57 protein-coding genes and 1 riboswitch (2 of these 58 running past the window's edge) are annotated in these 57,116 nt (G+C 56.7%); of the genes, 16 read left to right on the top strand and 41 right to left on the bottom strand.

Features of this window, described 5'->3' with window-relative positions:
• The 7 genes from ACR0DU_RS16745 to ACR0DU_RS16715 all read right to left on the bottom strand — a co-directional run.
• A protein-coding gene (locus tag ACR0DU_RS16745) for a DUF2339 domain-containing protein (protein ID WP_480876087.1) crosses the window boundary here: on the bottom strand, positions 1–779 show its 5' portion. It extends 1,915 nt beyond the left edge of the window; the window shows 779 of its 2,694 coding nt (coding positions 1–779); it begins with the start codon at positions 777–779; the stop codon falls past the left edge of the window.
• 101 nt (positions 780–880) lie between these two features.
• Positions 881–1,360, bottom strand: a complete 480-nt coding sequence (locus ACR0DU_RS16740; protein WP_480716859.1) for a DUF2269 family protein — start codon at positions 1,358–1,360, stop codon at positions 881–883.
• Positions 1,360–2,697: an SDR family oxidoreductase gene (locus ACR0DU_RS16735; protein ID WP_480876086.1), complete on the bottom strand. Its 1,338-nt coding sequence runs from the start codon at positions 2,695–2,697 to the stop codon at positions 1,360–1,362. Before ACR0DU_RS16735 ends, ACR0DU_RS16740 begins: the two co-directional genes overlap by 1 nt.
• A gap of 59 nt (positions 2,698–2,756) precedes the next feature.
• Entirely contained in the window at positions 2,757–3,467 is a 711-nt protein-coding gene (locus ACR0DU_RS16730; protein WP_010438103.1) for a VIT1/CCC1 transporter family protein, read from the bottom strand.
• Positions 3,468–3,521: 54 nt separating this feature from the next.
• Positions 3,522–4,511: a YcjF family protein gene (locus ACR0DU_RS16725; protein ID WP_480876084.1), complete on the bottom strand. Its 990-nt coding sequence runs from the start codon at positions 4,509–4,511 to the stop codon at positions 3,522–3,524.
• On the bottom strand, positions 4,504–4,959 hold the full coding sequence (locus ACR0DU_RS16720; protein WP_010438100.1) for a GNAT family N-acetyltransferase: 456 nt from the start codon (positions 4,957–4,959) through the stop codon (positions 4,504–4,506). Before ACR0DU_RS16720 ends, ACR0DU_RS16725 begins: the two co-directional genes overlap by 8 nt.
• Positions 4,956–6,371: a YcjX family GTP-binding protein gene (locus ACR0DU_RS16715; protein ID WP_480876082.1), complete on the bottom strand. Its 1,416-nt coding sequence runs from the start codon at positions 6,369–6,371 to the stop codon at positions 4,956–4,958. The genes ACR0DU_RS16720 and ACR0DU_RS16715 overlap by 4 nt, the downstream gene beginning before the upstream one ends.
• Positions 6,372–6,478: 107 nt before the next feature.
• On the opposite strand from ACR0DU_RS16715, the gene truA reads away from it, so the two are divergent.
• Complete coding sequence (truA, locus tag ACR0DU_RS16710) at positions 6,479–7,246, top strand: tRNA pseudouridine(38-40) synthase TruA (protein ID WP_480876080.1); 768 nt, start codon at positions 6,479–6,481, stop codon at positions 7,244–7,246.
• A gap of 2 nt (positions 7,247–7,248) precedes the next feature.
• Here truA and ACR0DU_RS16705 read toward each other — a convergent pair whose 3' ends face one another.
• The 5 genes from ACR0DU_RS16705 to ACR0DU_RS16685 form a co-directional block, all read right to left on the bottom strand.
• A complete protein-coding gene (locus tag ACR0DU_RS16705; RefSeq protein ID WP_480876078.1) occupies positions 7,249–8,187 on the bottom strand; it encodes a nickel/cobalt transporter in 939 nt (312 codons plus the stop codon).
• A complete protein-coding gene (locus tag ACR0DU_RS16700; RefSeq protein ID WP_480876076.1) occupies positions 8,172–8,819 on the bottom strand; it encodes a DUF1007 family protein in 648 nt (215 codons plus the stop codon). Before ACR0DU_RS16700 ends, ACR0DU_RS16705 begins: the two co-directional genes overlap by 16 nt.
• 70 nt (positions 8,820–8,889) lie before the next feature.
• Complete coding sequence (locus ACR0DU_RS16695) at positions 8,890–9,690, bottom strand: thioesterase family protein (RefSeq protein WP_480876074.1); 801 nt, start codon at positions 9,688–9,690, stop codon at positions 8,890–8,892.
• Positions 9,691–9,706: 16 nt separating this feature from the next.
• Positions 9,707–10,942, bottom strand: coding sequence for an acyl-CoA dehydrogenase family protein (locus ACR0DU_RS16690; protein ID WP_480876072.1), 1,236 nt, complete (start codon positions 10,940–10,942; stop codon positions 9,707–9,709).
• Positions 10,943–11,154: 212 nt separating this feature from the next.
• On the bottom strand, positions 11,155–11,511 hold the full coding sequence (locus ACR0DU_RS16685) for a hypothetical protein (RefSeq protein ID WP_480456771.1): 357 nt from the start codon (positions 11,509–11,511) through the stop codon (positions 11,155–11,157).
• Between the two features lie 176 nt (positions 11,512–11,687).
• Between ACR0DU_RS16685 and ACR0DU_RS16680 the strand changes: the two genes are divergently transcribed.
• The 3 genes from ACR0DU_RS16680 to ACR0DU_RS16670 all read left to right on the top strand — a co-directional run bounded on the left by ACR0DU_RS16680 (position 11,688) and on the right by ACR0DU_RS16670 (position 13,980).
• A complete protein-coding gene (locus ACR0DU_RS16680; RefSeq protein ID WP_480876070.1) occupies positions 11,688–12,521 on the top strand; it encodes a bifunctional allantoicase/(S)-ureidoglycine aminohydrolase in 834 nt (277 codons plus the stop codon).
• Between the two features lie 91 nt (positions 12,522–12,612).
• The gene (locus ACR0DU_RS16675; RefSeq protein WP_010438086.1) at positions 12,613–12,936 is read left to right on the top strand and encodes a hypothetical protein; all 324 of its coding nucleotides are present in this window, start codon (positions 12,613–12,615) and stop codon (positions 12,934–12,936) included.
• A 54-nt stretch (positions 12,937–12,990) separates the two neighbouring features.
• Positions 12,991–13,980, top strand: a complete 990-nt coding sequence (locus tag ACR0DU_RS16670; protein WP_480876068.1) for a type I glyceraldehyde-3-phosphate dehydrogenase — start codon at positions 12,991–12,993, stop codon at positions 13,978–13,980.
• A gap of 40 nt (positions 13,981–14,020) precedes the next feature.
• On the opposite strand, the gene ACR0DU_RS16665 is transcribed toward ACR0DU_RS16670, so the two are convergent.
• The 3 genes from ACR0DU_RS16665 to puuE form a co-directional block, all read right to left on the bottom strand.
• On the bottom strand, positions 14,021–15,448 hold the full coding sequence (locus ACR0DU_RS16665) for a nucleobase:cation symporter-2 family protein (protein ID WP_170774872.1): 1,428 nt from the start codon (positions 15,446–15,448) through the stop codon (positions 14,021–14,023).
• A 67-nt stretch (positions 15,449–15,515) separates the two neighbouring features.
• Positions 15,516–16,001 carry an ureidoglycolate lyase gene (locus ACR0DU_RS16660; protein ID WP_480876066.1) on the bottom strand — a complete coding sequence of 162 codons (486 nt, stop codon included), beginning with the start codon at positions 15,999–16,001 and terminating at the stop codon, positions 15,516–15,518.
• Positions 15,998–17,416, bottom strand: coding sequence for an allantoinase PuuE (puuE, locus tag ACR0DU_RS16655; protein ID WP_480876064.1), 1,419 nt, complete (start codon positions 17,414–17,416; stop codon positions 15,998–16,000). Before puuE ends, ACR0DU_RS16660 begins: the two co-directional genes overlap by 4 nt.
• A 163-nt stretch (positions 17,417–17,579) precedes the next feature.
• On the opposite strand from puuE, the gene uraH reads away from it, so the two are divergent.
• Positions 17,580–17,936 (top strand): hydroxyisourate hydrolase, encoded by a 357-nt coding sequence (gene uraH, locus ACR0DU_RS16650; protein WP_170774878.1) that lies wholly within the window; start codon positions 17,580–17,582, stop codon positions 17,934–17,936.
• A 2-nt stretch (positions 17,937–17,938) separates the two neighbouring features.
• Here the strand turns inward: uraH and ACR0DU_RS16645 are convergent, their stop codons facing one another.
• Complete coding sequence (locus tag ACR0DU_RS16645) at positions 17,939–18,853, bottom strand: LysR family transcriptional regulator (RefSeq protein WP_480876061.1); 915 nt, start codon at positions 18,851–18,853, stop codon at positions 17,939–17,941.
• A 96-nt stretch (positions 18,854–18,949) separates the two neighbouring features.
• Between ACR0DU_RS16645 and ACR0DU_RS16640 the strand changes: the two genes are divergently transcribed.
• The 3 genes from ACR0DU_RS16640 (at position 18,950) to ACR0DU_RS16630 (ending at position 26,214) form a co-directional block, all read left to right on the top strand.
• Entirely contained in the window at positions 18,950–20,173 is a 1,224-nt protein-coding gene (locus tag ACR0DU_RS16640; RefSeq protein ID WP_480876060.1) for a urate hydroxylase PuuD, read from the top strand.
• A gap of 153 nt (positions 20,174–20,326) precedes the next feature.
• Entirely contained in the window at positions 20,327–22,132 is a 1,806-nt protein-coding gene (locus tag ACR0DU_RS16635; protein ID WP_480876058.1) for an autotransporter assembly complex protein TamA, read from the top strand.
• Positions 22,132–26,214 (top strand): translocation/assembly module TamB domain-containing protein, encoded by a 4,083-nt coding sequence (locus ACR0DU_RS16630; RefSeq protein ID WP_480876056.1) that lies wholly within the window; start codon positions 22,132–22,134, stop codon positions 26,212–26,214. Before ACR0DU_RS16635 ends, ACR0DU_RS16630 begins: the two co-directional genes overlap by 1 nt.
• A 53-nt stretch (positions 26,215–26,267) precedes the next feature.
• Here the strand turns inward: ACR0DU_RS16630 and fdhF are convergent, their stop codons facing one another.
• From fdhF to ychF, 5 genes are all read right to left on the bottom strand, one after another.
• Entirely contained in the window at positions 26,268–29,054 is a 2,787-nt protein-coding gene (fdhF, locus tag ACR0DU_RS16625; RefSeq protein WP_480876054.1) for a formate dehydrogenase subunit alpha, read from the bottom strand.
• A 14-nt stretch (positions 29,055–29,068) separates the two neighbouring features.
• On the bottom strand, positions 29,069–30,772 hold the full coding sequence (locus ACR0DU_RS16620) for an NAD(P)H-dependent oxidoreductase subunit E (RefSeq protein ID WP_480876052.1): 1,704 nt from the start codon (positions 30,770–30,772) through the stop codon (positions 29,069–29,071).
• Between the two features lie 85 nt (positions 30,773–30,857).
• Complete coding sequence (locus ACR0DU_RS16615; RefSeq protein WP_010438067.1) at positions 30,858–31,739, bottom strand: LysR family transcriptional regulator; 882 nt, start codon at positions 31,737–31,739, stop codon at positions 30,858–30,860.
• Between the two features lie 187 nt (positions 31,740–31,926).
• Positions 31,927–32,694: an NYN domain-containing protein gene (locus tag ACR0DU_RS16610; protein ID WP_010438065.1), complete on the bottom strand. Its 768-nt coding sequence runs from the start codon at positions 32,692–32,694 to the stop codon at positions 31,927–31,929.
• Between the two features lie 113 nt (positions 32,695–32,807).
• Entirely contained in the window at positions 32,808–33,905 is a 1,098-nt protein-coding gene (gene ychF, locus ACR0DU_RS16605; protein ID WP_480876049.1) for a redox-regulated ATPase YchF, read from the bottom strand.
• A gap of 201 nt (positions 33,906–34,106) precedes the next feature.
• Between ychF and ACR0DU_RS16600 the strand changes: the two genes are divergently transcribed.
• Entirely contained in the window at positions 34,107–34,592 is a 486-nt protein-coding gene (locus ACR0DU_RS16600) for an acyloxyacyl hydrolase (RefSeq protein WP_010438061.1), read from the top strand.
• 79 nt (positions 34,593–34,671) lie between these two features.
• Positions 34,672–35,463, top strand: coding sequence for a tryptophan synthase subunit alpha (gene trpA / locus ACR0DU_RS16595; RefSeq protein ID WP_480876047.1), 792 nt, complete (start codon positions 34,672–34,674; stop codon positions 35,461–35,463).
• A gap of 42 nt (positions 35,464–35,505) precedes the next feature.
• Here trpA and ACR0DU_RS16590 read toward each other — a convergent pair whose 3' ends face one another.
• Entirely contained in the window at positions 35,506–35,628 is a 123-nt protein-coding gene (locus ACR0DU_RS16590) for a hypothetical protein (RefSeq protein ID WP_480876045.1), read from the bottom strand.
• On the opposite strand from ACR0DU_RS16590, the gene ACR0DU_RS16585 reads away from it, so the two are divergent.
• From ACR0DU_RS16585 to ACR0DU_RS16565, 5 genes are all read left to right on the top strand, one after another.
• Positions 35,627–36,793: an alpha-hydroxy acid oxidase gene (locus ACR0DU_RS16585; RefSeq protein WP_480876043.1), complete on the top strand. Its 1,167-nt coding sequence runs from the start codon at positions 35,627–35,629 to the stop codon at positions 36,791–36,793. The genes ACR0DU_RS16590 and ACR0DU_RS16585 overlap by 2 nt on opposite strands.
• A 253-nt stretch (positions 36,794–37,046) precedes the next feature.
• Positions 37,047–37,706, top strand: coding sequence for a 50S ribosomal protein L25/general stress protein Ctc (locus tag ACR0DU_RS16580; RefSeq protein WP_010438055.1), 660 nt, complete (start codon positions 37,047–37,049; stop codon positions 37,704–37,706).
• 129 nt (positions 37,707–37,835) lie between these two features.
• A complete protein-coding gene (gene pth / locus ACR0DU_RS16575) occupies positions 37,836–38,519 on the top strand; it encodes an aminoacyl-tRNA hydrolase (protein WP_480876041.1) in 684 nt (227 codons plus the stop codon).
• Positions 38,520–38,591: 72 nt separating this feature from the next.
• Positions 38,592–39,755, top strand: coding sequence for a serine hydrolase domain-containing protein (locus tag ACR0DU_RS16570; RefSeq protein WP_480876039.1), 1,164 nt, complete (start codon positions 38,592–38,594; stop codon positions 39,753–39,755).
• 9 nt (positions 39,756–39,764) lie between these two features.
• Positions 39,765–40,145, top strand: a complete 381-nt coding sequence (locus tag ACR0DU_RS16565) for a DUF2237 family protein (protein WP_319545210.1) — start codon at positions 39,765–39,767, stop codon at positions 40,143–40,145.
• Here ACR0DU_RS16565 and ACR0DU_RS16560 read toward each other — a convergent pair.
• From ACR0DU_RS16560 to ACR0DU_RS16520, 9 genes are all read right to left on the bottom strand, one after another.
• Entirely contained in the window at positions 40,142–40,774 is a 633-nt protein-coding gene (locus ACR0DU_RS16560) for a class I SAM-dependent methyltransferase (RefSeq protein WP_480876037.1), read from the bottom strand. The genes ACR0DU_RS16565 and ACR0DU_RS16560 overlap by 4 nt on opposite strands.
• Positions 40,775–40,825: 51 nt before the next feature.
• A complete protein-coding gene (gene trpB / locus ACR0DU_RS16555) occupies positions 40,826–42,073 on the bottom strand; it encodes a tryptophan synthase subunit beta (protein WP_170781522.1) in 1,248 nt (415 codons plus the stop codon).
• Between the two features lie 68 nt (positions 42,074–42,141).
• The gene (locus ACR0DU_RS16550; RefSeq protein ID WP_480876035.1) at positions 42,142–42,477 is read right to left on the bottom strand and encodes a hypothetical protein; all 336 of its coding nucleotides are present in this window, start codon (positions 42,475–42,477) and stop codon (positions 42,142–42,144) included.
• 46 nt (positions 42,478–42,523) lie between these two features.
• Entirely contained in the window at positions 42,524–43,168 is a 645-nt protein-coding gene (locus ACR0DU_RS16545; protein WP_170545612.1) for a phosphoribosylanthranilate isomerase, read from the bottom strand.
• An 8-nt stretch (positions 43,169–43,176) separates the two neighbouring features.
• Entirely contained in the window at positions 43,177–43,527 is a 351-nt protein-coding gene (locus ACR0DU_RS16540; protein ID WP_170545869.1) for a LapA family protein, read from the bottom strand.
• A 6-nt stretch (positions 43,528–43,533) separates the two neighbouring features.
• Complete coding sequence (ihfB, locus tag ACR0DU_RS16535) at positions 43,534–43,818, bottom strand: integration host factor subunit beta (RefSeq protein ID WP_008758048.1); 285 nt, start codon at positions 43,816–43,818, stop codon at positions 43,534–43,536.
• Positions 43,819–44,088: 270 nt separating this feature from the next.
• On the bottom strand, positions 44,089–45,765 hold the full coding sequence (gene rpsA, locus ACR0DU_RS16530; RefSeq protein WP_010438032.1) for a 30S ribosomal protein S1: 1,677 nt from the start codon (positions 45,763–45,765) through the stop codon (positions 44,089–44,091).
• A gap of 237 nt (positions 45,766–46,002) precedes the next feature.
• A complete protein-coding gene (locus tag ACR0DU_RS16525) occupies positions 46,003–46,353 on the bottom strand; it encodes a DUF6525 family protein (RefSeq protein ID WP_319545214.1) in 351 nt (116 codons plus the stop codon).
• An 87-nt stretch (positions 46,354–46,440) separates the two neighbouring features.
• Positions 46,441–46,977 carry a hypothetical protein gene (locus ACR0DU_RS16520; protein ID WP_480876032.1) on the bottom strand — a complete coding sequence of 179 codons (537 nt, stop codon included), beginning with the start codon at positions 46,975–46,977 and terminating at the stop codon, positions 46,441–46,443.
• 218 nt (positions 46,978–47,195) lie between these two features.
• Between ACR0DU_RS16520 and ACR0DU_RS16515 the strand changes: the two genes are divergently transcribed.
• Positions 47,196–47,672 (top strand): YHS domain-containing (seleno)protein, encoded by a 477-nt coding sequence (locus ACR0DU_RS16515; protein ID WP_170781528.1) that lies wholly within the window; start codon positions 47,196–47,198, stop codon positions 47,670–47,672.
• 24 nt (positions 47,673–47,696) lie between these two features.
• On the opposite strand, the gene ACR0DU_RS16510 is transcribed toward ACR0DU_RS16515, so the two are convergent.
• From ACR0DU_RS16510 to miaB, 10 genes are all read right to left on the bottom strand, one after another.
• Positions 47,697–48,320 carry a (d)CMP kinase gene (locus ACR0DU_RS16510; protein WP_480876030.1) on the bottom strand — a complete coding sequence of 208 codons (624 nt, stop codon included), beginning with the start codon at positions 48,318–48,320 and terminating at the stop codon, positions 47,697–47,699.
• Positions 48,320–49,678 carry a 3-phosphoshikimate 1-carboxyvinyltransferase gene (gene aroA / locus ACR0DU_RS16505; RefSeq protein WP_319545218.1) on the bottom strand — a complete coding sequence of 453 codons (1,359 nt, stop codon included), beginning with the start codon at positions 49,676–49,678 and terminating at the stop codon, positions 48,320–48,322. Before aroA ends, ACR0DU_RS16510 begins: the two co-directional genes overlap by 1 nt.
• 69 nt (positions 49,679–49,747) lie before the next feature.
• Entirely contained in the window at positions 49,748–50,458 is a 711-nt protein-coding gene (trmB, locus tag ACR0DU_RS16500) for a tRNA (guanosine(46)-N7)-methyltransferase TrmB (RefSeq protein WP_480876028.1), read from the bottom strand.
• A gap of 99 nt (positions 50,459–50,557) precedes the next feature.
• Positions 50,558–51,739, bottom strand: a complete 1,182-nt coding sequence (gene metK / locus ACR0DU_RS16495) for a methionine adenosyltransferase (RefSeq protein WP_480876026.1) — start codon at positions 51,737–51,739, stop codon at positions 50,558–50,560.
• Between the two features lie 5 nt (positions 51,740–51,744).
• Positions 51,745–51,793: riboswitch (SAM-SAH riboswitch) on the bottom strand.
• A 21-nt stretch (positions 51,794–51,814) separates the two neighbouring features.
• A complete protein-coding gene (lnt, locus tag ACR0DU_RS16490) occupies positions 51,815–53,341 on the bottom strand; it encodes an apolipoprotein N-acyltransferase (protein ID WP_480876024.1) in 1,527 nt (508 codons plus the stop codon).
• Positions 53,338–54,222 (bottom strand): hemolysin family protein, encoded by an 885-nt coding sequence (locus ACR0DU_RS16485; RefSeq protein WP_010438005.1) that lies wholly within the window; start codon positions 54,220–54,222, stop codon positions 53,338–53,340. Before ACR0DU_RS16485 ends, lnt begins: the two co-directional genes overlap by 4 nt.
• A gap of 36 nt (positions 54,223–54,258) precedes the next feature.
• A complete protein-coding gene (ybeY, locus tag ACR0DU_RS16480) occupies positions 54,259–54,753 on the bottom strand; it encodes an rRNA maturation RNase YbeY (protein ID WP_480876022.1) in 495 nt (164 codons plus the stop codon).
• A 42-nt stretch (positions 54,754–54,795) separates the two neighbouring features.
• Complete coding sequence (locus ACR0DU_RS16475) at positions 54,796–55,818, bottom strand: PhoH family protein (RefSeq protein ID WP_029621672.1); 1,023 nt, start codon at positions 55,816–55,818, stop codon at positions 54,796–54,798.
• A gap of 147 nt (positions 55,819–55,965) precedes the next feature.
• Positions 55,966–56,670, bottom strand: coding sequence for an outer membrane protein (locus tag ACR0DU_RS16470; RefSeq protein WP_259462718.1), 705 nt, complete (start codon positions 56,668–56,670; stop codon positions 55,966–55,968).
• A 224-nt stretch (positions 56,671–56,894) separates the two neighbouring features.
• Positions 56,895–57,116, bottom strand: partial view of a tRNA (N6-isopentenyl adenosine(37)-C2)-methylthiotransferase MiaB gene (gene miaB / locus ACR0DU_RS16465; protein ID WP_480876020.1) — the final stretch only. It continues 1,098 nt past the right edge of the window; only the last 222 of its 1,320 coding nucleotides appear in the window; its start codon lies beyond the right edge, outside the window; the stop codon is at positions 56,895–56,897.

The following is a 57,116-nucleotide window of genomic DNA, read 5'->3' as shown; positions in this document are numbered from 1 at the left end:
CCGTAGAGCCAGCTTGGATCATCCGAGGAACCACCCACGGCAAAGGGGGCGGCAAAAGCTCCGATCAGGCCAACAGCCGCCAATAGCGGCCCATGGAACCAACCCAACACGAGCCCGAACAGCGCGATGACAATCAACCCGGCCAATGCTGCCTCGGGCCCAATCAGATCATAAAGCTGGCGTCCAGCCAGAACGCCACCGAACAGGGTAACCAGCCCTGCGCCTGAAAATACCGATGGGAGATAAGCGGTTGAGGCCTCCTCATCATCGCCGAACCGACGGCGGATCACCTCACCCGCGCCGATCAGCAGCAAGCCAAAGACCAGCGCCGCAACAACCCGCGCCGTGGGGGGCAACAACCCGTTTTCGACCCCATACTGAACCAAAAAGATCCCCGCCAACGCCAGTGAAAGCGCCGATACCGCGTAGAACCAGTTCTCGCGCAACCACGCGCCCAGCGCCGCGATTTTTTCTTCACGAAATACGATACTGGCTGGAGGATCTTTGACCTCGAGAGCTTGCGGTGTCTCCGTTAGACCTTCGTCGGTGGTGGTTGAAGCTTTTGCCGCTGCCCAAGGCGCAGGCTTAGATTGCGCGGTCGTGGGTTCTGATCGGGACGTTTTGGGTGCCTCAGCAGTGCTTTCGGGCATTTGCCCTGCAAGTTGCCGCTCAAGCTGTTCTACCCGTTTGCGCAACCGCGATTGGCCAACCAGCAATACGATGATCGAAACAGGAATGGCCAGAACGATCAGGCCAATGAGAACAAGTAAGGATTCCAACCGAAACCTCCGAGATAGGATACATCAAACGTATCGCGGTGATCGGCAGGTTTATAGTAAGGAAATCCACATGATTACCGTATGTTGCTTTGCAAGCCTGCCTAGAACAGCGCCAGGTTGGGGCGCGCCAGCATCAACCAGACGATTGTCAGCACAGCAACAAAGGCCGGAATGCCGCAAGCGAACCAAAGGCGGAACAATCGGAAATATGCAACCGGCAAAGCAGTCCCATCGTGATTGGCCAGTCTTGCATAATCCCGCAGCCTGATTTGTATCCAAACCACAGGCAACCAGAACAGGCCGGTCAGAATATAAAGCAGCACAGACGCCACGATCCAATCCTCTGTCAGAGACCAGCCTAAGCGCCATGCCAACAGTGCGCCCGTCACAGGCTGTAGTACGACCGCGGTTGCGGTGAAAATCATGTCGGCCAACACCACGATACCTGCAGTATGGGCGATAATCCTCGCGTCTGCTGTTCGATGCGCCATCAGCATGAAAAAGGCGATGCCCGCGCCTGTTCCCAACAGAACACACGCTCCGATCACATGCAGCCAGCGCAGAAACAGGTCCGGATCCATTAGCGGCTCTCCAACATGGGTCGAGCAACCAATGACAGCATCAATGCGGGCGCGATTTTGACCAATGGTCCCAGCGGATCTAGCCAAAGCTCTGGTGCCATCAACGTTGCGGCTATCAAATAAAACATGGCGATCGCGGCTTGAGCCAAACAAACGCGGGCCGCCCAAGGGCGCCACAGAATTGCCAGCCCCAGCATTATGTCAATCAATGACCAGAACACTACGCTTGCATTTGCGATGGCGCCTGACCAACCATTCCTCGTAAGGACTTCGGCTGCCTGAGAAAGACCCGTTAGTCCGAACACACCAGATAGAACCCAGAAGAGGCAGAGCACAGCAATAACGACCGGCATCTGCAACGTCATCCGAGCTGTCAGCCTGTGTTCTCTCGCGCAAGCCAGCCCGCCATAAATCTCCTCTAATCCGGCCAGAGAGCGGCCCGTAGCACGGCGATATGGCTCAGGGTCGCCTGTCACCCCTTGCGCCATTACCTTCATCGCCGTACTCCGCAGCGGTGATCGCCACCCAAGGTACCCAAGCAGATCTGCCACAGCCGCGACGACTTTCGTTACCTTTGGTGGCATTGTGATAGTTAAGTGTGCAGGCGAAAAGCCAAGCCAGTGTCGTGTCATTGACAAAACCCGCGACAGCGGTTGCGGCGTATCTTCCACCAGATCGTAGCTACCTGGCGGCAGATCGTCGCGAATGGCTGACAAGACGGCGCACAGGTCTCGCATCCCGACACATTGCACTGGAGTTTCAGGATAGGCGACCGGCTGTACGAAAGGCACTGCCGCCAGCATCCGCAACAGCGCCGTGCCGCCATAATCGCTCTGCCCGATCACCAACCCGGGTTTGAAGCACCACAAAGTCGCGCCACTTGCGCGTAGGGCCGCATCCCCGTCCGCCTTGGTGCGCATGAACTCGGTCGAGGCATCGGTGTTGGCCCCGATTGCCGAGACCTGGACGATTGAAACGCCTTCCTCAGCACAAGCCTGTCCCAACGATGCAATCGCCGTGTAATGCACGGCGCGCAGATCGTCTTGTCCCCCATCCTGCAGAGCCCCAGCGCAATTCACCACAACATCGACACCTGTGAGGAGTGGCCTCCAGTCCCCGGCTGATCTAAAATCTCGCAGGTCGCCCGACACCAGATCAACATCGGGCAAGACACGTCCCGCTGTCTTTCGGCTGCGTATAAGGCCCTTGACCGCGATACCATCCGCATGCAGCGCCCGAACAACAGCCGCGCCAATGAAACCATAGGCGCCCAGCACCAATACTGTTTTTTCTTCGAACTTCACTACCACAGGATGACCCAAACGTGTTTTCGTCACCCTAGCGGATCAAACCCCTGCGACCAGCTTGATTGAGCTGTCTGCGACAACAGCACCGATCAGGGATGGAACAGGGAACCGACCAAGAATGCGATCCCAGCGGCCAGACCACCGATCAGAAGTGTTTCGGCCCCGGATCGCCACCAAGGCGCAAGGGACCAGCGGCTTTTCATGGCTCCGATGGCAAAGAATACACCTGCCGTCATCCAGGCCGAAACGGTAAACGCACCTTCAATCGAGAAAAGGAATGGCAGCAATGGAATCATACCCGCGACTAGAAAAGCAAAGAACGTCGCCATTGCGGCTTTCAGCGGGTGCGGGTCGACGCTGCCTAACCCGTATTCGCCCTCGATCATCAGGTTAATCCAATTGTCGTGGTTTGAGGTGATCTCATCCGTGGCCTCGTCCAACACGCGGCCCGACAGACCTTTTTGCGTAAGGATTTCGCGTACTTCCTTGCGCTCTCCGTCCGGATAAAGCCTGATATGCTGTTCCTCGATGGCGCGGATGCGATGGATGTTGTCGATTTCAGCCTTGGTGCCAGAATAGTTGCCCGCCGCCATCGAGAACCCATCCGCCAGCACATTGGCCAACCCGAGCGCTACGATGACAAATGGCGATAGCCCCGCCCCCGCGACACCGGCGACGATGGCGAACGTGGTGACCGATCCATCGATGCCGCCATAGACCACATCACGCAACACACCACGTCCAGGCGGGGCATTGATCCGTTCGGTAATCTCTTGCTGGCTGTGGCCGTGATCGGTCATGGCTTGCTCCGACTTTTTTATGACGGATCCATGCTATTGTGGCCTTGCGCCAGATCAACTCTTGAAAAACAGCCCGCTAAGTGCGCGTTTGATCATGCCCCGCGTCGAGGGTTTGTGGCGTTTTGAGAAGGGCAGAGGTCGGCACACCTCCATCGCGGCGACGCCAACGCGAGCTGTTAACGCACCATTGACCAAGCCCTCGCCGAACCGGCGAGACAGTTTGCTGAGGACTGAGCCGCCCAGGATCGGCTCCAGTAAATCATCCCCTACAGCTACGGCACCGGTTGCAACCAAATGCACAAACACAGCACGGGTCAGGCGCCAACTGCCAAGAAAGCCCGCCCGACCGCCGTAAATCTCGGCGACGCGTCGGATCATGCGCAATGAACTTGCCAACGCCGTTGCGACGTCAGCCAGCGCAAGTGGCACCAGAGCGGTCACGGTAGCGACCTGCCGGGCTGCGGCCTCGACCTCGCGACTGGCGGCGGCGTCCAGCGAGGCCAAAAGTTCGTCTTCGGCCAAGCTCAGCAGGGTTGCGGCATCGAATTGCTCTCCCATGCGTTCGGTCAAACGGTCGCGGCCCCAGCGGGTTTCATCACGCCCCTTGTAGAATGCAATCAGCCGTGTGGTGACGGCGCGGGCTTGCGACAAGTCCTCGTCTGCTAACGCAGCATCGGCAGCGCGGCGTAACCCGTCCACGCGAGCAAGGCGACTAATCGCGGCCAATTCACGTAGTGCGATAACCAGCACGACCAGCAAAAGCGCGGCGATCAGGCCCGTGACGATCCACCCCAGAATTGGGGCGCGTTCCAGCAGCGACATGGCAAAATCCCACGCCGCAACCGAGACCACCGCGCCTACGACTGCAAGCGCCAAACCCCAAAACCAGCGCGCCAATGCCGATGGTTTTCGGGCTGCAAACCGAACAGCGGCCTGCATCGCCTGCCCCTGAGGAGGTGCAATATCAGGTACGGGTGGTGCGGTTGAAACATCGGCTGCCGGGGTGTCGTCTTCCAGATCAATCAGCACGGGGCCCTTAGCCATCGACCTCCTCCTTACGTGTCCAGACATATTCGATATCTGGCAGGTTTTCGTCATTCTCGGACCCGTCGCTGCGCGCGACCTCTACAAACCCGTTGCGTTCATAGAACCGACAGGCGCGGTGATTGGCCTGAAACGCATATAGTTTGAGATTGGGGCGCTGCGTCTTCGCAAGATCAAGCAATTGCTTTCCGATCCCCTGCCCACGCGCCGGTGCTGTCAAATAGAGCGACTGCACTTCTTCCCCATCCAACGCCAGAAATCCGGCGACCAGGCCCTGCACCTCGGCGACAGTGACCCAGCCCAAATCAATCATGCGACCGCAAAATGCGATGGTTTCAGCTTCGGAATGCAGCTCTGGCATCCAGTCATTTTCCCGTGCAAACCCGTGCAGAATTGCGCCGGTGGTTCCGGCATCGGTACTGCGTGCTGGGCGGAGGATCGCGTTCACAACCGATCTCCGATCAGGAATTGCGCGGCTCGGTCTAATCGAATATGCGGTGGGCCGTCTCCGGGATTCAGGGTCAGATGCGCCGGTGCGAAGGCCATATAGCCATAATCCTCGCCCAACCAACCTTCGGCCCCGTTTCGCGCGGGGCCAAGCAGATGGGCCGGGTCCTCTGGCAGATCACCGGGATAGAACGCCGCCTGCTTGCCACTGTCCAGCAGAGTACCGCGCACGCAAGGGAGTTCAACGCCGTTATGGCTGCGCATCTCTTCCGTCGTGGTTCGAAGCGAAGCCAACGATAAGGCCGCCGTCTCAGCGCCCGCAAAGCTGGCGCGATCGCGCGCTTCACGGGTCAGAGCCTCAATAATCGCGGTCAGGCGTGGGTGCTGCAGATGGTGCAGATGGTCCGCTTTGGTGGCCGCAAACAGGATACGCTCGACCCGCTTGCCAAGCAGCAGTTTGTTCAGCCACGCATTGCGACCGGGGCGGAAGGCCGACAGGATATCGGCCATGGCGCGGCGCATATCTTCAACCGTTTGCGGGCCTTTGTGGATCGCGCCCAGCGCATCGACCAGAACGATCTGCCGGTCGATCCGGGCAAAGTGATCGCGGAAGAAGGGTTTGACCACCTGCGCTTTATACGCCTCGTACCGCCGCTCCATCTCGCGGTGCAGTGAACGGCGGCGTGACGTCTCGGACACTGGCAAAGGTGCGAAGGTCAGCACTGGGGACCCGGCAAGATCACCCGGCAGGAGAAACCGACCGGGGGTGCAGTCATAGAACCCGGCCTCACGCGCAGTATTCAGGTATGCGGTGAAGCTGCGGGCGAGGTCCTGCGCCTGCGGCTCATCGTGTGGCGCGGTTGGGTCGGCAGCTCTGGCCTTGGCCAGAAACGCCTCTGCTAGTGGACGGTTGGATATGTGCTCCAGCGTGTCCTGCGACCAATCTTCGTAGGATTTGTCCAAAAGGGCCAGATCCAGCAGCCATTCACCGGGATAATCCACGATGTCCAGATGCAGCGTACGCGGTCCCTGCAACCCCGACAGCAAACCTGCGGGCTGGACTTTGAAGGACAGGCGCAACTCGGATACCGCCCGTGTGCTGTCCGGCCAGTGCGGCGTAGGCCCCGTGAGCGCTGATAGATGGGATTCGAAATCGAACCGGGGCACGGTATCGTCGGGTTGGGGTTGCAGATAGCTGGCGGTGATCCGCCCCTCTTGCTGCGCCACAAGGCCGGTCATACGGCCGCGGTCCAGAAGGTTGGCCACCAGCGATGTGATAAATACGGTTTTACCAGACCGCGCCAATCCCGTGACGCCCAGCCGTATGACCGGCTCAAAGAACGTTTCGGACACGCGGTCACCCACGGATTCGACGCTGCGTACCAAACTGTCTGCCAATGATGAGATGACCAAGCCGTCGCCCCGCAATTATCGTTTGTGCCAAGATAGGTAGCGGTTACCGCACTTGCCAGAGCTTTCGCCCCCTTGCCCGACCGACCAAGGCGCGATACCAGCGCCCCATGCCCAGATACGCGTTGAAAGTCGAATACCAAGGGGAACCGTTCGCCGGATGGCAGCGGCAGAAAGAATTGCCGTCGGTTCAGGGCGCGATCGAACTGGCACTGTCGCGGATCGAACCCGGAGAGCATACCATCGCCGCCGCAGGCCGCACCGACGCGGGTGTGCACGCGCTGGGGCAAGTGGCGCATTGCGATCTGGTCAAGGACTGGGACCCGTTCCGCCTGTCTGAGGCGTTGAATTATCACCTCAAGCCGCAGCCTGTCGCCATCGTGAAAGCCGCACGGGTGGATGATGACTGGCATGCGCGGTTCTCGGCGCTTGAGCGGCAATATCTGTTCCGCATCCTGATGCGCCGCGCGCCCGCTACCCATGACAAGGGGCAGGTCTGGCAGATCAATCATTCTCTGGACGTCGCGGCGATGCAGGCCGGGGCGGATATGCTGATCGGGCGTCATGATTTCACCACCTTCCGATCCTCCATCTGCCAGGCCGCCAGCCCTGTTAAAACGCTGGATGAATTGCGGGTGGAGCAAGTTCAGGGCTTCTCGGGCCTCGAAATACACTTCCACGTACGCGCGCGGTCTTTCCTGCACAATCAGGTACGTAGCTTTGTTGGAACGTTAGAGCGCGTAGGGGCCGGAGCGTGGACGCCCGAGGACGTGCGCGAAGCGCTGGTGGCAGTTGATCGCTCGGCTTGTGGCCCAGTTTGCCCCCCGCAGGGGCTGTATTTGGCAAGGGTCGGATATCCGGAGCCAGTTTTCGACTAAGGTTACAAAGCCCGAAGCAGCAGCCCGCTTGCAATCACAGCGATGATTAGTCCTGCAACCAGTTCGATTGTAGGGGCCAGCACTGATGCAAAGCGCGTGGCCGAGACTGAGGCAAGCAACCCGCCGCGCAGCCCGAAGGACGTCCATCCGACCAGAGTCGTCACCGTTGCAGTGCCCAGCGCCATAGCGAACGCGCCCGCGATGCCAACCATCGCGATACCCATCTGCCAAGTCAGAATCAGCACAAACAACGCCCCGGTACAGGGTCGTGCAGCGATGCCTGCGACCAAAACCATTGCCTCGCGCACGCTGCCGACCTGAGCGACCTCTTCGGCTGTCGGGCCATGACGGTGGCCACAATCCGCGCAGACGTCGTGGTCGTGATGATGGTGATCAGGGTTGTGCGCATGGTGATGGTGGTCGTGCGTATGCGATGTCTGGCTTTTGCGATGCCGTACAAAGCTGCGCAGCGCGCGAAAGATTAACCACAACCCGATTACCGCAATCATGCCATAGCTGATCGGCGCCATGACCTGTTCGGTCGTGCCTACCAACGTCTCGCGCGACATCTGGAACACGAGCACACCGGCATAAACCAACACGATTGCCGTGACTGCTTGACCCAGACTAGATAAAACACTGATCGCGGATAGTCGCCAAAACGCGACACGTCGGCCCAACCCGTACCCTCCGATTAAAACCTTGCCATGACCTGGTCCAATGGCATGGAAAAAACCATAGGCAAAACAGACGGTCAGTAGCGTCGCGATAGCTTCGGGCTGCTCGGCCCGGGCCGCACGCAAGGCGCGGGCGATCTGGTTCTGGAACTCCCGCTGCTCACCAGCCGCCCATGCAGCCAGATGGTCAAAGCCACCGCTGCCCCAGAACCAAAGGAGCAACCCGCAAGCGATGACGACGGGAACGATCAGGTATTTGGACATGAAAGTCTGATCTCAGTTGCGAATTTCTCACCAACCAGGGGGATGTCATTCTCCTCGAGGTCATAGTCGGCATCGAGTGTCCGTAAAAACGCCTGCATCTGCGCCAGTTCTGCGTCAATGTCCGGATCGCTCCGATCAATCTGACAGATGACAGGACCCGAAACCGTCACAGGCCGGGTCACCTCGTAGGCGGTGTAAAAGCTCTCATCAAAGGCTTTGATCGACAGGTCACTTGCCGGAACGGGCGTGCCTTCTACCGAGCGCAAATGCGTGGTCACGATACGTGCATCTTCAGTCGTCGCTTGTGGCTCTAGCGGGCCAGACAGGGGGACCTCAGTCTCGCCCATACGAATGACCAAATCGCCATTGTACCCTTCAACCCATTGCGCATCGAAGCCGCTTAGAAATTTTTCTTCCTCTTCGGTCAGCACGCCATCGCCGTCTTGATCCAATCTCATGTCTTCCAGCACCAGCAGCGAATAGAATTCATCATAGGCCCAGGTCACACGCACATGGGTCAGGTTGCCTGCGTCATCGACGACGAACTCCAGTCCCGTGTCGATAAAGACGTGCGGGTGGGCCAAAACCGGAAATGGCAGGCAGCAGGTAAGAAGGGTCGCAATCCAACGCATAGCGCAAAGATAGGGTGCGGGGCAGGCATCGGCAATCCGGTTCCCCAGAGTATCGCAGATTCCAGCCGAGTTAATTGGGCGGAAACAGAACCAGAGTCTGTAGCGCCGTTCCCACAGGTCCCTGCGTGTCAAACAAAACCGACTGCGACATACCAATCCCCGACGGCTGCCAGTGCGAAATCGAATCGGAGGCCAGCCAGTCTGAGGTGGGCTCTCGATGGACTTGTATCGTCAGATCGGTGTTCATGAATCCCATCTCGGTCGTGGGCGCATTCCATGATATGCCATTACCACAATCCGCGAGCGGGCAGAGCGCCTGTATCGGCGAGGGATCTTCGCCATCAACCAAGGGGGGCGTGCGCATCCACACGATTTTGGGACCAGCGCCCTGATTGCCGCCGGCTGGATAGCCAATTTCTGAGTGATGGGCAAATCCAGGCAGATCATGCCGCATTTCACCGATTGGAAATGGGCCATCGACGACATCTTCCAATCGCGGTGCGGGCAGGTCGACATTGGGAACAGACCCAAGGTCCCTGCGCGCCACATGCATGGTGGTTGCCGTTGCACAAAGCGTATCATCCATGTCATGAACGGTGACGCGTGTGGTCGCCAGCGTTTTTGTGTGGCGCGTGGTCTCCGCCGCGACCCACAAACCGGCCAAAGGCAGCGGGCGCAGCAAATTGACCGTGAGACGGGTCAACATCTTATCTGGTCCGACCTCGGTCTCGGCCGCTCGTACAATCAGGCCACTGACTGGCCCCGCATGACAGTGATCTGCGGACCAGGGCCCGCGCGCGGGATCATTGCCGACAAACTCACCTTGCGTATTCTGATGAAAATACGCCTGCCCCAACACATCCGATATCATCGCGGTTGCTTCTGCCTCAGACTTTTTCCTGCGTGTACTTCTTTAGTTCGGCGCGGGCGACCTGGCGACGATGCACCGCGTCGGGTCCATCCGCCAGACGCAAGGTGCGTACATGGGTCCACGCGTTCGCCAAAGGTGTATCCTGGCTGATACCCTGTGCGCCAAACATCTGCACAGCTTCGTCGATAACCTTCAGCGCAACTTTAGGCGCCACGACCTTGATCTGGCTGATCCAAGGGGCCGCCGCCCGCGCATCGCCCTGATCCATGTACCATGCCGCCTTTAGGCACAGCAGTCGGGCCATTTCGATCTCCATCCGACATTCGGCAATGATGTCGTAGTTGGCGCCCAGTTGCGCCAGCTTCTTCCCGAATGCCTGGCGTTGCAGTGACCGCTTGCACATTTGCTCCAATGCAGCTTCAGCCTGACCGATGGCGCGCATGCAATGATGAATGCGACCCGGCCCCAGACGACCCTGCGCGATCTCGAACCCGCGCCCTTCGCCCAACAGGATGTTCTCGGCTGGAACCCGAACATCTGTGAAACGGATATGCATGTGACCATGAGGTGCATCGTCGTGGCCGTAGACTTCCATCGGCCGCAATACCTCGATGCCAGGCGTGCCTGCTGGCACCACGATCATCGACTGGCGCTGGTGTTTCTGCAGATCATCTCCGCCCGTTTTGACCATCACGATATAGACCTTGCAGCGCGGATCGCCTGCCCCGGAAGACCACCATTTCTCACCATTCAGAATGTAGTCAGCACCGTCCCGCACACAGGACATCGAGATATTCGTGGCATCCGACGACGCCACATCCGGTTCGGTCATCAGATAGGCCGACCTGATCTGGCCATCGAGCAACGGCTTCAGCCACTGTTCCTTCATCGCGTCCGAGCCGTAGCGCTCAAAGACCTCCATATTCCCGGTGTCAGGCGCTGAGCAGTTAAATACTTCAGCCCCCAAAGGGGTCTTACCCATTTCTTCGGCAAAATAGGCGTACTCAACTGTACTGAGGCCAAAGCCCTTATCACTGTCCGTCAGCCAGAAGTTCCACAGCCCAGCCGCTTTGGCCTTGTCCTTTAGACCTTCGAGGATTTCGGCCTGACGCTCGGTGTATTGCCAGCGATCACCTTTGTTGATCTCGGCATGATATTCCTGCTCAAGCGGCATGACCTCATCCCGGATCATATCAGCAACACGTTGCAACAAGGCGCGATTTTCATCGCGCAGTCCGAATGTCATGGTCATGTATAGTCCTCTCTACAGCACCGCGCGCACCCGACGTTTGGGTCCAAGGATGGCTCAGCACCTATGACACTGTCCAGTTGTGTGACGGAACGTCATTCAGATAAAACGAAACCATACACTGCATCACAGTGAGGTGCCTGAGGTCGCGGCAGAAATTCTCGATTGGATTGGGCGTAGATACATGAGGTCAGACGCCGACCCAGCGACAGCCTTTAAGGTGCCAGTATCCAGTTACCATCGGCAGTTCTGCAACGGCGTGTTCTGATATCCCGAGCCTGTTCCGCGCCTTCGGGCTGCACAATATGCTGGAGTATTACGCAATTATCCTGAACACTGAGAACTCGGATCGTCCCTTTTGAGCCCGTATCCTGATTAAGCCATGCCCTCTCTTGCCCAACCGAGGGCGAGCCTGAGGACAACAACGCATTCGAGGTGGCGCTTAGCACTTCGAAATCCGCGGGGCTCAACCCCATTTCCGCGATGATTCGGGAAATCGATTTGGCCTGAGCGATTCCACTCGAACCCAGTAATAGAACGGTAACGAGCGCTGAATAAAAGAAGGCTTTCATTATGGGGCCTCGCCGATCTGAACAACTTTCACGCTCATAGATATACCTCTGTGCGTGTGTGGCCAAGCCCAACTTGGTCACCTTCAAATTATCCCGAACAAACCTATTGCAAGGCGGGTGCTAGGTCCCTCCGCCAGTTCGCCTCATATTATCCCAAGACGAACCAGAGGCATTTGATGACACATCCAAAATACTATGCACCTACAGGCGGTCACCCGGGGCAAGAGCAGTTATTGACTGACCGCGCCATGTTCACCGACGCCTATGCGGTGATCCCGAAAGGCACGATGCGAGACATCGTCACCAGCTTTCTTCCTTTCTGGGAAGGGACACGTCTGTGGGTTCTTTCGCGGCCTCTGAGTGGATTTGCAGAGACATTCTCGCAATACATCATGGAGGTTCAGCCCAGTGGCGGCAGTGATACTCCGGAAACAGACCCAAACGCACAAGGTGTGATTTTTGTAGTCGAAGGCTCTGTAACACTGACGTTGAACGAAGCGGAGCATGCACTTGAGACCGGAGGATATGCTTATATCCCACCCGGAAGTGACTGGGCCCTGCACAATCGCGCCGATTCCGTTGCCCGGTTCCATTGGGTTCGCAAAGCCTATCAGGCCGTCCCCGGCCTGCCAGCCCCTGATCCGATCATCACCAACGAATGCGATTTGACGCCCGTCGAGATGCCCGGCACCGAAGGGCGTTGGTCTACCACGCGTTTTACCGATCCGCATGACCTGCGGCATGACATGCATGTCAACATCGTCAATTTCGAGCCCGGTGGCGTAATCCCATTTGCAGAAACCCATGTGATGGAACACGGCCTTTATGTGCTGGAGGGCAAGGCGGTTTATCGACTCAATCAGGATTGGGTCGAGGTCGAGGCCGGAGATTATATGTGGCTGCGCGCTTTCTGCCCCCAAGCCTGTTATGCGGGTGGTCCGGGTCGGTTCCGATATCTGCTATATAAAGATGTAAATCGGCATATGCCTCTGTCGGTTCCCTCGCGATAGACGACCATAGCGTTAATGTCCGGTATAGGGGTTCACAGAATCGCTGGAATCTGATGAAATTACATAAGTTTTCAGCACTGGAGATTGTTCAATGTTACTGCGCGGTACGATGATTGCACTGGTTGCCACCCTTGGCCTTTCGGCGTTCAACGCCGAGCCGGTCGCAGCCAAGGAAGAAACCAAGTCCGTTTTCGTCATGAGCCGTACCTGGGCGGTGACGCAGGTCTCGGACGCGCCTGTGGTCTATCGGGCCACGCGGGACAACAACAATCTGAATCCCTTTGGCCCCCCGCCACGTCTGCGCACCATCCAGGCGATGGCTGCGATACAGCAGGCGACCGGATGCAAGGCGATCTATTCCAGCATGTATCAGAACATCTCGGGCCAGTTCTTTTCACAGGTCAGCTGCAACTGAAATTGGTACAATACTTTGATTGAGATCGCCTGATCTGCCTGCCATAGCTTGCGCATGAAACTTGCGATCAACGGATTCGGCCGTATCGGCCGCACCATCCTGCGACAGGTCCTAGGCCCGTCGCAGCATTCGGATATCGAGCTGGTGCTGATCAACGATATCGCACCGCTCGAAACCTGCGCATATCTGTTCAAATACGACAGCACTTTCGGACCTTATCCAGGTTCGGTGGCAGCCGAAGGTGGAGCATTGAACATCGATGGCCAGATTGTTCCAATGTCCCACAGCGCAGATTTGGCAAAGGTCGATCTGTCCGGCGTCGATGTGATGCTGGATTGCACCGGCATCGCGCGCACATCGGATGTTGCCAGCCGGGGATTGACTGCCGGGGCGGGCAAAGTGCTGATTTCCGGCCCTTCACCTGCTGCCGAGGTCACAGTTGTACTGGGTGCAAACGAAGATCAATTGGGCAACGCACGGATCGTGTCGAATGCGTCATGCACCACGAATGGGCTGGCACCGCTCGTCAAGCTGATTGATGAAATCGGCGGGCTTGTGTCCGGGCACATGACCACGATCCACTGCTATACAAACAGCCAGCCTATGGTCGATGCGCCACGCGGGGATCTGGCCCGTTCGCGCGCTGGTGCGTTGTCGATGGTGCCCACAACCTCAAGCGCCACACATCTGATCGATGTTGTGCTGCCAAATCTTGCCGGTCGCATTTCAGGGGCTGCGGTGCGTGTTCCCACAGCCAGCGTATCTGCTGTCGATCTTGTCGCCACGCTTGAACGGGGCAAGAGCACGGATCAGTTCGACCAAGCGTTTCGCAACGCTGTCGCAGCTTCTGCCGTACTGGGCTGGACCGATCTGCCCTTGGTATCATCTGATTTGCGCTCCCGTCCTGAATCACTCGTTTTGGCCGGGCCCGAGACGCGTATGATCGGAGAGAACCAAATCAGGGTCTTTGGTTGGTATGACAATGAATGGGGGTTTTCGGCCCGCATGCTGGATGTCGCACGCTTGATGGCCGAAGCGGGGTGACCCGCAGCGCTGAGCCGCGCTGCGGGATTGTTCATAGGCCTCATTCGTGAGGCAGGCTGCCAGAGCCGTGACCGGCCATTCCGCCAGAAACTTCCTCGGTCGATTCTTCTGCCAGCTCTTCAGGCAGGACCAGGTTCAGCACGATGGCGATCAGAGCCGCTGGCAGCAGGCCGCTTGTCATCAGAATGCGGAGCGTATCCGGCAGGTGCTGGACCGCACCAGGTTCCAGCTGCAACCCAAGACCAATCGACAGTGAGATCGCAAAGATCACCATGTTGCGGCGATTCCAATCCACGTCCGACAGCATCGAGATACCGGCCGCAACCACCATGCCGAACATGACGATCACACCGCCGCCCAGCACTTCGATGGGTACGGTGCGGATGATCGCTCCGACTTTCGGTACGAGACCACACAGGATCAGGAACAAGGCCCCGCAGGTCACCACATGACGGCTCATGACGCCTGTCATCGCGATCAAGCCGACATTCTGGCTGAACGATGTATTCGGAAACCCGCCGAACATACCGGCGAGTGCAGTTCCAAAACCATCGGCATATGTTGCACCTTCGATCTCTTTGTCTGTCGCCTCACGACCTGCACCACCCTTGGTGATCCCCGATACGTCGCCGACGGTCTCAATGGCCGAGACGAAAGACATCAGACAGAATCCGATAATGGCCGCCAATGAGAACTCAAAGCCATATTTGAACGGGACTGGCAGTGCGAATGCGGAGGCCCGCGACCAGCTGTTGCCGATGGCTTCGAACGTCACCATGCCGACCATTAGGGCATAGACGTAGCCAACCGCCAATCCGACGAGTACGGCAGACACCGACAGCATACCACGCGCAAAGAACTTGAGGCCCAGCGTCACGACAACCACGACCAACGCCGCCGACCAGTTGAGCAGCGATCCGTATTCCGGAGTACCAATCGCAGGCACGCCACCGGCTGAATATTGAATGCCAACCTTGACCAGCGCCAAACCGATCATTGTCACGACAAGCCCGGTCACCAGCGGCGGAAGCGCAAAACGTATCTTGCCAATGAACAGTCCTAGAAAGGCGTGAAAAAGACCACCGATCAGGACACCACCGAACAGGGCTGCCAAAGCATCCACACCCTTACCAGCGACAAGCGGGATCATGATGGGCAGAAAGGCAAAGCTTGTTCCCTGAACAATCGGCAGTGCCGCGCCAACTGGGCCCAGCGTCACAGTCTGCAACAAGGTCGCCAGACCCGCGAACAGCATCGACATTTGGATCAGGTAGAGCAGCTCAGGAAAATCGGGGGAATTGGATCCAAATCCAAACCCGGCGGCTCCGGCCACGATAATGGCGGGTGTGACGTTTGAAACAAACATCGCCAGCACATGCTGAATGCCCAGCGGTATGGCCTTGTGTAAGGCGGGCGTATAGTTCGGGTCCCGAAGTTGTTCGGGGGTCCCTATCGAAGTTTCGGCCATGATCTCATTGTCCTCCCTAAGATCCAATGGGGTTCTTACCGCTTCTTTGGCGGCTTCGTATTTGGATTCAGCGGTCGACCACCTCGTACGGAGTGCTGAACCAGTATTCTTCTAAATTTGGACCGTCCCCGATCCTATCGACGACCGCGAACAGGCCGGGTCCGTGCAGAGGAGTTAGAACCCCGTGCCAAGTGCCTCGGTGATAGTTCACAGCTTGCCCGGGGAGCGTGATGAAAGCCCTTGGTAGCCCGGGTTTTCCGCCCTTATCCGGTGCGACAATCACCAGAAAAGGCTGGTGAGTCATCGGAATAAAGGCCTGGCTGCCATCGGGATGACGCTCGACCATTTCCAGCCGGTAGGGCAATTCGCGCGGGTTGGCGTTAAACAGGCTAATACCAGCACGCGCGTTACCGAAATCCAGCCCAGCCCGGTCGTGATAACGGCCGCATTGGCCCTGATTGATCATCTTGTCAGGCTCACCTGAGATATCAATCAGATCGCCAAATGGCGCGAACGCTGCTGCCGAGATCGTTTCAGCGACAATCTGGGTCATGAGGGCAGCACATCGCGCAGACGGAATTCGGCGATCCGTTCGACCTGTCGGCATGCCTCGGCGAACTCGGTCTCGCGATCCTGTTCGATCCGCCGCTCAAATGCGCCCAGGATCGAGGCCTTATTGTGGTCCCTTACAGCGATAATGAACGGAAAACCAAATTTTTTGGTGTAGCGCTGATTTAATTCGGTAAAGGTGGCTCGTTCGTCATCCGTCAGCGCATCGAGACCGGCCGAAGCCTGCTCAGACGTGCTTTCCTGTGTTAACCGCTTGGCCTGCGCCAGTTTACCAGCAAGATCGGGGTGGGCCGTTAACACACCCAGCCGTTCCTCGTCCGAGGCGGACCGGAACATGCGGGTCAAAGCATTGTGCAATCCACCCGCCGTGTCATGTGCCGCGCCCAGTTCCAGACCATGTGCTCGCTCGGCGATCCATGCGGAATGCTCGAAGATACCTCCGTAAGCGGAGACAAATTCGTCGCGGCCCATCTGTGAGGGTTTTGGGCGCTCAGCCGGCGGGTGCGTTTCAGCCCAATGTTCCGCAATCTGCAATCGCGTTGCAAACCACACATCCGAGAACCCGAGCGCGTAATCCAAAAACCGTTTCAGCGCCATGACGCGTCCCGGACGCCCGATCAGGCGACAATGAAGACCAATCGACAGCATCTTGGGTGCGCCAGCTTCGCCTTCTGCATAAAGCGCATCGAAGCTGTCTTTCAGATAAGAATAGAACTGATCCCCGGCGTTGAACCCCTGCGGTGTGGCAAAGCGCATATCGTTGCAATCCAGCGTGTAGGGAACAATCAACTGATCCCGGCCACCGGTTTGCATCCAGTAGGGAAGATCGTCTGCATAGGTGTCCGCGACATAGGCAAAGCCACCCTCTTCGGCGACCAGACGCACAGTGTTTTCCGAACAGCGCCCGGTGTACCAGCCACGCGGGCGATCCCCCACAACTTCGGTATGCAAGCGGATAGCTTCTGCAACCTGAGCCCGCTCTTCATCCTCGGGCATGTCCTTGTGCTCGACCCATTTCAACCCGTGGCTGGCAATCTCCCACCCTGCCGATTTCATTGCGGCCACCTGATCTGGCGAGCGCGCCAAAGCCGTCGCCACACCGTAGACAGTGATCGGCAGATCTTTCATCAACCGATGCAGGCGCCAGAACCCTGCCCGCGCGCCGTATTCATAGATCGACTCCATGTTCCAGTGACGCTGGCCCGGCCATTGCGCCGCCCCGACTATCTCGGACAAGAACGCCTCAGACGCAGCATCCCCATGCAGAACACAGTTTTCACCACCCTCTTCGTAGTTCAGCACGATCTGTACAGCCAGTTTCGCCCCGCCGGGCCATGCGGCGTCAGGCGGGTTGGCTCCATATCCGATCATATCGCGGGGGTAACGAGGCGGCTGCATAGGGTCTTCCAGTCCGATTAGGTGTTTTGACAGCTTTACCGCAGAAACGGTCCATTGATTATCAAATCAATCCGAACACTGTTTCCAGTTCTTTCGGCATTTCAACCATTTTGCTGTTTGGCCCAGACTGTGGCACACCAAAAGAAACACATAGGAGAGACCCTTGGCTGGCTATCTGACGACCCATGTTCTGGACACGGCACGCGGCTGCCCCGCTGAGGGGTTGAAAATCTCTCTTTACGAAGTGTCGGGAGATTCTCATCGCAAACTGGCTGAGATGGAAACCAACGAGGATGGTCGCACCAACAGTCCGATCCTACCGCAGGACGACTTCAAAACCGGCACGTATGAACTGATTTTCTTTGCTGGCGATTACCTACGCGCGACGGGCCAGGACGGCGATGATCCTCTGTTTCTGGATCAGGTGCCTATCCGCTTTGGTATGTCCGACCCGGATGCCCACTACCATGTGCCGCTGCTTCTATCCCCTTATGGGTATTCGACCTATCGGGGCAGCTAGACCTAGATTTCGGCGCTGCGGACCACCTTGCCGATACGATCAATCATGAAATCCATAAACAGCCGTGCCTTGGGATCTTGGTGGCGGCGATGGGTATACAGGCAAGCCATTTGAACCGGCACCGGTGGCGTTTGCGTCGCCACCGGGATCAATCGTCCTGCCTTCAGATGTTCGGACACCTCAAAGACAGGTTTCATAGCAATTCCCTGCCCTGACAACGCCCAATCGGTTAAAACATCGCCATCGTCGCACTCATAGCGGCCTGAAACAGCGAACCGCTTCGGGCCATCGGGCGTTTCCAGCATCCACTGAAACTCTGCCGCTCCGGGGAAGCGTAGGTTCAAACACTCATGTTTGCCTGATATCAGATCCGTTCCAGATTCGGGCATCCCACAACGGCTCACGTAATCAGGGGCCGCGCATAGCACTCGCTGACAATCCGCGATCTTGCGAATGCGCAATGTGCTGTCTTCGGGCTGACCGATGAAAAAGGCCAGATCCAACCCTTCGGTGGTTAGGTCGACAGAGCGGTCTGTCAGCCTTAGACGCACATCAATCTCAGGGTATTCTGACAGAAAATCAGGCACATGAGGTGCCAGAAGACGGCGCCCGACACCCAGGGGCGCTGCGACGAACAGCGACCCGCGCGGCGCTTCGGTCAGATGTGTGACTTGCGCTTCGGCCTCATCAACCGCATCCAGAACTGCGACTGCACCGGGGTAAAATGCACGCCCTTGCTCGGTCGGGGTCAAGTTGCGTGTGGTTCGCTGGAACAGACGAACCCCGAGGTGATCTTCTAACTGCGAAATCCGCGCTGACGTCACTGCAGGTGAGATTCGCATATCGCGTCCGGCGGCTGACATACTGCCTAGATCATAAACCCGTACAAAGGTTCGAATGTTGTCGAGATAGGACATCTTATCGTTTTTTTTGATACAGTTTGACAATATACGGGAATACCGAAGAAAAGCCCGTTTGCCTAGTGTGGCGATAACTTATCGGAGACCTCATCAATGTACGACTTCGCCGTGTTCTGGGATTGGATTGGTTTTGGCGTGCGCTGGCTGCACGTCATCACTGCGATCGCCTGGATCGGATCATCCTTCTATTTCATCGCGCTGGACCTTGGCCTGAACCGCGATATTCCCGGCCCGGCGGACGGCGAGGAATGGCAAGTCCATGGCGGTGGCTTTTATCACATCCAGAAGTATCTTGTCGCGCCGGAGCGCATGCCTGACCACCTGACCTGGTTCAAATGGGAAAGCTACGCGACTTGGCTGAGCGGCGCCGCGCTTTTAATGATCGTCTACTGGGTTGGCGGCGAGCTTTATCTGATCGATGCGCATAAAGCTGATCTGGCGCTGTGGCAGGGCATCCTTATCTCGGCTGCGTCGCTGACCATTGGCTGGCTGGTCTATGATTTTCTGTGCAAATCTGGCCTCGGTGAACGCCCGACGCTGCTGATGGTTCTGTTGTTTGTCCTGCTGGTGGCCATGGGGTGGGGTTATAACCAAATCTTCATCGGCCGTGCGATGATGCTGCATCTGGGGGCTTTCACGGCCACAATCATGACGGCGAATGTGTTCTTCATAATTATGCCAAACCAGCGCATTGTTGTGGATGACCTCAAAAACGGACGTACGCCTGATCCCAAGTACGGCAAAATCGCTAAATTGCGTTCGACCCACAACAACTATCTGACCTTGCCCGTTGTGTTCCTGATGCTGTCGAACCACTACCCACTGGCCTTTGCCACCGAGTACAATTGGATCATCGCCGCGTTGGTCTTTTTGATGGGCGTCACCATTCGCCACTATTTCAACACCCGCCATGCGCGCACCGGTAATCCAACCTGGACCTGGCTGGTGACTGCACTGCTGTTCATGGCCATCATGTGGCTGTCGACCGCTTCCATGCACGACCCGTTGGAAGAGGCCGAAGCGCAACAGCTTACACCATATGAACAGAAATTTGCAGCGGCGGATGGCTTTGAAGAAGCGCACGACATTGTTTTGGGGCGCTGTTCCATGTGCCACGCGCGTGAGCCTGTCTGGGAAGGCATCCTGTGGGCACCCAAAGGTGTGTTGCTGGAAACCGAGGCCGACATCGCGCAGAACGCGCAGCAGATATATCTGCAATCCGGCGTCACCCACGCAATGCCCCCCGCAAACGTCACTTACATGGAGCCCGAAGATCGCGACGCGATCATTAGGTGGTTCCGAAATGCCGATCTGTGAGAAATTGGGACACGGTCGAGCCAATAATAGCAACTGAGTTTGGTTTAGTTCTTCCCCTTGGCGTCGCCAAATGCTCTAAATGAATTCAACAAGCCGCATTTCTATTGTTTCGCGGCCATAGTGATTTCGACTTGGGGCAGTTGGAGCCAGACAATGATAGGGAGCAGACCGCGCAGCGTTCTGAGAAGCTGGCTTTTTTGCGTTCTTTTGGCATTGTCTCCCAATCTTGCATCGGCGCTGGAAACCACCCTCTCCGCTCCCGGCGCATCTAAAGATCTGATTGACCGGCTGGAAGAGACCTCATCGGTTTTCACCTCAGAATCGCGTGGACTGGATACGTCGCTAGAAATTCTGTCGGCAGCTCTGTCCGACTACCGCACCATCGTTCAAATCATGTATGACGAAGGGTATTTCAGCCCGGTTGTCAGCATCAAGTTGGACGGGCAGGAAGCTGCAAATATCAACTCTTTGAATGTTCCGACCCAGTTCAAACGTGCAACGATATTGGTGACTTCAGGGCCGAAGTTCGAATTTGGCACGGCTGTCGTTCAACCATTGGCACCAGAAACTGCGCTACCCGAGGAATTTGCCACAGGCAAAACGGCCACCACCGGAGCAATCCAGCAAGCAGCATCCGCAGGGGTCCAAGGCTGGCGCGATACGGGCCACGCAAAGGCAGAGGTGTCGGACCAAAAAGTAATCGCGCGACATGCGCAGGCACGACTGGATGCCACAATTGATCTGGCACCGGGGCCAAGGCTGCGGTTCGGCAAAATGAACATCCAAGGCGACACTAACGTTCGCCATCGGTCGATCGAAAAAATTGCAGGCTTCCCCTCGGGTGAAGTTTATTCGCCAGAACAGGTACAAAAGGTTGGAACCCGGCTGCGGCGCACCGGCACGTTCAGCACGGTCTCTATAAAGGAACATGACGAGCCCAACCCGGACGGCACTTTGGATTTCGATGCCACATTTGAAGACCTCCCCCCCCGTCGGCTGACATTCGGGGCCGAGATCGCCTCGCGCGATGGGCTGGATTTAACTGCCACGTGGACCCATCGGAACGTGTTCCGGCGGGCAGAGCGGTTAAGGTTCGAGGCTGCGATCCGCAACATTGGCGGCGCCGAGGATATCGATGGGCGCATTGGCCTGCGTCTGGATCAACCTGACCGGCTCGGCCCAGACGACAATACTTTCTGGAGTGCCCTGCTGGAACGGCGAAACACCGAGAATTACAACGTCACTATCGCCTCGCTTGCCTATGGTGCCCGCCGCACGTTTTCGGACCGTCTTTATGCCGAAGCCTCAGCCGGTTTCCAATGGTCAGACGCGGATGACGCCTATGGCGATGGCCGCAAGTTCCGGTACTTCATCCTGCCCTTCCGGTCTGAGTGGGATGAACGGGATAGCAAAGTCAGCGCCACACGAGGTTATTATCTGGATTCGCAGGTGATGCCCTTTGTCGGGTTCTCTGGTTCTGACACTGGCCTGAGGATGTTCTTTGACGGACGCGCCTATAACGATCTGGGTACTGGCGGACGGCTGGTGCTCGCCGGGCGCGTTCAGCTGGGATCTGTGCTGGGCCCGCCTGCAGACGGCGTGACCCCGGATTTCCTGTTCTTCTCAGGCGGCGCCGGAACGGTACGTGGTCAGCCCTATGAAAGCCTCGGTATTCCAGTCGGAGACGGTGTGGCTGGTGGCAAGTCCTTTTTGGGACTGTCAGCTGAAATTCGTGGCAAAGTCACCGACGCAATCTCGTTGGTCGGCTTCTATGACTATGGCGTCGTCGACACGTCCTCGTTCATCGGCAGCGGCGCGGAAGAGCATTCTGGCGCCGGGCTGGGTATTCGCTATGATCTGGGCGGTTTCGGGCCATTGCGCTTTGACCTTGCCGTCCCAGTTCAGGGTGACACGGGCAATGGGCTGCAGTTCTACCTCGGGATCGGGCAGGCCTTCTGATGCGTCGCTTTCTATACCCTCTGTTGCTGAGTTCAGCAGTGATCGTCGTCCCCCCGGCAGCGACCGCGCAGGACGAAGGCGGCAGCATGATCGAACGGTTCCTGCAGGATACCCTGTCAGGCGATGATCAAAATGTTCAGGTGATCGGTCTGGAAGGTGCGCTGAGTTCACGAGCGACGATTCAGGAAATTACCGTCGCCGATGACGAAGGTGTCTGGCTGACCATCAAAAATGCTGAGCTGGATTGGAACCGGCTGGCGTTGCTGCGGGGTCGATTCTCAGTCAATACATTGTCGGCGCAAGAGATTGACATCGCCCGTGCCCCGGGCACGACGACTAAGGACACACCGCCGCCTTCAGCTGAGACCCAACCCTTTCAACTGCCCGAGCTTCCGGTTTCCATTGAAATTGGCGAGCTTCGGGTCGATGACTTGTCTTTGGGTGAGCCATTGATCGGCGTTGCGGCTGATCTTGCCGTGAATGGTAACCTCTCGCTGGCGGACGGAACGCTGGATACAACGCTGGATATCGACCGGCTGGATCGAGCGGGTGATACGATTGATCTTAAAGCCGGATTCCAGAACGATAACAGCCAGATCGACCTGGACCTCACCGTCGCCGAAGCCTCGGGCGGGTTGATCGCAACGGCCCTGTCCATCCCCGATGCCCCGCCGCTAAAACTGACCGCAAAAGGTTCGGGGCCGGTATCAGATTTCAACGCCGATATCGGGCTGAGCAGCGATCAGCAGCTTCGCGTATCTGGCCAAGTTCGACTGCGGACAGCCGAAGAAAATGGCACTGCATCCGATGGGATTGCATTTACTGCCGATGTCGGCGGCGACCTGACTCCGTTCCTGGCCAAAGAAATGGACACGTTTTTTGGCACAGACACGAGGCTTTTCGTGGACGGGCGCACCCATTCCGATGGCGCGCTGGACATCTCGGACATTGAGATCACCTCAGAAGCATTGGAACTGAAAAGCGAGGTGAGCCTTGCCTCTGGCGGTGTTTTGCAACTGGTTGCCCTTCAAGGCCACATCACGCCACCAGAAGGCGACAAAGTTGTTCTGCCCGTCAGTGGCGGCGACACGTCCATTGGCGCGGCGCAGATTTCGGCCTTGTACAACTCCAAAAATGGTAACTATTGGGATCTGAGCCTTACAACTGACAACGTTGAGACCCCCAATCTGAATATTGATCACGCCAGAATTACTGGGCAGGGCACCTTGGATCAGTCCGGCGGCTTATCGATGGATGGAGACGTTCAGGCCGTGCTTGATGGCATCGATTTGACTGACCCAGCGCTGAAAGCTGCCGTTGGGGATCAGATCACGCTGGATGGACGGTTCGATTATGGCAGTGACCAGTCCTTACAACTGACCGGTTTCGAACTGGTTGGCAGCGACTACAAACTTGAAACCGATGCCGTGATCAGCGGGCTTGCGACAGGGCTGCAGGTTGATGGCGCGGCGCTGCTGCAGGCCACCGACCTATCGAGGTTTGCGGACCTGGCACAGCTACAGCTAGGTGGCGAAGCTTCGATCAAAGTCGAAGGCAAGGGCTCACCGCTGGAACGCAGCTTTGATGGCAAGCTAATAGTAAACGGGCGCGATTTGGTTACTGGCCGCGACGATATCGACCCAATGATCACCGGCGAAACCGACATTGTGTTAGATGCCAAACGTGGAACCGATGGCGTGTCCATTCGGGAGCTTTCGATCAGTGGTGATGCGCTGACTGCTCAGGCCAGCGGTACGGTCACGACCCTTGCTGGCAACATGACGATCAATGGGCAGGCCAACGTCAACGCCCCCGATCTGAAGGTATTCTCAGGCCTCGCCCAGCGTGATCTCTCCGGTGCGGTGCAGGCCCGGCTGGAAGGCAAGGGCACCGTACAAACATTGGAATTTGACGGCCAGGCCAACGTAATCGGTACAAATATCGAAACAGGGATGATTGAGTTCGATCCGCTGTTGAGAGGCCGGGTATCGATCAATCTGGACGGCGCACATTCTGGCGATCAGGTCGTCGTCCGAAATGCTACAATCAAAAGCGCAGCGTTGACCGCCGAGGTTGGAGCTACAATTGATGATCCTACCGGCGACATTGCTGTAGACGGCAGTGCCAAGGCAACGGCACCGGATTTGTCAGTGTTCTCAGGCCTCGCCGGGCGCGACCTAACGGGATCAATCAATGCTGATGTCACAGGCAGAGCCGCGCAAGGCAGCAAGACTTTTGACATCATTGGCAACCTCAGCGCAGATGATCTTGGAACAGGTATTAACGTGATTGATGCGCTTGTTCAGGGCAGAACAACGCTAAACGTGGATGCCGCAAACGACGATCAGGGTCTTAACATCCGCACGTTCAGTCTGAAGGGAACAGCGCTGACTGCAGATGCATCGGGACGATTGGACCGCGAAGCAGGTGGCCTGAATTTCTCGGCCATGCTGGACAATGTGGGTCGGGTCTCGCCTACTCTGTCCGGCCCGCTAAAACTTGATGGCAATGTCGCCCCGACCGGGTCTGGCCTTGAGGGCAACGCCCGCTTGCAAGGACCTGAGAGCTCATATGCCGAATTGTCGGGAACCGTTGACATCAATGGTTCAGCCGACTTTGATTTTGAGGCCAAGATCAACCGGCTCGAACGTCTGATCCCCGATTTCCCTGGAACCCTGTCTGCCAATGGAAATGCTCGTCGTGATGCAGGCAAGTGGACTATCGACGCCAAAGCCGACGGCCCCGCCGAGATCAACACTACGGTCGCGGGTGCCTTTGATGAAAGTAGCGGCGAGGCAGACTTGAAGATGCAAGGCGGTATCAACATAGGTATCGCCAATGCGTTTATTTCACCCAATAGTCTGGCAGGTAAAGCTCGGTTCGATCTAGCCCTGAAAGGGGCGCCTGCACTGGATGCGCTCAGCGGAACGATTTCAACTACCGGCGCATCAATGGCGCTGCCAGATGTGGGGCAAACGATCACCGATATCGGCGGAACGGTCAACATCGCGCAAAGCCGTGCAACTGTTGCACTGCAGGGTGGCCTGCGGGCAGGAGGAGGATTCACCGTCAACGGGCCGATCAATCTGACTTCGCCCTTCAACACTCAGATCACCACGAAACTCAATAATCTCGTTCTGACCGACAGACTTTTGTATGAGACCACATTGAACGGCCAGATTGCCCTGACCGGGGCATTGGCTGGAAACAGTGCTCTGGCCGGTCAGATAAACTTTGGCGAAACCAACATAAACCTTGCCGCAGCGGCAGGCGCAGTTGGCGCAGCACCAATCCCAACAATCGACCATATTAACGAAAGCCGTGCCGGTTTTGTGACGCGGGAACGTGCCAATCTGGTCGAAAGCGAAGACAAAGCCAAAAGCAACTCGCGCATGTCATTGGACATCGGCCTGCTTGCCCCCAAAGCCGTGTTTGTTCGAGGCCGAGGTGTCAACGCCGAATTGGGAGGGCGCATTCAGATTGGCGGAACCACTACATCCGTCGTCCCCTCGGGTCAGATTGAATTGATCCGGGGTAACATCGACATTCTGGGCCGTCGTCTTGCGCTGACCAAGGGTCTGGTGACACTGCAAGGCGACTTGACCCCCTATATCGAGTTCGAATCTTCGACCAGCACCTCGGACGGTACAGCCACCATTGAGATCGCAGGTCCTCTGGATTCGCCCGAAGTGGACGTGTTCTCAGACCCCGAACGCCCGACCGAAGAAGCACTGGCCATGCTGCTGTTCGGCAACCGTTTTTCGGAGTTGTCGCCTTTTGTGATCGCCCAGATGGCGGCTTCACTGGCCCAACTCAGCGGCGCGGGTGGGGATGCAACCAAGGGCGTGCGCGAGGCTACTGGGCTTGACACTGTAGACCTTGGCGCAACGGAAGGCGGCGGTGGCAGCCTTGGGGCAGGCGCATATCTAAGCGACAACCTCTATACCGATTTCACCGTCAATACCGAAGGCGATACCGAAGTGAATTTGAACCTGGACGTCACCGACAGCTTTACAGTGCGTGGTACGGTGGATGGCCGGGGTGAGACGGGGTTGGGTATATTCTTCGAACGGGATTACTGATCACAAAAAAGGGCGACCTCAAATGAGCCGCCCTTTCTAAGAGTACGTGAAGTTTATTCCGCCGCGATGGCGTCTTCGATCTTTTCGACACGAATGGCCGAAAATTTAAACTCGGGGATCTTGCCGTATGGGTCGATGGCCGAGTTGGTCAGGATATTCGCCGCCGCCTCGACATAGGCGAATGGTATAAACACCATATCCTCGGCAATCGCTCGGTCGGCTCGCACCATGATTTCAATCGAACCGCGGCGAGTAGTCAGACGGATCATCTCGCCCGGCTCAATCCCCATCAGTTTCAACGTACGCGGGTTCATCGAGCAGTTCGCTTCAGGTTCTACGGCGTCCAAAACAGTGGCCCGGCGGGTCATCGACCCGGTGTGCCAGTGTTCCAACTGCCGGCCCGTGGTGGCGATCATCGGGTACTCGTCATCCGGCGCCTCATCCGGCGGAATGACGCTGGCCGGGGTGAACCGGGCCCGACCATCTGCGCGCGGGAACCCGTCGCCGAACACGATGGCCTGTCCCGGATCGGTTTCGCTGAGCGAGGGATAGGTGATGGTCTCGGTCTCCAACCTTTCCCAAGTGATATTGTCGAGCGAGGCCATGGTCAGCTTCATCTCGGCAAAGACCTGGGACACATCCGTGTACTCCCAGTTCAGACCTATGCGCTGCGCAAGCTCGACAGTGATTTTCCAATCCTCGCGCGCCTCACCCGGAGGCGTCACAGCAGGACGCACACGTTGTACCTGACGGTTGGTGTTGGACACGGTGCCGTTCTTCTCATAGAGCGCCGAGGCGGGCAGGATGATGTCGGCATAGTTCGCCGTTTCGGTCAGGAAGATATCCTGCACGATCATCAGCTCCAGCTTGGCCAGAGCATCACGCGCGTGGCCTACATCCGGGTCAGACATGGCAGGGTTTTCACCCTGAATGTACATACCTTTGATGTTGCCCGCATAGGCCTGATCGATGATCTCGGTTACCGTCAGGCCCTTCTCGTTCGAGAAGTCGCGTTCATCGTTCCAAACATTGTTGAACTTGGCCCGGATGCTGTCATCGGTGACTGACTGATAATCCGGCAGGAACATCGGGATCAGACCCGCATCTGAGGCGCCCTGAACGTTGTTCTGACCCCGCAACGGGTGAAGACCCGCGCCCGGCTTGCCAACGTTACCGGTCATCAAGGCCAGCGAGATCAGGCAGCGCGAATTATCGGTTCCGTGGATGTGCTGGCTGACGCCCATACCCCAGAAGATCAGACCGGCCTTGGCTTGTGCAAAGGTGCGCGCCACTCGGCGCAGTTGATCCGGTTCAATACCACAGATCGGCGACATCGCCTCGGGCGTGAACTGGCGCAGATGCTCTTTCTCGGCTTCCCAGTTCTCAGTCCAGCGGTGGATATACTGGCTGTCGTATAGTTCCTCTTCCACAATCACATTCATGATCGCGTTGAGCATCGAGACATCCGCTCCCGGACGGAATTGCAGCATTTCATCGGCAAATTTGCGCATGCCGACGCCGCGTGGGTCCATCACGATCAACTTGCCGCCGCGTTTGGTGAACTGCTTGAAATAAGTCGCGGCTACGGGGTGGTTCTCGATCGGGTTGGCCCCGATGATGATCGCCACATCCGCGTTTTCGATCTCGTTGAAGGTCGCAGTAACGGCGCCGGAGCCGACGTTTTCGATCAGGGCCGCAACCGACGACGCATGGCACAGGCGGGTGCAGTGGTCGACATTGTTGTGGCGGAAGCCCTGACGGATGAACTTCTGGAACAGATACGCCTCTTCATTGGTGCACTTGGCCGAACCAAAGCCCGCAACGCTGCGCGGGTCTTCCTCGCGCAGGACTTTCAACTTGGTGGCGGCCAGATCCATCGCCTCTTCCCAAGTCGCTTCGCGGAAATGAGTTGATAGGTTGCCGGGATCGACATTCAGGCCCTTCTCAGGCGCATCTTCACGACGGATCAGCGGCTTGGTCAGGCGATGCGGATGGTGGATGTAGTCGAAACCAAAGCGGCCTTTGACGCACAGACGGCCTTCGTTTGCGGGACCGTTGATGCCCTCGACATATTTGACCTTGCCGTCTTTGACCTTCAGCGAGACCTTACAGCCGACGCCGCAGAACGGGCAGACGCTTTCGGTTTCACTGTCGTAATCCTTGCTGTCACCCTGCTGGTTCTCATCCAGTATAGTGGCGGGCATCAAGGCACCGGTCGGGCAGGCCTGCACGCATTCACCACAAGCCACACAGGTCGAAGCACCCATCGGGTCGTTCTGGTCGAACACCACCTGCGCTGTGTGGCCACGTCCGGCCATACCAATCACGTCGTTGACCTGCACGTCGCGGCAGGCTCGGACGCAGAGGTTGCAGTTGATGCAAGCGTCCAGATTGACGCGCATCGCAACGTGGCTGTCATCCAACAGCGGGATTTTCTCGGCCTCTTTCGCCGGGAAACGGCTGTCGCTGACATGGTTCAGCTTGGCCATATCCCAGAAGTGGCTGGAGGTGTCGTGTGCTTCCTCAGGCTGATCCGCGACCAACAGTTCCATGACCATGGCGCGCGATTTCTCGGCCCGATCACTGTCGGTCTTCACGACCATACCCTCCGCCGCCGGGCGGATGCAGGAGGCGACCAGCGTGCGCTCGCCTTCCACCTCGACCATACAGGCGCGGCAATTGCCGTCGGGTTTGTAGCCCGGCTGTGGCTTGTGGCACAGGTGCGGGATAGTGAACCCCTGCCCCTTGGCGGCTTCCCAGATGGTCCAGCCTTCGGGTACGGTGACATCTTCGCCGTTCAGGTTGAAGGTGACGGTTTTGTTCGGGCTTGCATCAAGCATGGCTCTGTCTCCCCTCAGATTTCGTCAGCGAAGTGTTTCATGACAAGGCGGATCGGGTTCGGGGCCGCCTGCCCCAGACCGCAGATCGAGGCATCGCCCATCACCTGACACAGATCCTCGAGCAAGTCCTGATCCCACTTGTCGGCCTGCATCAGTTTGACCGCCTTTTCGCAACCCGCCCGGCAGGGCGTGCACTGGCCGCAGCTTTCGTCTTCGAAGAAGCGCAACATGTTCAGCGCCGCATCGCGCGCGGTGTCCTGATCGGACAGAACCACCACAGCGGCAGAGCCAATAAATGTGCCGTGCGGTTGCAGCGTGTCGAAGTCCAATGGGATATCGTCCATCGACGCGGGCAACAGGCCCGAGGAGGGACCACCCGGCTGATAGGCTTTGAAGGTCTGCCCTTCGGCCATACCACCGGCAGCTTCGATCACATCCAAAATGGTCGAGCCAGCAGGCAGAAGGTAAACACCCGGCTTCGCGACCCGCCCCGAGACCGAATAGCTACGCAAACCCTTGCGACCATTCTTTTCGGTGCTGTTCAGGCATTCCGGCCCCTCGCGGCAAACTTTGGTCACCCAATAGAGGGTCTCGACATTGTGCACCAAGGTCGGGCGGTTAAAGACCCCAACCTGCGCCACGAACGGAGGACGGTGACGCGGAAGGCCCTTTTTGCCCTCAATCGACTCGATCATCGCGGATTCTTCACCGCAGATATAGGCACCGGCACCCCGGCGCAGGTCGATATAGCCCGGCTCGACAATGCCCGCGGCTTCCAGCGCGGCGATCTCGCGGCGCAGGATTTCCAAAACTGCAGGGTATTCGTCACGCATGTAGATAAAGCACGTCTCGGCCTCGACCGCCCACGCGGCGATCAGCATACCCTCAAGGAAGACATGCGGCGTGCGCTCAAGATAATAGCGGTCCTTGAATGTGCCCGGCTCACCTTCGTCCCCGTTCACGGCCAGATAGCGCGGGCCTTCGTTCATGCGAACAAAGCCCCATTTCTTGCCTGACGGGAAGCCAGCGCCGCCCAGACCGCGCAGGCCCGAGGACAATACGTCTTCCTGTACCTTTTCCCAGTCGCCACCGTCGCGCAGCTCTTTCAGCTTAGCGTAACCGCCATTCGCCTCGTAGGTCGCGTAGGCTTCATAGTCAGGCAGATGCGCGTGGGTGTCATCGGCAGCAATCGCAGCCTGCACTTTTTCGGGGGTCGCATGGTCGATGTGGTTGTGACCGATCTCAAGCACCGGAGCGGTATCACAGCGGCCCATGCAGGGCGCGCGAACGACACGCACTTGTGAAGCGTCCAAACCGTCTTCCAGCGCCATTTGCAGCTGTTGGGCACCTGCCATCTCGCAGGACAGGGAATCACAGACACGGATCGTCAAAGCGGGCGGAGGGGTTTCACCCTCTTTCACCACATCGAAATGGGCATAAAAGGTCGCCGTTTCGTAGATCTCGGCTTGTCCGATCCGCATTTCAACGGCCAGAGCCGCAATGTGATCGGCGCTGATATGGCCGTGTTCGTCCTGAATCAAATGCAGGAATTCGATCAGCAGGTCGCGGCGACGCGGGCGGTCGCCCAGCAGACGCGCGATTTCAGCCTGCGCCTCATCCGTGAACTGACGGCCTTTGGGCGTGTGCCGCCCTTTGCCTTTACCTGACTTCCAGACGCCTTTGGGTGCGCCTGATGGCTTGGTATCTAATGGTGCCATGATGCCCTCCGATTAAGGCTCCGTGTCTCATCAGACTAGCATATCGTCAAATCGCATATCTCAATCGTACGATAACGACAGATTATCACCGTAATGACGCCACCACATCACGTAATGCGCCGACCGTGGGCAATTCCGGGTCGCGAGTCAGGGTCGCCAGACAAATCGGCTTGCTGACCACCGGGTCGACCAAAGGCAGCACTTTGGTATCTTTCAAATCCCCCAGCGCCCGCACCAGCACGCGCGGGATCACAGTGGCCGCGAGCCCCTCGCGCGCCATGACCATCGAGGCGGTGAACCCACTGGTCTCGGCCACAATATCCGGGTGCAAGCCCTGTTCGGCAAATATCCGGTCCAGAATTCGCCGGTTTTGCATCTGAGGCTCCAACAGGCTGAGCGGGAACTCGGCCACGCGCGCCCATGGGATCGGGCCCGTCTCATCGGTCATATGCGAAGGAACCAACAGGACGTAGGTTTCTTCGTACAGCGGCTGCACCTGCCGCAAGTCGGTGCCGATGCTGTCGCCATAGGTAATACCCGCGTCCAGACTGCCTTCGTCCAACCGGTGTTGGATCGCGGTCGCGGACATGGTCTCGATCCGGGTCACGATACGCGGGTGGGCGTCGCGCAACCGCTTGGTCAGACGCCCGGTGAAGGCAATCGCTGTAGGGATCACACCCAAAATAAGCGTGCCGGTGATCTCACCCTTGGCAGCCAACACCTGCTGTTCCAAAGCCTTGGTGTCATCGAGAATGCGTCGCGCCCGCTGAACGATCATCTCGCCCTCTTCGGTCAAGCCCTGAAACCGATTGGCGCGCCGGACAATAGAGACACCCAATCGATCCTCGAGATTACGGATGCGCATTGAGAACGCAGGCTGGGAAATGCCACACTCCTCAGCCGCTTTGGCAAAATGGCGATGCCGCGCCAAAGCGCTGAGCAGTTGCAGGTCGCGGATTTCGATCATTTAGGTACATCCTACCCAAAAGGAGAACCGCAGACTATCGCGTTTTCTGAGCGAAGAAAGCCCGAGTTGAACAAACGCGGAAGGGCGAGCGGCTCCGGACTTACATCAGAACCCAAACCACAGAATGTGAAAACACAACGCGAGGGCAATACTTCAGCGTCTGCTGACGCCAAACGCTCAACTTTTGTCAGCCATGGAATTTGTGCTGAAGCAGCTTGATTTTACCGTCTGAAATCGCCACGCTTTTGCGCCAAAGGTTTTCGCTCATTACAGTCGGGTACTCGCTTGCATAGTCACGGTATTTATCGTTGGTTACGGCAAACGAAATTGGCAGGTACTTGAGACACTCAAGAATAAAAACATCCGCTTGAACGCCGCTGGGCACGACATAAATCTCGCTTACGTCGAGCCCAAAAATTTGTTGAAGCAACACCAACGAGTGTCGCTCTCTCCTTGGAATTGCCCCGTGTTCACTCAGTGTATGATAAATGTTTGCATCGAAGAAGCATATGACACGATACCCTTGCGAACGCAGTTGACGGACGATCTCACTCAGCGGTTGGGCATCTAAGCCATTGTCATGCCCGAAATGGTAAATATTACTTCCGTCAATAACGACCGTTTTCTCATCAAGTCTAAGACTACGCATAAAGCCAAGACGATCATTGGCTAACAAGAAGTGCTGTTTGCCAACGTTACTTTTGCGACCTGCGGTCAACCAGACAAAAACAAAGGCGCATAGCAAAATTAGGACCGGGTCTATTTTGATATCTGACCATTCCAAGAGCAAACCCAAAGCCAGAGCAAATGTACAAACCAACAAACCAAAGCCTATGAGCTTTTTCAGAATACGCGATACACGTGTGAGACTGCCGAGGCCGTGTTCTGCGGCAGAGCTTTTTGAGGAGAGCACCTCACCTAATGTGTTGGATTTAGAAGCAAAATTGCCTCTCATTTGAATACCTTTAGGACAAAATATTTACTAAGATAATCTGAGGAAGCCCGTAAGGGCCTTTAAAGGACTTGACCTGTTTTTAATTCAATTCTTACGACCTCGCCGTCGAATGTTCACGTATTAAACAAAAAATGCATCACATCACCATCCTTGACGATGTACCCCTTGCCCTCTGCCCGCATCTTACCTGCCTCTTTGGCACCCTGCTCACCATTCGCGGCGATGTAGTCATCATAGGCGATGGTCTCGGCGCGGATGAAGCCTTTCTCGAAATCGCCGTGGATCACGCCAGCCGCCTGTGGTGCGGCGGTGCCGGTGCGGATGGTCCAGGCGCGGGCCTCTTTCGGGCCGACGGTGAAATAGGTTTCCAGCTTGAGCAGATCGTAACCAGCGCGGATCAGGCGGTCGAGGCCGGGTTCTTCCAGCCCCATTTCCTCAAGGAACATCTGCGCTTCCTCGTCTTCCAGCAGGCTGATCTCTTCTTCGATCTTAGCACTGATGATGACATGAGCATTGCCCTGCGCAGCTGCCATCTCGGCAACCTTGGCGGAATATTCATTGCCCTCAGCGGCTTCTTCCTCGGACACGTTGCAGACATAGAGCACCGGTTTGGTGGTCAGCAGCTGCAGCATCTTCCAGGCTTTGGCGTCTTCGTCCGAGACCTCGACCAGGCGCGCGGGCTTGCCGCTTTCCAGCATCTCCTGCGCTTCGGACAGCAGGCGGTCCTGCTGCTGCGCCTCTTTGTCGTTGCCCTTCAGCTTGCGCACCAGATTGGTGCGGCGCTTTTCGATGCTTTCCAGATCGGCCAGCATAAGCTCGGTTTCGATCGTGTCCGCATCCGCCACGGGATCGACACGACCATCCACATGGGTCACATCACCATCCTCAAAACAGCGCAGAACATGAGCAATCGCATCGGTCTCACGGATATTTGCCAGGAATTGGTTGCCAAGTCCTTCGCCCTTTGATGCGCCTTTTACCAGACCGGCGATATCTACAAAGGTCATGCGCGTTGGAATGATCTGTTTAGAACTGGCGATCGCCGCCAATTTATCCAGGCGATCATCAGGAACAGCAACATCACCCACGTTGGGTTCGATGGTACAGAATGGGAAATTCGCCGCCTGGGCTGCCGCAGTTTTTGTCAGCGCATTGAAGAGGGTCGACTTGCCCACATTCGGCAAACCCACGATTCCCATTTTAAAGCCCATAACGGCCTCCTGATACCATTCGAGCGCCGCTTCTAGGCAGGTCTAGCGCAATGCGCAAGGCGTAGCACTCCCTCCCACCCCCGAGTCTGATCGGCCACATCACGAAATTGGCATGACATTGTGTTCTTGCCCTCATTGAATTCATGCACATACAGTCCCCAATAAAACTAATACCAACGAACGACGGACATAGTAGGTACGATGAAACCCCTTGTTATTCTGGCCTTCGCGCTGGCGGCGGCGACTTCTGCGCAGGCACAATCCATCATTTTCGGCGCTGGCTACGCAGATTACTCCCACAGCGACGGAGACGATCAGGCCATTTTTTCGCTTGAGTATCAGCATCGCCCGTTTCACGAGGCAACTCGGTTCAGCGCAACATGGGGTGGAGCTCTCTCGGTTGATACAGACGGAGACACGCATATTGGTGCCGGATTAATCGGAGTATATAGCTTTGCCGACCGATGGTTTATCGAAGGCAGCGTCATGCCCGGCTACTATAGCGAAGGAAGCGATCAGAATGATTTGGGAGGCAGTTTTCAGATTCGCAGCCTGTTGGGTCTTGGTTATACGCTTGAAAGTGGGAACAAACTGTCGGTTGCCATCACGCACAAATCCAATGCTAGTACGCAGGGCGATAACCCCGGTGTGAACTCACTACTGCTGCGGTATCATTACTCGTTCTGATCTCTAGTCCACCAAGCGGGATTGATTTTCAGCGAAAGTTTCTGCACATCAGGTCCAAACCCGAGTGCAAGGACTTCCGATGACCCGTATCGACGCCAAATTCGCCGCTCTGAAAGAACAGGGCAAAAAGGCATTTGTAGCTTATGTCATGGCCGGGGATCCCGACTATGAAACGTCGCTGGAGGTCGTAAAGGGTTTGCCCGGCGCAGGCGTCGACGTGATCGAACTGGGCTTGCCCTTTACCGACCCTATGGCGGATGGCCCCACTATCCAGGCCGCTGGTCAACGGGCGTTGGATGGCGGGATGACATTGCAACGCACGCTGGATTTAGCGCGCGCTTTCCGCGAAACCGATGATACCACGCCGATTGTGCTGATGGGATACTACAACCCGATCTACAGCCGTGGAGTCGATGTATTTCTGGCAGATGCCAAATCCGCCGGAATCGACGGGCTCATTGTCGTCGATCTGCCACCTGAAGAAGACGAAGAGCTTTGCCTGCCAGCACAGGCTGCCGGGTTGAACTTTATCAGGCTGGCAACACCGACAACCGACGATAACCGCCTACCTCGCGTGCTGCAGAACACGTCTGGCTTTGTTTATTACGTGTCGATTACCGGCATCACCGGCGCCGCTGAGGCGCAGGCGACCGATGTCGGACCCGAGGTTGCACGGATCAAAGCCGCAACCGATTTACCGGTCATTGTCGGGTTTGGGATCAATACGCCAGAGAAGTCACGCAACATTGCCAGCGTGTCAGATGGCGCCGTTGTCGGGTCCGCGATTGTCAGCCAAATCGGGTCTGGAAAATCAGTGTCCGAGGTGTTGGACTTCGTCAAATCACTTGCTGACGGCGCGCACACCGCCTGATAACTCATTATATCTCAAATCGGTATCCACCGCAGCTGGCGTTCAGCTTGCTGCGGTATTTTTCGTTACAAAACCACGTGGCAACCAACCGCAGTTGATCGCCATTGCAGAGCGATAGAAAAATTGGTAAAGAAACTTAACCAATCCTGCGGAAGGCAGATCCATGCCGACAATTACCAATATCGAAGATCTCAAACGGATCTATGAACGCCGGGTGCCCCGCATGTTTTTTGATTATGCGGAAAGCGGCAGCTGGACGGAACAAACATTCCGCGAGAACACCTCGGATTTCGAAGACATCCGTCTGCGTCAGCGGGTGGCCGTAGACATGACCGGACGCTCGACCGCGTCGCAGATGATCGGACAGGATGTGTCGATGCCGGTGGCACTGGCTCCGGTAGGTCTCACAGGCATGCAACATGCAGATGGTGAGATCAAAGCGGCCAAAGCTGCCGAGGCCTTTGGCGTGCCCTTCACCCTTTCGACGATGTCAATCAACTCGATCGAAGATGTTGCTGAAAACACGACTGCTCCGTTCTGGTTCCAACTCTATACAATGAAGGATCAGGACTACGTCGGGCGACTGATCCAGCGCGCGAAGGATGCGAAATGCTCAGCCTTGGTCATCACGCTCGACCTGCAAATCCTCGGTCAACGACACAAGGACTTGAAGAATGGCCTGTCTGCACCGCCAAAACTGACACCAAAAACCATTGCTAACCTGATGACAAAATGGGCCTGGGGTATCGAAATGCTGGGTGCCAAACGTCGGGAGTTCGGCAATATCGTCGGCCATGTCGACAGCATCACCGATACCCGCTCACTGGGAACATGGACTGCTGAACAGTTCGATCCCAGCCTCGACTGGGACAAGGTTGAGAAGCTGATGGAACAGTGGGGCGGCAAAGTAATCCTCAAGGGTATATTGGACGCCGAAGACGCAAAGATGGCCGCCAAGCTGGGTGCGGACGCCATCGTCGTATCAAATCACGGCGGGCGACAGCTGGACGGTGCGCTTAGTTCAATCCGGGTTCTGCCCGAGATCATGGATGCCGTTGGCAATGATGTCGAAGTGCATCTGGATAGCGGCATTCGTTCGGGGCAAGACGTACTAAAGGCTCTGGCGCTTGGGGCCAAAGGAACCTTCATAGGCCGCGCCTTTGTTTATGGGCTGGGTGCGATGGGTCAGAAAGGTGTGACGACGGCTTTGGAGGTAATCCAGAAAGAGCTCGATACAACGATGGCACTTTGCGGTGAGCGCAACGTGGCTGATCTGGGGCGCCACAATCTTCTGGTCCCGGAAGACTTCGGCGGCCGCTGGCAGGCCTGATCCTCGAATAACCAAAAAAAGGGGGCGCTGCCCCCGCCGCCTTTGGGCGCCTCCCCCGAGATATTTGCAGCCCAATGAAGAAGTGGATCCCATCTTCATCTGGCCCTAAATATCCCTGAGCGCGAGGCAGAGCCTCGCAAAATTCCTCAGGCCACAAAAAGCCCTTTCCAAACCAATTGAATCAAGCTAAGGACGCGGCTTCACGCGGGCATACAGCCTTGGAGGATGCCCGCCCTAACATTGGAGAATTATCATGGCTGGAGAGATTCCTGATCTCGTAGCTCTGGAACGGACGGGGACAGGCAAGGGCGCCGCTCGTCAAGCACGCCGCGACGGCATGGTTCCGGGCATTGTGTTTGGTGGCGACAAAGACCCGCTGCCGATCCAAATCCCGTTCAACGTCCTGTTCAAGCGCCTGAAAGCGGGCCGGTTCAAGTCGACCCTGTGGAACCTGAAGGTTGAAGGCCACGAAGACGTTCGCGTCATCTGCCGTGACGTTCAGCGTGACGTTGTCAAAGACTTGCCGACCCACCTGGACCTGATGCGCCTGCGTCGGACCACAAAGATCGCACTGTTTATTCCTGTCGAATTCGTCAACGAAGAAGCAGCCCCCGGCATCAAGAAAGGCGGCGTTCTGACCGTTGTGCGTCCGGAAGTTGAACTGTTGTGCACCGCGGGTGACATTCCTGAGAAGATCACCGTTGATCTGACAGGCATGGAGATCAACGACGTTGTCACCATTTCCTCGGTTGATCTGCCTGCTGGCACCAAACCAACCATCGATCGTGACTTCGTGATCGCCAACGTTTCGGCACCCACCGGTCTGTCGACAAGCGACGATGAAGAGGGTGAAGAGGGCGAAGTTGCAGCTGATGAAGTTGAAGTCATCGGCCAGGACGAAGCTGAAGAATAGGTTCGGATCATATCCGAATAGTGTAACGGGGCTCGTTTGTAGCCCCGTTTTTTATGCAGATGTTGGGCTGGAAACGAGACGGTAAGATGTGGCATCAACCGCTGAGATTACGCTGTTAAGGACGATGCGATGAAACTGTTTGTCGGCTTAGGAAATCCCGGGCAGAAATACGCCCGTAACCGGCACAATATCGGGTTTATGGCATTGGAGCGGATCGCCGAAGACCATGGCTTTGGCCCGTGGAAATCTAAGTTTCAGGCTGAGATCACCGAAGGTCGCCTGGGCGGGCAGAAAGTGCTGCTGGTCAAACCTCAGACATTTATGAACCGTTCGGGCCAGTCCGTGGGCGAGGCAATGCGGTTCTACAAACTCGATTCGACCGACGTGACCGTCTTCCATGATGAGCTTGATTTGGCCCCAGGCAAGGTACGTGTGAAAGCTGGCGGTGGACATGCGGGACACAACGGGTTGCGGTCGATCCACGAACATATCAGCCCGGCCTATGATCGCGTGCGGCTAGGCATTGGGCATCCGGGCCGTAAGGAAATGGTCTCACCCTATGTTCTGAGTGATTTTGCCAAAGCCGATGCAGACTGGCTGGATAGCGTCCTGCGCGGGGTTTCGGATGGTGCGCATTATCTTGCCGATGACGAAAGCGGCAAGTTCATGAATGCTGTAGCTTTGCGAACCGCTCCGCCAAGATCGTCGAAGCAGTCTGGCAAACCTGAAAGCCCCCCCCAAAAGAGCGTCGAGGCCGTATCTGTGCCAGATGTGCGTTCGGCCATGCAGAAGCTGCTGGACAAATTCAGGTAATGCTTCCGCAACGTAGCAATTGCGTAATGGAACTGACCGGGGTCCACTGTTAGGTGTAATGGGAGACTTCGGATGAGATCTGCTTTTAAGTGGCTGCTACGTCTTGTGTTGGCTCTGGCGTTAGCGGCGTTGGTGGTCGGCTTTTGGAAACGCGAAGAGATTCAACGCCTGATGGCCGTGAACTCTTTGTTTTCAGAAGAAAAGATCGTGCATAATTTTTCGCACATGGACGAGGCGTTTCTGACCACCGATTTGCCACGCGGTGACGGCCCGACCTGGGAACTGCCTTATGGCCCCGGTTTCGATCTGCCCGATGGAACTGACCAGTGGATCGAAGATCGCGCGGTAACTTCTTTGCTTGTGATGCAAGACGGAGCGATCCGGTTTGAGGAATATTATCTGGGCACCGGACCCGATGACCGGAGAATTTCGTGGTCAGTTGCAAAAAGCTATTTGTCGGCCCTGTTTGGTATTCTGATGGCAGAGGGTGCTATTTCATCGCTGGATGACCCGGTTGCACAATACGCCCCAGAGCTCAAGGGCAGCGCCTATGACACTGCGACGATCCGCAATGTCTTGAATATGGCCAGCGGTGTGACCTTCGACGAAGATTATCTGGATTACGACTCTGACATCAACCGAATGGGACGTGTGGTTGCCTTGGGTGGTGAGCTGGATGATTTTGCGGCCTCACTGCGGGACAGCTTCGTCGCGCCGGGCGAAACTTGGCAATATGTGTCCATAGACACTCATATAATCGGAATGGTTATCCGAGGTGCAACCGGACAGAACGTTGCGGATCTTTTGACCCAGAAGATCATTGAACACTTGGGGCTCGAGCGGGATGGATACTACATCACCGATGGTGCTGGCGTGGCTTTTGTACTTGGGGGACTCAATTTCACAACAAGGGATTTCGCGCGCTTTGGACAGCTGATCCTACAAAACGGTGCACGCGATGGACAACAGGTGGTGCCGGCCGATTGGATCAGTGCCTCGACTTGGCCAAGCGCACCGACTGAACCCGGAAAGATCGGATATGGGTATCAATGGTGGATTCCGACTGGAGCGCACGAAGGTGAGTTCATGGCGCGCGGCATCTATGGCCAGTATATCTATTTCGACCAGCCACGCGGGGTCTTGATCGTGACAACTGGCGCTGACCGAAAGTTCCGCGATCCCGGCGTCAACGAGCTGAATGTCGAAATGTTCCGCAAAATTGCTCAAAGCCTGTAAGATGCAGCCATGCAAAAGCTAGACAGCATCAATGTTCTGGGAGGCGTACTCGCCCCTTGCTCTCGCGATCCTCTGACCGGGTTCTTTCGCGACGGCGTGTGCAACACCTGCCCGGAAGACCAGGGCAGCCACACGGTGTGCGCAGTAATGACCGCTGAGTTTTTAGCGTACTCGAAATATGTCGGGAATGACTTGAGCACGCCTCGACCTGAATTCGATTTCCCAGGTCTCAAACCCGGCGATAGCTGGTGCCTATGTGCGTCGCGCTTCTTGCAAGCCTATGACGAGGGCTGTGCACCCCTGGTCCATCTTGAAGCCACCCATCAGAGAGCGTTGGATATCGTTCCCCTGCATATCCTGCGGGCGCAGCGTTCCGAAGACGAGACCTAGATCGCGATAGCCCGATATCCACGTGACGTGCGCGATGGAGGCCCGGTCGGAAAGCTGTGTTCAGCTTGCAGATCCCATCCTGAGAGGGACAACATTTCCACCACCGTCTCTGGCCTGTAGGTCCGGTGCCGCCACTGAAACCAGATGATCGCATTGCACCAATGCGGTTTGCTCACGACCAGCCAGAGCGTCGCCCCTGGTTCGGCAAGATCGCGCATTTGGCGCAGAGCCTCAGTAGGGTCGGCGCAATGTTCCAGAACATGCGCGGCCAGTAGGCAGTCAAATCGGGCCTCCGGTTGAAAATTGTCCAATCGGGATTGAATGAGCGTCGCATCGAATCCGCGGCGCTGCAAAGCTGAATGCGCCAAGTGCAGCATCCGGGCAGAAGGCTCGAGCAGCGCGATGTTACCTTCGGGCCGGATGACAGTGCGTGCTTCGGCGAAAGCACCCGTCCCACACCCGATATCCAGCGCATTACGCCCCAAGTCTGCAAGCGGATCTGACGACAGAAATCCTAGGTAGGCATCAAAATAACCTAACAGCCGCATCTTATCCGCCCAGCCGGGAGCTGCTTGATCGTATTTTTGGTCAAGCCGATCAAGTTTAGCCTTTGAGGATGCGCTGCTCATGATTAGCAAACTGGCACAGTTCCTCAAAGGCGCAAAGCCTGTTTTGGGTGATCAGTCTGCTGTACGGCCTTCGGTGTCGGACATGTCGAAGTTCAGGTATTTCGCAACCGTCTGCACATCCTTGTCGCCGCGTCCGCACATGTTCATGCAGATCAGGTGATCTTTGGGCAAATCTGGTGCGATCTTCATCACATGCGCCAGCGCATGACTGGGCTCAAGCGCCGGGATGATGCCCTCGGTCGCACAGCACAGCTGAAACGCCTCCAGTGCCTCTTTGTCGGTGATTGAGACATAGCTGGCACGGCCGATATCGTTCAGCCAGGAATGCTCAGGCCCGATCCCCGGATAATCCAGACCCGCCGAGATGGAATAGCCTTCGAGTATTTGCCCGTCATCATCCTGTAGCAGATAGGTGCGGTTGCCATGCAGCACGCCCGGACGACCACCAGTGAGCGAGGCGCAATGCTCCATCTTTTCATTCACGCCCTTGCCGCCTGCTTCGACGCCGATGATGTTGACCTCTTTGTCATCAAGGAACGGATAGAACAGGCCCATCGCGTTCGAACCACCGCCGATGGCGGCGATGATCGTGTCGGGTAGACGACCTTCGGCGTTGTGCATCTGCTCTTTGGCTTCCTTACCGATGATCGACTGGAAATCGCGTACCATCGCCGGGTACGGGTGCGGACCAGCCACTGTGCCGATGCAATAGAACGTGTCGCGTACATTGGTCACCCAGTCGCGCAGCGCGTCGTTCATCGCGTCTTTCAGCGTACCCCGACCGCTTGTCACCGGAATCACCTCAGCTCCGAGCAGGCGCATACGGAATACATTCGGGGCCTGACGCTGTACGTCATGCGCGCCCATATAGACGATGCATTTCAGGCCGAACTTGGCGCAGACGGTAGCGGTGGCTACGCCGTGCTGCCCTGCCCCGGTTTCCGCGATGATCCGGGTCTTACCCATGCGACGCGCGAGAATGATCTGGCCCAGCACGTTATTAATCTTATGCGCACCAGTGTGGTTCAGTTCATCGCGCTTCAGATAGATTTTGGCCCCGCCCAGATGCTCGGTCAGGCGTTCCGCGTAATATAGCGGCGAGGGGCGGCCCACATAGTTGGCCCACAGATCATCCATCTCGGCCCAGAAAGTAGGGTCATCCTTGGCTTTGTTATATTCCTCTTCCAGCGACAGGATCAGCGGCATCAGCGTTTCGCTGACGAACCGTCCACCGAAGATGCCGAAACGGCCCTGCTCATCTGGGCCGGACATGAAGGAATTAAAAAGATCGTTGGCCATGGGTGTCTCCACTCGTCGTACGCGACTTTCATAGGTGGTAGCGGCAGGATTTGCCATGGCAAAACGCATCATCGTTGGTCCTGAACCCGCTGCGCCCAAACCCTTAAAGCCTGATCCCTGTTAGGGACTGCAATACAAGGAAAATGATGGAACTCATTGACTGTGGCCAGTCGCGACGCCGCCTCTACCACACGGCGATGTGGGCCGGATTGGGCAAATGTCAACATGGCCTCCACGTCTTCCCAAACACTGAGCGAGAAATAAAGCCCTTGATGCGCGAAGACATCCGCTTGCAAACACAAAGGATCGCCGCGCGCCTGAAGCAACGCCTGACGCGCCCGCCAGAATAGCTCCGGCCCGTAGTACCATCGTCTTAACGAAACACCGCCAATTGCCGCAAGCATTGTCGTCTCCCCTTTTCCGGAGATACGCAGCAGACAATTGTTCAGATCACCGTGTGGCGTCGATAAATGCGCTGATCAAGGCCTCATCCTTGATACCCGGAGCACTTTCAACGCCCGAAGCTACGTCCACTTGCCGGGCTCCCGTGGTACGAATGGCCTCCGCCACGTTGTCGGGAGTTAAACCACCCGCCAGCATCCACGGCTTGCGCCAATACTTCCGCCCGGCCATAAGACGCCAATCGAATGCCAAGCCGTTACCGCCCGGTAGAACAGCATTTTTTGGTGGTTTGGCATCGATCAAAATCTGGTCAGCGACGTCGCTAAAGGCATCAATCGCATCCAAGTCTTCGGCATCGGCCACTCCAATGACCTTCATCACTGGCAACCCATAGCGTGATTTGATTTCCGAGACCCGTTCGATGCTTTCGCCACCGTGCAACTGCAACATATCGAACGGTGCGGTTTCGGTAATCTGATCCAAAACCTCGTTCGACTCATTCACAACCAAAGCCACCTTAGCGACCCCAACAGGCACAGATTGCATCAACTCTGCCGCTTGCACAGCGGATACGTAACGCGGCGATTTAGGAAAGAAATTGAAGCCAAGATACCGTGCACCTGCTTCAACTGCCGCACGCACATGATCAGGCGCTGTCAGACCGCATATTTTGACACTGATTTCACCGGACATGGTCGGCCTCAGCTTGCCTCATCCAGCAGAGCGAGCACATCATCCTGCCCATCGTTCTGCTTTTTCTTGAGCTTCTTGACCTCGCGCTCAAGCTTGCGCACTTCGCTTTTCTTCACAGTGGCGTCTTTACGGTGCTTGTGCTCACGCAGCCACTCCCAAAGGAAGCCGATGACCAGACCGGCCACAACGCCACCAAGGACAACCAAAAACAAAGGGAGCGAGGTTGAAAAGTTGAACCCAAGCAACTCTGCCAGTGCATCCGGCATCAGCTTCAATTCAACCAGCTCACGATTGGCCAGAGAGATTGAAACCAATATGATACCTAAGGCAGCCAGAAAAGCATAACGAATGTAGCGCATCATGACTTATGCTTTACCGTTCAACCGATCCCTTAGCAACTTGCCGGTCTTGAAAAACGGAACACATTTTTCTTCAACTTGTACGGTTTCTCCAGTACGGGGATTCCGTCCGACACGTGCATCGCGTTTTTTCACGGAGAAAGCGCCAAATCCACGCAGCTCAACGCGATCACCGCGCGACATTGCATCGGTCACTTCTTCAAAAACCGTATTTACAATCCGTTCGACGTCGCGCTGATAAAGATGCGGGTTTTCGTCGGCGATTTTTTGAATCAGTTCTGAACGGATCATGCGTAATACCCTCCCAGGCGTCCGGTATGTCTGGTCTACTGATTTGACAGTATAGGAAAAAACCCGGTTTGGGGGAACGCATACTCTGCATCGATTGGACTTATTTTGCCACATTCTAACGCGAATATTAGCGCACAAGCTCGTTTTCTACACCTATTGAGCGAACATGACGGGAAAAAACCCGGATAATTGGAACATATTGATTCGCAACAAAAACGGCCCCGCGCATGCGCACGGGGCCGAAATTCTTGGTTAGGCTTTCGCCCTGAATCAGTCGCCGGACTTCAGCGCTGCACCCAGGATATCGCCCAGCGATGCGCCAGAGTCGGAAGAACCGTACTGTTCCACGGCCTCTTTCTCTTCGGCGATTTCGCGTGCCTTGATCGACAGGCCCAGACGGCGGGTCTTGCTGTCGACGTTGGTGACGCGGACGTCGACCTTGTCACCGACCGAGAAACGCTCGGGGCGCTGTTCGGCGCGGTCACGGCTCAGGTCTGAACGACGGATGAAGGATTTCATGCCTTCGTACTCGACCTCGATGCCGCCATCCTCGATTGCGGTCACTTCGACGGTTACGATCGAGCCACGCTTCACGCCGCCCACGGCTTCGGCGAACTTGTCACCGCCCAGGGCTTTGATCGACAGCGAGATACGCTCTTTTTCGACGTCAACTTCCGAGACAACGGCCGAAACCATGTCGCCTTTGCGGTAGTTCTGGATCGCATCCTCGCCACGCTCGTCCCAGGACAGGTCCGACAGGTGAACCATGCCGTCGATGTCGCCTTCGAGGCCAATGAACAGACCGAATTCGGTGATGTTCTTGACTTCGCCTTCGACCTCGGTGCCCTCGGGGTGAGTTTCTGCAAACACTTCCCATGGGTTGCGCTGAGTCTGCTTCAGGCCCAGAGACACGCGACGCTTGGCGCCATCGATTTCCAGAACCATGACGTCAACTTCCTGGCTGGTCGAAACGATCTTGCCGGGGTGGACGTTTTTCTTGGTCCAGGACATCTCGGACACGTGCACCAGACCTTCGACACCAGCTTCCAGTTCGACGAACGCGCCGTAGTCGGTGATGTTGGTGACGCGACCCTGATGGACCGAGCCCAGCGGGTACTTGGCAGCAACCAGATCCCACGGATCTTCCTGCAGCTGCTTCATGCCCAGGCTGATGCGGTGGGTCTCTTTGTTGATCTTGATGACCTGAACCTTGATGGTTTCGCCGATCGTCAGGATCTCGGACGGGTGGTTCACACGACGCCATGCCATGTCGGTGACGTGCAGCAGGCCGTCAACGCCGCCCAGGTCAACAAATGCACCGTATTCGGTGATGTTCTTGACGACACCCTCGACGGTCTGACCTTCGGACAGGTTGCCGATAACTTCGGCACGCTGTTCGGCACGCGATTCTTCCAGGATTGCGCGGCGCGACACAACGATGTTGCCACGGCGGCGGTCCATTTTCAGAATCTGGAACGGCTGCTTCAGACCCATCAGCGGGCCAGCGTCGCGCACGGGGCGAACGTCAACCTGCGAGCCGGGCAGGAACGCAACTGCGCCACCCAGATCGACGGTGAAGCCACCTTTGACGCGACCAAAGATTGCACCTTCGACGCGCTGGTCGTCGGCATATGCTTTTTCCAGACGGTCCCATGCCTCTTCACGGCGGGCCATCTCGCGCGAGATGACGGCTTCGCCACGGGCGTTTTCTGCGGCGCGCAGGTAAACTTCTACCTCGTCGCCTACAGCGATTTCGGGGGCTTCGCCGGGATTTGCGAATTCTTTCAGATCAACGCGGCCTTCCATTTTGTAGCCTACGTCGATGATGGCTTGACCGGCTTCGATCGCCAGAACCTTGCCTTTGACAACAGAACCCTCTTCGGGCGTGTCCATTTCGAAGCTTTCATTCAGGAGGGCTTCGAATTCCTCCATGGATGCGTTAGCCATGTGGCGTTGTTTTCCTTTACAGTACGTTTTTGCTGGCCGAGCGGTTGTCTCCGCCGGTCTTGTTTCATGATGTCTTTAGGCGTGATCCGGTGCGGCCCTGAGCAAACAAACACAAAGGGCCGAGGTTACCCGGCCCTGCTCAGAAACGTCATCCGGACGTTGACCGCCCTTGTATCGACAGCGCGCGTATAGGCGGATTCCAATGCTTGCGCAAGTGCAAAGCCAACAAACGCTGGCTTATGCGGCGGGATCAGCGCTTGATTGCTTGCCCGGCGTGCCCCAGATCAACGCATCTTGCTGCAACATGGATCGCTCAATGGCGTCAAGCCGCAGAATAGCGGCCATGGGATTTGCCGAACCCCCAGCTTGGTCCCAGATTTTGAGAGCCGAGGCCGGACTCCATGGCAAACAGGCAGACGCCAGCCACTGCCTAAGGCCTTGCGGTAATGCGTCATAGGCCTGCATCGGCGAGCCCCGCCGCCTACGACGTTTGAGCTGAGTCCGCAAATTACGGCCTGAATTGCCTTTGATCGCCCTACCGGCGTTGGCAGGGATCACACCTCGTTTTACATCGTAACGCGCAGACACACAGAAACTCCATCTTCAAGCCTGTGTTACGATATCATATAACATAAACCTTTTAGCAAGACGTTCTTTGGGCCGTACAGTCGGAAATTAGATTTCCTCGCCCTTTTTTAACAGTTCCTTGAACAGCTCTTGCTGCAACTCACCGCTGTCGCCACCGCCAAACTGTGCCCCCCCACTGGAATAGAGGGTGCCATATGTTAGTGCGATGTTCACCGTTTGCGCGATGCCCGATATCAATTGATCCCTTTCCAACGACAAAAGCGGGTGCAAGAATACCGCCCAAACCCTACCGTTCGCGATCGCATATCGCGCATCCAATGCCGTATCGAAATTCGCCTGCATCATCCGTTGCATGTCGGCCTGACTCAGACCGTCTGCAGATCGGATCGGAACCATCACGCGCATACGATCCGCATTGGTATCTGTCACAACAAATACACGCGTCTCTGAGATCATCAGCTCAAAACCAGGCCCGTGGGGTTGCGCCTCGGGATCCAGTGCAAACAGGATTTTACCCAAACGTTCGTAGGTCATCGGGGGTTCTTTGATCGGGGACGGGGTTTCAGCTTCCTGAGCAGCAATGCCGGTGGCCGTTAACACCAGAAACAGAACTATTCGGATCATGTGGCCCCTCCCGTAGATATAGAAACGACCATAAGATGTTCAGTTCTGACGAACCAAACAAAGCTCTGTGAACACTTATCACACATCATGCATCGGTTAGGACGATCTGCAATACTTTGCGTTCTATCGGCGATTACGCGTCCGAAAAGCCTCTCCTATTTTCAGTCCATCGGCCGACGACCGCTGCGGCCAGGAACCAAATGGAAAGGAATAAACAAATGAAAACTCTTACCCTTACGGCCCTTGCGATGACACTTGCCCTTACTGCCCCTGCATTTGCTGCAGATGAAATAAACGTCTCAAAAGGTATCTCTGCTGCTGGCGCTCCATTGGCGGTACATGGTGTCGATCTGGTGGCCCTGGTGAATGACGGCAATCCAGTCGAGGGTTTTGCAACCCATACAGCGACCTATGACGGCGCGTCCTACTATTTCACCAGTGCTGCAAACCTTGAAGCGTTTGAGGCCAACCCAGCAGCATACTTGCCCCAACACGGCGGATATTGCTCATTCGGTGTTTCGGTCGGAAAGAAATTTGACGGCGACCCGGATCAATATCTGGTTGCCGACGGAAAGCTGTTCTTGTTCCTGAACGCAGACACCCGTGCATCTTTCCTGAAAGACGTCACCGGTACAGCAAAAACCGCCGATGATCAGTGGGCCAACATCAAAAGCATCGCTGTAGGCGAGCTGTAAGGAATTGGCCCTGCCTGAAGGCGATTATGCTTTAGGCAGGGTCATTTCGATGACTTCGATCGCACGGGCCAGTGCAGCATCGACACTCAGGTCCGAGGTATCCAGCAGCACAGCATCAACTGCGGGCTTCATCGGTGCAGTGCTGCGTTCAGCGTCACGAGCATCGCGTTCTTTGACGTCTGCCAGCACCTGTTCGCGCGAGACATCATCGCCTTTGGCTGCAAGCTCCAGATATCGCCGTTCCGCGCGCACTTCGGCACTGGCCGTGACGAACAGTTTGACCTCGGCGTTCCGACAAATAACGGTTCCAATATCACGCCCGTCAAGAACTGCGCCTCCGACACGTCGCGCAAAGGCACGTTGGAAATCAACCAGTGCGCTGCGAACCTCGGGTATAACAGCCACTTTTGAGGCCGCCTTTGCGATCTCGGCCGTACGAAGGTCACCCTGACCCAACTCTTCTGCGGTTAGAGATTGCGCCGCCGTAACAGGCTCTTCACCTTGCAGCATGCGTCGTCCAACCGCTCGGTAAAGCAATCCAGTATCCAGATGGGCAAACCCAAAATGCGCGGCTACCGCCTTCGAGATCGTGCCCTTACCTGCCGCAGCAGGGCCGTCGATCGCAACCGTATACCGCTGCTCGAGCATCAGACGGGCCGGTTGTCGCGAAGCAGCTTGGCACCCAAACCCGTCATCAACGGTTCAAAGATCGGGAACGAAGTTGCAATCGGACCACCATCATCTACCGAAACCGCCTTTTTCGCGCCCATACCCATCACCATGAAGGACATGGCAATGCGGTGATCGAGGAAACTCTCACAAATGCCGCCGCCGGGAACACCACCAATGCCTAGGCCCTCGACTGACCACCAATCGTCACCCTCGTCTACCGTCACGCCATTCGCGCGCAGGCCACGCGCCATTGCATCGATCCGGTCACTTTCCTTGACGCGTAACTCTTTGACGCCGCCCATCATCATTGTGCCGGTTGCATTGGCGGCAACAACGGACAGCATAGGGTATTCGTCAATCATCGAGGCAGCGCGTTCTGGTGGGACGGAAATTCCCTTCATATTCGGCGAGTATTTTGCCCGCAGATCTGCAACGGGCTCACCACCCTCTTCGCGCTCGTTCTCATAGGTCAGATCCGCACCCATCTCGCGTAGCGTTGTAAACAAACCTGCACGCGTGGGGTTTAATCCGATGCCCGGCACCAAAACATCCGATCCGGGGGTAATCAGTGCGGCACATACCGGGAAGGCTGCGCTAGATGGGTCACGCGGCACCGCAATGACCTGCGGCTTCAATTCTGGACGCCCGGTCAGAGTAATCACTCGACCCTCGTCGGTATCCTCGACGGTGATTTCTGCGCCGAACCCGGACAGCATCCGTTCGGAATGATCACGGGTTGCCTCTTTCTCGATTACCACGGTCTTGCCGGGGGCATTCAGCCCTGCCAGCAGAACAGCGGATTTCACCTGAGCCGATGGCACAGGCACCTCGTAACGAACGGGGATGGGGTCCGCAGCGCCGACGATGGTCATCGGCAGGCGTCCACCATTACGACCGACAGATTGCGTACCAAACAGCGCCAGAGGATCGGTGACCCGGGCCATCGGACGTTTGTTCAGGCTGGCATCCCCGGTAAAGGTCGCCGTTATCGGAGAGGTTGCCATCGCTCCCATAATCAGGCGCACACCGGTGCCCGAGTTCCCGCAATCGATCACCTGATCGGGTTCCGCAAAGCCGCCTACGCCAACGCCGTGCACCGACCATTCGCCGCCCCCGTGATCCGTAACTTCGGCCCCGAAGGCCCGCATGGCCTTGGCCGTGTCTAGCACATCCTCGCCCTCAAGCAGGCCCGAAATCCTGGTTTCGCCAACAGCCATCGCCCCCAGGATCAGGGACCGGTGCGAGATTGATTTGTCGCCAGGCACCTCTGCCGTGCCGGTCAGCGGGCCGCATGGATGCGACGTCATCGGGATGGGCGTGCCGTGTCCGGACATGGGGGCTCCTGTTTTCGCTATCGGTCCTCAGGCCGATTAGCGAATTGGGGCCGGTTGGTCCAGCGGCAATCAGTCTTTGCGTCGGAAGGTCAGATAATGCGGGGTACGCCCCTCGCGTAGGGCTTTTTGTTCGTAGCGGGTGGAAATCCAGTCATCCCAAGGCTCGCGCCAGTCGGCGGGGCGCTCGGCGAGCCACTCGAAACCGGCACGCGGTACTTCTTCAAGAGTCTGGCGCACATAGTCGGGGATATCGGTGGCAACGCGAAATATCGACCCCGGTTTCAATGCACGCGCCAGAGGCTCCAGATGTTCAGGGGTCACGAACCTGCGCCGATGATGACGTGTTTTCGGCCACGGATCAGGGTAGAGCAGAAAGGCGCGCGAGATGCTGGCCTCGGGCAGCACATCAAACAGATCCCGCGCGTCGCCAGGGTGCACGGCAAGGTTTTCGGCACCAGCCTTACGAATTTTGCCCAACAACATTGCGACACCATTGATGTAAGGCTCTGCCCCGACAATGCCGATACCGGGATTGTTTTGCGCCTGATGCACCAAATGCTCGCCACCGCCAAATCCGATTTCGAGCCAGACCGGCTTGCCACCGAACAGGCCCTCTAGGTCCAAAGCGGTGCGTTCTGGGTTGGTGTCCCAATCTACCGCTCCTGGGGACAGGGCGGCCAGATCTTCTGACAGATAAGTCTTTTGACTGGGCTTCAAGGTCTTGCCTTTGAAGCGGCCATAAAAGTTCCTGCGGGGGCGCTGTGGGGTCTGGTTGCTCATGCCCGTGCCCATACTGCTGACTCGTGCCTGAGGCAAGGGTGGAGGTTGGGGGCTGGCCCCCACACCTCCGGCGTATTTTTTTGAATAGGTGAACGGCGCTCAGACAGCCTGCTTAAGAGCGTCGGCCAAATCGGTACGCTCCCAGCTGAATCCGCCATCTGCATCGGGTTCGCGTCCGAAATGGCCATAGGCTGCAGTACGCTGATATATCGGCTTGTTCAGTTGCAGATGCTCGCGAATGCCGCGTGGTGTCAGGTCCATGACTTGACCGACAGCCTTCTCGATAACCGCGTCAGCGATCTGGCCTGTCCCGTGTGTGTCGGCATAGATCGACAGGGGTTTGGAGACGCCAATCGCATAACTCAACTGAATGGTGCAGCGTCCCGCCATTCCTGCCGCTACCACGTTCTTGGCCAGATAGCGTGCGGCATACGCTGCCGAGCGGTCCACCTTGGTCGGGTCCTTGCCAGAGAACGCACCGCCCCCGTGTGGCGCAGCTCCGCCATAGGTGTCCACGATGATCTTGCGCCCGGTCAGACCTGCATCGCCATCGGGGCCGCCGATCACGAACTTGCCGGTGGGATTCACATGCCACTCGGTCTCGGCAGTCAACCAGCCATCGGGTAGGGTTTCGCGAATATAGGGTTCGACAATCTGGCGGATATCATCCGAGGTCAGCGCCTCATCCAGATGCTGAGTGGACAGCACGATTGAGCTGACACCAACTGGATTGCCATCCCGGTAGATGACCGACAGCTGCGATTTCGCGTCCGGACCCAGCGCGGGCTCGGTACCGTTCTTGCGAACTTCGGCCAGACGCCGAAGGATTGCATGCGAATATTGGATCGGAGCCGGCATCAGCGCCGGGGTCTCAGTCGTGGCGTACCCGAACATGATACCCTGATCGCCTGCGCCCTCGTCTTTGTTGTCAGCGGCGTCGACGCCCTGCGCAATATGAGCCGACTGTTCGTGCAGCAGGTTGGTCACCTCGACGGTTTCGTGGTGAAACTTGTCCTGCTCGTATCCGATATCTTTGATGCAGGCGCGCGCAATATCATCGATATGCGCCATGTAATCGTGGAGCTTGTCCTGATCCGACAGTCCCACTTCGCCACCGATGACCACACGGTCCGTTGTAGCGAAAGTTTCGCACGCAACGCGAGCTTCGGGCTCTTCACGCAGGAAGGCGTCTAGCACCGCGTCGGAAATACGATCGCAGACCTTATCAGGGTGTCCTTCGGATACGGACTCCGAAGTAAAAGTGTAATTCTGTCGGGACATAAATGTGCTCCACTAAGATTTTCCCATCACGTCAGGAAGCCGTTGTGAAGGGCAATTGACCGAATACGCGCGCAGTCAGGTAGGGTCAATCGGTATTTGACCGTTGAACCTACGGGTATGACGCCAGAGCAACGCCCAAGCTGCTAATAGAAGGAAAAACACCGGTTTGTCCCCGATCCGGGAATATATCGTCGCGGCTTGGGGCTGCGGCAATTCGGCATCGAAAAACCCGGCCCGCCCAAGCGCCAACGCGTCAGTAATTCGCCCCAAAGGGTCAATCATCGCAGAAACACCGGTATTGGCCGAGCGCAACATCGGCAGACCCTGCTCGATAGCGCGCATCTGTGCCTGTGCAAGATGCTGATACGGACCGGAGCGAGTCCCGAACCACGCATCGTTAGTGATCTGCAACAGAAAATCTGCCCGGCCCGGCGCGGACAGAACATCTTGTGTGAATACGGCCTCATAACAGATCAGCGGCAGAGCTTTCCCAAGCCCTCCTGCATCCATCAGGGCAGCGCCCGGCCCAGCGCTGAAACCACTTCCCGTGGTTGCCGCCATTCCGTGAATTCCAAACCGCGCCATCAATTCACCAAAGGGCACATATTCTCCGAATGGGGCCAGGTGGTGTTTGTCATACAGTCCTGCCTGTTGACCATCTCCATTCAAATAGATCATCGAGTTATAGATCTGCCGTCCGTCTGCACGCTGGATACCTAGAAAAACAGGCGTACCCTGCGCCGCTTCACCAATTGCTGAAAGATAGGGCTGCGCACTGCCAAGCCACGCCGGAACCGAAGTTTCTGGCCAGACAATCAGATCTGGCCTGGGCTCGGCTACCGTGAATTCAAGTTGGCGGGCAAAAAACAGGGGTGCATATTCCGGGTCCCACTTTTGGTGCTGTGGAGCATTAGGCTGTATCAGCCGCACGATATGGTCGGTATATTCAACCGACGGTCGGTTCGCAGCGTAAGCCAGAGCCAATACAGCGCACCCCGCAGCCACAAAGATTGGCATTCCCAGACCGCGTGGAGTCCGATCACTGGAGATGGCTGCACCAAGTGGCAAAGTCGCAATCAGTGTCAGCGCACCCAAGCCATAAGGTCCTATCAGCGAGAGGAGCTGAGCAAAAGGCGTATCCACCCAGACCTGAGCTATACCGGCCCAAGGAAACCCTGTAAGTATGTAACCCCGCGCAAACTCGGCCAGAGAGAGCGTCAAAGCCAGTAGCATACCCTGCACGATCGGCGATCCACCGATGCGTTTTGCAACTCCAAAGGCCAGCGCCCAGAACAATGCCAACCCGCCTGACAAGAAGATCAGAGCAAAGGGTGCCATCCAGGCATGGCGTTCTGCGTCAACCATGAATGGTTCGATGATCCAGTTTAGCGCATGGGCAAAGTACCCGGTGGCGAACACCCACCCCAGCAAAGCCGCGCGGCGGGATGTTTCAGAGTTCAAGTACAATGGAGTAAGCAGGATCAGCGCCACCAATGCCGCTTGCCAAAAACCCAACGGGGCAAGCCCACAAGCAGCCACGATTCCCAAGGATGCCGCTAACAGCAACCGCAACCAATAGGGCCACCCCTGGGCAGGATTCATGCAGCGATATCCGGCAACATGACGCGCAACCGCTTTATGCGGCGTGGGTCTGCGTCAAGAACTTCGAATTCAGGCCCTTCGGGGTGGCATACCACCTCACCACGCGCCGGGACGCGCCCGGATAGCATGAAGACCAAACCGCCCAAAGTGTCGATCTCTTCTTCGTCCACATCTTCGTGGCTGGTCAATGAACGACCAATTTCGGCTTCGAAATCTTCAAGCGGAACCCGAGCTTGAACCACGTAGCAGCCCGGTTTTTCTTGTATCCAAAGCTGATCTTCATCGGCGTCATGTTCGTCGGCAATTTCGCCCACAACCTGTTCGATTAGGTCTTCGATGGTCAACAGGCCGTCGACACCACCGTATTCGTCAATGACCAGCGCCATATGACGACGTTCAGTTTGCATCTTGGTTAAAAGTACGCCAATCGGCATCGAGGGCGGAACGAACAGCAAGGTCCTTAGCATTGACGTCAAATCAAACTCGGACGAGTTGCCATTAAATCCATGGGTCAGCGCGAAATCCTTGAGGTGGACAAAGCCCAGTGGCGTGTCGAGCGTTCCCTCGTACACAGGGATTCGCGACAATCCACTATCGCGAAAAATTTGCGCCAACTCGTCCTTGGGTGTTGTCGAGGGAACCGAGATAATCTCGGCCGTGGGTATCGCGACATCTTCGACCCGCATTCTGCGCAGGTTGATCATACCCCTCGGTTGTGAATCCGTGACCTTAGCCCCGTTCACCTGACTGGCTTCATCGCCCGGAGGTGAAAATGCGTCGAATATCCGGGATAAAAGTCCGCCTTTTTCATCGCTATCCGTGTTGCTGTTCTGTGAATGCGCGCCTTGCGCTGCCCTAGAACTGCCGTCTGTATCGCCCATTATCCTGTTCCAAATGATCGGGCAAAGCTGCCCCTGTCATACATTATATGGGTTATCTATACCCAGTTTGCCAAGTATTTCGATCTCAACCCGTTCCATCAAAGTGGCGTCGAGGTCACGAATGTGATCGTATCCTAACAAATGTAACGTGCCGTGAATTATCAAGTGGGTCACATGATCTTCCATTGATTTACCCGCTGCGATGGCCTCACGCGCGCAGGTGTCATATGAAATCGCAATGTCTCCCAGGGCGATTTCCCCAGTGAAATCGGGTTCGGGCAACATTGGTATGCCCCCAGGCTGATCAGGGGATAAATCTTCGGCAGGCCAACTTAAAACATTTGTCGGCTTCAGTTTCTCCCGGAATTCGGCATTCAGAGCTGCGATCCGTTCATCGTTACAACCCAACAAGCTGATTTCGCAGAGATCCGATTTGAGACCGCAATAATCAAGAACTTCAATGAGTGCGCGTTGCGCCAGCGGCTCCAATTCCCTCCAGCGCTCGTCTTCGATCGTTACATCCAGAATCATACCGGCTCTCCAAGGCTCCAAAACCCTTCGGAACCTTGGGTTTCACCCCGTTTCGCGGCCCGAGTCGGCCTCATACGCCTCAATAATGGCGGCGACAAGCGGGTGGCGCACGACATCTTTCGACGTGAAATAATTGAAACTGATATTCGGGATCGTCTTCAGCAGTCTTTCCGCATCCGCCAAACCCGATTGCACACCGCGCGGCAAATCGACCTGTGACCGGTCTCCGGTGATCACCATGCGGCTGCCTTCGCCAAGTCTGGTCAGGAACATTTTCATTTGCATGGTGGTGGCATTTTGCGCCTCGTCCAGCACGACAAAGGCATTCGCCAGCGTCCGCCCACGCATAAACGCCAGAGGCGCAATTTCGATCCGTTTTTCTTCGATCAGCTTGGCCAGCTGCTTGCCCGGGAGGAAATCATTCAGCGCATCATAAAGCGGCTGCATGTAGGGATCGACTTTATCCTTCATGTCACCGGGCAGGTAACCCAGCTTTTCGCCGGCCTCTACCGCTGGACGGCTGAGAATGATCCGGTCCACATGACCTCCGATGAACATCGACACACCCACAGCAACAGCCAGATAAGTTTTACCCGTACCTGCAGGGCCGATTCCAAAGGCCAGCTCATTGTTAAAGAGCGACTGAACATATGCCTTCTGGGCGTCTGTCCGCGGCTCAACCAGCTTCTTACGGGTTTTGATTTCGACCGTTCCGCCCTTGAACATCTCAAGCTGGTCACCATCCCGTGTACCAGTTCCGGCCTCGGAAGTGCCCATGCGCAACTCGCGATCGACATCTGCTGCCTCGACATCTCGCCCACCTTCAAGCCGAGTGTAGAGCGCCTGCAGCACTTCAATGGCCTGCTTTTGCGATTCTTCATCACCCAGCACGACCAACTGATTTCCACGCCGCACGATCTGCACCGAAAGCTTTTGCTCGATATCGGTCAGGTTACGGTCATATTCGCCGCACAAATCGATTAGTAGTCTGTTGTCTGGGAACTCAACAAGCGCCTCACGCTGGGGCATATCTTCTTGCGGTGGGGTCAGGGCACCGATGGCCAATCCGTTCTCCTGTCTTGGCGTTTCACCCCGAGCGTAGACAACATATTGAGGTGGACGCAAGGCGCAGTTTCGTTTTTTGCAAACGGGATGACAAATGCGCCGATCAACGCCGTTGTTGCGCATAAAATATCAGTTTTTGCGAATGGTTCAGAATGTATAATTCAATCCGATCCGCAATCCGCGGTAGCTTGGCGTCGATTTGGTGCTGAAAGAAGGGCCCAGTTCTACGGTTTTTGATTCGAACTGCAGATATTCGAGCTCACCTGTAATCGACCAATCGTCATTCAGTCTATGCTCGGCACCCAGGCTGGCAGAAAAACCCTGACGTCGATCAACGTCTTCAAAGCGGGTAGTCCCACCCACTTCGGTCACAGAAGCCGACGTTGTGATATCACCACGCACATAGCCCACTGTAACGAAGTAAAGGACACTCTTGCTGCGGTTTGTAAGTCCATTTCGAAGGCGGATCGAGAATACATCGGAAATTGCAGATCTGCCGCTGACGGGTGTTCCGCCGATCTGTCCCGACGTGCTTCCGTCCAGAGTGCCAAAGTCGTAGCCGACTTCCAGACCATAGACATAGTCGCGCCCGCCTCTCGCAGGCAAAATCCCGCGCCAACCCCCGCGAAACCCGGCAAAGTTGCCGTCGGTACTGACCTCTCCGATCCCGAAAACTGAGCCGCCATTGACCTGCAAGCCAAACTCATCGGAACCACCCGTTGCACGACTGGCGCTCACCCCCAGATAAAACGCCCGGATATCGCTGGCATATCGTTCGGACGAAATCACGTCAGGTTCAGTGACTTCCCCGGTCACATCCCCAGCCAAAGTCGGAGCAGCGCAAGATAACATCAATAAGAGGGCCGTCAAAACGCGGGACATCTTCGATTTTGGAAAACATATCCAACTCACTACTCGCACCCTCCGCCATCATGGCTTGCCTCTTCGGGTCAACAGTTTCGTAGGCCGCAAAACCCACACCCGAGAAATCTGGCCTCTCTCGGAGCATAGTTCCAAGTCATAAATCAAGGGTTAAATTTGGTCGGAAGGAACCCTTGCAGCATACGTATATTGGATTAAATCACTTCGCCGCCTAGCGAGTTCGCGCCAGAGGATTTGATCCTTACCTTACGTAAATCTCCACGTGCCACATCTGCATCCGAAACGTGAACCGCGTGAAGATACTCGGATTTTCCAACCATCTGGCCCGGTTGACGCCCAGATTTTTCAAACAGGACACTGACTGTTTTGCCAACCATGGAATCCTGAATCACTCGCTGATGACGTGTAATCAAGGC

This window comes from Ruegeria sp. G2, assembly GCF_056533505.1.
The sequence above is the reverse complement of the archived record's forward strand: the minus strand, read 5'-3'. Positions and strand labels throughout refer to the sequence as shown.

Coding starts and splice junctions, on each gene's coding strand:
- ACR0DU_RS16740 (WP_480716859.1), bottom strand. CDS start 1,360: ATGGATCCGGACCTGTTTCTGCGCTGGCTGCATGTGATCGGAGCGTGT.
- ACR0DU_RS16730 (WP_010438103.1), bottom strand. CDS start 3,467: ATGACCGATCACGGCCACAGCCAGCAAGAGATTACCGAACGGATCAAT.
- ACR0DU_RS16725 (WP_480876084.1), bottom strand. CDS start 4,511: ATGGCTAAGGGCCCCGTGCTGATTGATCTGGAAGACGACACCCCGGCA.
- truA (WP_480876080.1), top strand. CDS start 6,479: ATGCCCAGATACGCGTTGAAAGTCGAATACCAAGGGGAACCGTTCGCC.
- ACR0DU_RS16705 (WP_480876078.1), bottom strand. CDS start 8,187: ATGTCCAAATACCTGATCGTTCCCGTCGTCATCGCTTGCGGGTTGCTC.
- ACR0DU_RS16700 (WP_480876076.1), bottom strand. CDS start 8,819: ATGCGTTGGATTGCGACCCTTCTTACCTGCTGCCTGCCATTTCCGGTT.
- ACR0DU_RS16695 (WP_480876074.1), bottom strand. CDS start 9,690: ATGATATCGGATGTGTTGGGGCAGGCGTATTTTCATCAGAATACGCAA.
- ACR0DU_RS16690 (WP_480876072.1), bottom strand. CDS start 10,942: ATGACCATGACATTCGGACTGCGCGATGAAAATCGCGCCTTGTTGCAA.
- ACR0DU_RS16685 (WP_480456771.1), bottom strand. CDS start 11,511: ATGAAAGCCTTCTTTTATTCAGCGCTCGTTACCGTTCTATTACTGGGT.
- ACR0DU_RS16680 (WP_480876070.1), top strand. CDS start 11,688: ATGACACATCCAAAATACTATGCACCTACAGGCGGTCACCCGGGGCAA.
- ACR0DU_RS16675 (WP_010438086.1), top strand. CDS start 12,613: ATGTTACTGCGCGGTACGATGATTGCACTGGTTGCCACCCTTGGCCTT.
- ACR0DU_RS16670 (WP_480876068.1), top strand. CDS start 12,991: ATGAAACTTGCGATCAACGGATTCGGCCGTATCGGCCGCACCATCCTG.
- ACR0DU_RS16665 (WP_170774872.1), bottom strand. CDS start 15,448: ATGGCCGAAACTTCGATAGGGACCCCCGAACAACTTCGGGACCCGAAC.
- ACR0DU_RS16660 (WP_480876066.1), bottom strand. CDS start 16,001: ATGACCCAGATTGTCGCTGAAACGATCTCGGCAGCAGCGTTCGCGCCA.
- puuE (WP_480876064.1), bottom strand. CDS start 17,416: ATGCAGCCGCCTCGTTACCCCCGCGATATGATCGGATATGGAGCCAAC.
- ACR0DU_RS16645 (WP_480876061.1), bottom strand. CDS start 18,853: ATGTCCTATCTCGACAACATTCGAACCTTTGTACGGGTTTATGATCTA.
- ACR0DU_RS16640 (WP_480876060.1), top strand. CDS start 18,950: ATGTACGACTTCGCCGTGTTCTGGGATTGGATTGGTTTTGGCGTGCGC.
- ACR0DU_RS16635 (WP_480876058.1), top strand. CDS start 20,327: ATGATAGGGAGCAGACCGCGCAGCGTTCTGAGAAGCTGGCTTTTTTGC.
- ACR0DU_RS16630 (WP_480876056.1), top strand. CDS start 22,132: ATGCGTCGCTTTCTATACCCTCTGTTGCTGAGTTCAGCAGTGATCGTC.
- fdhF (WP_480876054.1), bottom strand. CDS start 29,054: ATGCTTGATGCAAGCCCGAACAAAACCGTCACCTTCAACCTGAACGGC.
- ACR0DU_RS16620 (WP_480876052.1), bottom strand. CDS start 30,772: ATGGCACCATTAGATACCAAGCCATCAGGCGCACCCAAAGGCGTCTGG.
- ACR0DU_RS16615 (WP_010438067.1), bottom strand. CDS start 31,739: ATGATCGAAATCCGCGACCTGCAACTGCTCAGCGCTTTGGCGCGGCAT.
- ACR0DU_RS16610 (WP_010438065.1), bottom strand. CDS start 32,694: ATGAGAGGCAATTTTGCTTCTAAATCCAACACATTAGGTGAGGTGCTC.
- ychF (WP_480876049.1), bottom strand. CDS start 33,905: ATGGGCTTTAAAATGGGAATCGTGGGTTTGCCGAATGTGGGCAAGTCG.
- ACR0DU_RS16600 (WP_010438061.1), top strand. CDS start 34,107: ATGAAACCCCTTGTTATTCTGGCCTTCGCGCTGGCGGCGGCGACTTCT.
- trpA (WP_480876047.1), top strand. CDS start 34,672: ATGACCCGTATCGACGCCAAATTCGCCGCTCTGAAAGAACAGGGCAAA.
- ACR0DU_RS16585 (WP_480876043.1), top strand. CDS start 35,627: ATGCCGACAATTACCAATATCGAAGATCTCAAACGGATCTATGAACGC.
- ACR0DU_RS16590 (WP_480876045.1), bottom strand. CDS start 35,628: ATGGATCTGCCTTCCGCAGGATTGGTTAAGTTTCTTTACCAATTTTTC.
- ACR0DU_RS16580 (WP_010438055.1), top strand. CDS start 37,047: ATGGCTGGAGAGATTCCTGATCTCGTAGCTCTGGAACGGACGGGGACA.
- pth (WP_480876041.1), top strand. CDS start 37,836: ATGAAACTGTTTGTCGGCTTAGGAAATCCCGGGCAGAAATACGCCCGT.
- ACR0DU_RS16570 (WP_480876039.1), top strand. CDS start 38,592: ATGAGATCTGCTTTTAAGTGGCTGCTACGTCTTGTGTTGGCTCTGGCG.
- ACR0DU_RS16565 (WP_319545210.1), top strand. CDS start 39,765: ATGCAAAAGCTAGACAGCATCAATGTTCTGGGAGGCGTACTCGCCCCT.
- ACR0DU_RS16560 (WP_480876037.1), bottom strand. CDS start 40,774: ATGAGCAGCGCATCCTCAAAGGCTAAACTTGATCGGCTTGACCAAAAA.
- trpB (WP_170781522.1), bottom strand. CDS start 42,073: ATGGCCAACGATCTTTTTAATTCCTTCATGTCCGGCCCAGATGAGCAG.
- ACR0DU_RS16550 (WP_480876035.1), bottom strand. CDS start 42,477: ATGCTTGCGGCAATTGGCGGTGTTTCGTTAAGACGATGGTACTACGGG.
- ACR0DU_RS16545 (WP_170545612.1), bottom strand. CDS start 43,168: ATGTCCGGTGAAATCAGTGTCAAAATATGCGGTCTGACAGCGCCTGAT.
- ACR0DU_RS16540 (WP_170545869.1), bottom strand. CDS start 43,527: ATGCGCTACATTCGTTATGCTTTTCTGGCTGCCTTAGGTATCATATTG.
- ihfB (WP_008758048.1), bottom strand. CDS start 43,818: ATGATCCGTTCAGAACTGATTCAAAAAATCGCCGACGAAAACCCGCAT.
- rpsA (WP_010438032.1), bottom strand. CDS start 45,765: ATGGCTAACGCATCCATGGAGGAATTCGAAGCCCTCCTGAATGAAAGC.
- ACR0DU_RS16520 (WP_480876032.1), bottom strand. CDS start 46,977: ATGATCCGAATAGTTCTGTTTCTGGTGTTAACGGCCACCGGCATTGCT.
- ACR0DU_RS16515 (WP_170781528.1), top strand. CDS start 47,196: ATGAAAACTCTTACCCTTACGGCCCTTGCGATGACACTTGCCCTTACT.
- ACR0DU_RS16510 (WP_480876030.1), bottom strand. CDS start 48,320: ATGCTCGAGCAGCGGTATACGGTTGCGATCGACGGCCCTGCTGCGGCA.
- aroA (WP_319545218.1), bottom strand. CDS start 49,678: ATGTCCGGACACGGCACGCCCATCCCGATGACGTCGCATCCATGCGGC.
- trmB (WP_480876028.1), bottom strand. CDS start 50,458: ATGAGCAACCAGACCCCACAGCGCCCCCGCAGGAACTTTTATGGCCGC.
- metK (WP_480876026.1), bottom strand. CDS start 51,739: ATGTCCCGACAGAATTACACTTTTACTTCGGAGTCCGTATCCGAAGGA.
- lnt (WP_480876024.1), bottom strand. CDS start 53,341: ATGAATCCTGCCCAGGGGTGGCCCTATTGGTTGCGGTTGCTGTTAGCG.
- ACR0DU_RS16485 (WP_010438005.1), bottom strand. CDS start 54,222: ATGGGCGATACAGACGGCAGTTCTAGGGCAGCGCAAGGCGCGCATTCA.
- ybeY (WP_480876022.1), bottom strand. CDS start 54,753: ATGATTCTGGATGTAACGATCGAAGACGAGCGCTGGAGGGAATTGGAG.
- ACR0DU_RS16470 (WP_259462718.1), bottom strand. CDS start 56,670: ATGTTATCTTGCGCTGCTCCGACTTTGGCTGGGGATGTGACCGGGGAA.